The 45,951-nt window shown below is 57.9% G+C and carries 45 protein-coding genes and 1 tRNA gene; 26 read left to right on the forward strand and 20 right to left on the reverse strand.

Translation table 11 applies throughout. The features are described 5' to 3' along the window. Window positions 1-57: 57 nt before the first annotated feature. A complete protein-coding gene (locus ACSEXW_RS23550) occupies window positions 58-1,425 on the reverse strand; it encodes an RsmB/NOP family class I SAM-dependent RNA methyltransferase (protein ID WP_438448630.1) in 1,368 nt (455 codons plus the stop codon). A 213-nt stretch (window positions 1,426-1,638) separates the two neighbouring features. Between ACSEXW_RS23550 and queD the strand changes: the two genes are divergently transcribed. From queD to queC, 3 genes are read left to right on the forward strand one after another with little or no spacing between them, the layout of a single operon-like run. Then, window positions 1,639-2,109, forward strand: coding sequence for a 6-carboxytetrahydropterin synthase QueD (gene queD, locus ACSEXW_RS23555; RefSeq protein WP_438448676.1), 471 nt, complete (start codon window positions 1,639-1,641; stop codon window positions 2,107-2,109). Further along, on the forward strand, window positions 2,109-2,798 hold the full coding sequence (locus ACSEXW_RS23560) for a 7-carboxy-7-deazaguanine synthase QueE (RefSeq protein ID WP_438448631.1): 690 nt from the start codon (window positions 2,109-2,111) through the stop codon (window positions 2,796-2,798). The genes queD and ACSEXW_RS23560 overlap by 1 nt, the downstream gene beginning before the upstream one ends. Before the next feature lie 30 nt (window positions 2,799-2,828). Then, entirely contained in the window at window positions 2,829-3,521 is a 693-nt protein-coding gene (gene queC / locus ACSEXW_RS23565; protein WP_438448632.1) for a 7-cyano-7-deazaguanine synthase QueC, read from the forward strand. Window positions 3,522-3,603: 82 nt separating this feature from the next. Here queC and ACSEXW_RS23570 read toward each other — a convergent pair whose 3' ends face one another. From ACSEXW_RS23570 to ACSEXW_RS23585, 4 genes are all read right to left on the reverse strand, one after another. Beyond that, the gene (locus tag ACSEXW_RS23570) at window positions 3,604-4,128 is read right to left on the reverse strand and encodes a GrpB family protein (RefSeq protein ID WP_438448633.1); all 525 of its coding nucleotides are present in this window, start codon (window positions 4,126-4,128) and stop codon (window positions 3,604-3,606) included. Between the two features lie 37 nt (window positions 4,129-4,165). Continuing rightward, on the reverse strand, window positions 4,166-4,900 hold the full coding sequence (locus ACSEXW_RS23575) for a nucleotidyltransferase family protein (protein ID WP_438448634.1): 735 nt from the start codon (window positions 4,898-4,900) through the stop codon (window positions 4,166-4,168). A gap of 16 nt (window positions 4,901-4,916) precedes the next feature. After that, complete coding sequence (gene hisA, locus ACSEXW_RS23580) at window positions 4,917-5,687, reverse strand: phosphoribosylformimino-5-aminoimidazole carboxamide ribotide isomerase (protein WP_438448635.1); 771 nt, start codon at window positions 5,685-5,687, stop codon at window positions 4,917-4,919. Between the two features lie 80 nt (window positions 5,688-5,767). Further along, complete coding sequence (locus ACSEXW_RS23585; RefSeq protein ID WP_438448636.1) at window positions 5,768-6,406, reverse strand: NUDIX hydrolase; 639 nt, start codon at window positions 6,404-6,406, stop codon at window positions 5,768-5,770. Between the two features lie 163 nt (window positions 6,407-6,569). Here ACSEXW_RS23585 and ACSEXW_RS23590 point away from each other — a divergent pair, with 163 nt between their 5' ends. From ACSEXW_RS23590 to ACSEXW_RS23605, 4 genes are all read left to right on the forward strand, one after another. Further along, entirely contained in the window at window positions 6,570-7,007 is a 438-nt protein-coding gene (locus ACSEXW_RS23590) for a hypothetical protein (RefSeq protein ID WP_438448637.1), read from the forward strand. A gap of 19 nt (window positions 7,008-7,026) precedes the next feature. After that, a complete protein-coding gene (locus tag ACSEXW_RS23595; protein ID WP_438448638.1) occupies window positions 7,027-7,734 on the forward strand; it encodes an AIM24 family protein in 708 nt (235 codons plus the stop codon). 405 nt (window positions 7,735-8,139) lie between these two features. Continuing rightward, a complete protein-coding gene (locus ACSEXW_RS23600) occupies window positions 8,140-8,805 on the forward strand; it encodes an ArsR/SmtB family transcription factor (RefSeq protein WP_438448639.1) in 666 nt (221 codons plus the stop codon). Between the two features lie 6 nt (window positions 8,806-8,811). Then, window positions 8,812-9,927: an aminopeptidase gene (locus ACSEXW_RS23605; RefSeq protein WP_438448640.1), complete on the forward strand. Its 1,116-nt coding sequence runs from the start codon at window positions 8,812-8,814 to the stop codon at window positions 9,925-9,927. 71 nt (window positions 9,928-9,998) lie between these two features. Here the strand turns inward: ACSEXW_RS23605 and ACSEXW_RS23610 are convergent, their stop codons facing one another. The 3 genes from ACSEXW_RS23610 to ACSEXW_RS23620 all read right to left on the reverse strand — a co-directional run bounded on the left by ACSEXW_RS23610 (window position 9,999) and on the right by ACSEXW_RS23620 (window position 11,994). Beyond that, window positions 9,999-10,187, reverse strand: coding sequence for a hypothetical protein (locus tag ACSEXW_RS23610; protein WP_438448641.1), 189 nt, complete (start codon window positions 10,185-10,187; stop codon window positions 9,999-10,001). A gap of 16 nt (window positions 10,188-10,203) precedes the next feature. After that, entirely contained in the window at window positions 10,204-10,746 is a 543-nt protein-coding gene (lepB, locus tag ACSEXW_RS23615) for a signal peptidase I (protein ID WP_438448642.1), read from the reverse strand. Between the two features lie 96 nt (window positions 10,747-10,842). After that, window positions 10,843-11,994 (reverse strand): GGDEF domain-containing protein, encoded by a 1,152-nt coding sequence (locus ACSEXW_RS23620; RefSeq protein WP_438448643.1) that lies wholly within the window; start codon window positions 11,992-11,994, stop codon window positions 10,843-10,845. A 175-nt stretch (window positions 11,995-12,169) separates the two neighbouring features. Here ACSEXW_RS23620 and ACSEXW_RS23625 point away from each other — a divergent pair, with 175 nt between their 5' ends. From ACSEXW_RS23625 to ACSEXW_RS23635, 3 genes are all read left to right on the forward strand, one after another. Further along, entirely contained in the window at window positions 12,170-13,327 is a 1,158-nt protein-coding gene (locus ACSEXW_RS23625) for a glycosyltransferase family 4 protein (protein ID WP_438448644.1), read from the forward strand. Window position 13,328: 1 nt separating this feature from the next. Next, on the forward strand, window positions 13,329-14,675 hold the full coding sequence (locus tag ACSEXW_RS23630; RefSeq protein WP_438448645.1) for a metallophosphoesterase family protein: 1,347 nt from the start codon (window positions 13,329-13,331) through the stop codon (window positions 14,673-14,675). A gap of 69 nt (window positions 14,676-14,744) precedes the next feature. Next, window positions 14,745-18,047 carry an AAA family ATPase gene (locus ACSEXW_RS23635; RefSeq protein WP_438448646.1) on the forward strand — a complete coding sequence of 1,101 codons (3,303 nt, stop codon included), beginning with the start codon at window positions 14,745-14,747 and terminating at the stop codon, window positions 18,045-18,047. Between the two features lie 83 nt (window positions 18,048-18,130). Here the strand turns inward: ACSEXW_RS23635 and rsgA are convergent, their stop codons facing one another. Next, window positions 18,131-19,192 carry a ribosome small subunit-dependent GTPase A gene (rsgA, locus tag ACSEXW_RS23640; protein WP_438448647.1) on the reverse strand — a complete coding sequence of 354 codons (1,062 nt, stop codon included), beginning with the start codon at window positions 19,190-19,192 and terminating at the stop codon, window positions 18,131-18,133. Between the two features lie 346 nt (window positions 19,193-19,538). Between rsgA and ACSEXW_RS23645 the strand changes: the two genes are divergently transcribed. Further along, a complete protein-coding gene (locus tag ACSEXW_RS23645; RefSeq protein WP_438448648.1) occupies window positions 19,539-20,276 on the forward strand; it encodes a WecB/TagA/CpsF family glycosyltransferase in 738 nt (245 codons plus the stop codon). A gap of 55 nt (window positions 20,277-20,331) precedes the next feature. Here ACSEXW_RS23645 and ACSEXW_RS23650 read toward each other — a convergent pair whose 3' ends face one another. Both ACSEXW_RS23650 and ACSEXW_RS23655 read right to left on the reverse strand, forming a co-directional pair. Next, window positions 20,332-21,291 (reverse strand): EamA family transporter, encoded by a 960-nt coding sequence (locus ACSEXW_RS23650; RefSeq protein ID WP_438448649.1) that lies wholly within the window; start codon window positions 21,289-21,291, stop codon window positions 20,332-20,334. Between the two features lie 98 nt (window positions 21,292-21,389). Further along, window positions 21,390-22,151, reverse strand: coding sequence for an SDR family NAD(P)-dependent oxidoreductase (locus ACSEXW_RS23655; protein WP_438448650.1), 762 nt, complete (start codon window positions 22,149-22,151; stop codon window positions 21,390-21,392). 165 nt (window positions 22,152-22,316) lie between these two features. Here ACSEXW_RS23655 and ACSEXW_RS23660 point away from each other — a divergent pair, with 165 nt between their 5' ends. Both ACSEXW_RS23660 and ACSEXW_RS23665 read left to right on the forward strand, forming a co-directional pair. Further along, entirely contained in the window at window positions 22,317-22,628 is a 312-nt protein-coding gene (locus ACSEXW_RS23660; RefSeq protein ID WP_438448651.1) for a hypothetical protein, read from the forward strand. Window positions 22,629-22,651: 23 nt separating this feature from the next. Beyond that, window positions 22,652-23,071, forward strand: a complete 420-nt coding sequence (locus tag ACSEXW_RS23665) for a hypothetical protein (protein WP_438448652.1) — start codon at window positions 22,652-22,654, stop codon at window positions 23,069-23,071. On the opposite strand, the gene ACSEXW_RS23670 is transcribed toward ACSEXW_RS23665, so the two are convergent. Further along, window positions 22,994-24,034: a YkvI family membrane protein gene (locus ACSEXW_RS23670; RefSeq protein WP_438448653.1), complete on the reverse strand. Its 1,041-nt coding sequence runs from the start codon at window positions 24,032-24,034 to the stop codon at window positions 22,994-22,996. The genes ACSEXW_RS23665 and ACSEXW_RS23670 overlap by 78 nt on opposite strands. 62 nt (window positions 24,035-24,096) lie before the next feature. Between ACSEXW_RS23670 and ACSEXW_RS23675 the strand changes: the two genes are divergently transcribed. Further along, entirely contained in the window at window positions 24,097-24,774 is a 678-nt protein-coding gene (locus tag ACSEXW_RS23675) for a DedA family protein (protein ID WP_438448654.1), read from the forward strand. A 95-nt stretch (window positions 24,775-24,869) separates the two neighbouring features. Here the strand turns inward: ACSEXW_RS23675 and ACSEXW_RS23680 are convergent, their stop codons facing one another. Continuing rightward, window positions 24,870-25,565, reverse strand: coding sequence for a hypothetical protein (locus ACSEXW_RS23680; RefSeq protein ID WP_438448655.1), 696 nt, complete (start codon window positions 25,563-25,565; stop codon window positions 24,870-24,872). 358 nt (window positions 25,566-25,923) lie between these two features. On the opposite strand from ACSEXW_RS23680, the gene ACSEXW_RS23685 reads away from it, so the two are divergent. Both ACSEXW_RS23685 and ACSEXW_RS23690 read left to right on the forward strand, forming a co-directional pair. Continuing rightward, complete coding sequence (locus tag ACSEXW_RS23685) at window positions 25,924-26,496, forward strand: xanthine phosphoribosyltransferase (RefSeq protein WP_438448656.1); 573 nt, start codon at window positions 25,924-25,926, stop codon at window positions 26,494-26,496. 107 nt (window positions 26,497-26,603) lie between these two features. After that, entirely contained in the window at window positions 26,604-26,921 is a 318-nt protein-coding gene (locus ACSEXW_RS23690; protein WP_438448657.1) for a hypothetical protein, read from the forward strand. A gap of 88 nt (window positions 26,922-27,009) precedes the next feature. Here the strand turns inward: ACSEXW_RS23690 and ACSEXW_RS23695 are convergent, their stop codons facing one another. Then, window positions 27,010-27,324 (reverse strand): hypothetical protein, encoded by a 315-nt coding sequence (locus ACSEXW_RS23695; protein WP_438448658.1) that lies wholly within the window; start codon window positions 27,322-27,324, stop codon window positions 27,010-27,012. A gap of 144 nt (window positions 27,325-27,468) precedes the next feature. Here ACSEXW_RS23695 and ACSEXW_RS23700 point away from each other — a divergent pair, with 144 nt between their 5' ends. Next, on the forward strand, window positions 27,469-27,672 hold the full coding sequence (locus ACSEXW_RS23700) for a hypothetical protein (RefSeq protein ID WP_438448659.1): 204 nt from the start codon (window positions 27,469-27,471) through the stop codon (window positions 27,670-27,672). A gap of 51 nt (window positions 27,673-27,723) precedes the next feature. On the opposite strand, the gene ACSEXW_RS23705 is transcribed toward ACSEXW_RS23700, so the two are convergent. Together ACSEXW_RS23705 and ACSEXW_RS23710 are read right to left on the reverse strand one after the other, a co-directional pair. Next, window positions 27,724-28,170 carry a hypothetical protein gene (locus tag ACSEXW_RS23705; protein ID WP_438448660.1) on the reverse strand — a complete coding sequence of 149 codons (447 nt, stop codon included), beginning with the start codon at window positions 28,168-28,170 and terminating at the stop codon, window positions 27,724-27,726. 6 nt (window positions 28,171-28,176) lie between these two features. Then, window positions 28,177-28,380: a helix-turn-helix transcriptional regulator gene (locus tag ACSEXW_RS23710; RefSeq protein ID WP_438448661.1), complete on the reverse strand. Its 204-nt coding sequence runs from the start codon at window positions 28,378-28,380 to the stop codon at window positions 28,177-28,179. A 178-nt stretch (window positions 28,381-28,558) separates the two neighbouring features. On the opposite strand from ACSEXW_RS23710, the gene ACSEXW_RS23715 reads away from it, so the two are divergent. From ACSEXW_RS23715 to ACSEXW_RS23725, 3 genes are all read left to right on the forward strand, one after another. Next, a tRNA-Leu gene (locus ACSEXW_RS23715) sits at window positions 28,559-28,645 on the forward strand. A 75-nt stretch (window positions 28,646-28,720) separates the two neighbouring features. After that, the gene (gene argS / locus ACSEXW_RS23720; protein WP_438448677.1) at window positions 28,721-30,439 is read left to right on the forward strand and encodes an arginine--tRNA ligase; all 1,719 of its coding nucleotides are present in this window, start codon (window positions 28,721-28,723) and stop codon (window positions 30,437-30,439) included. A gap of 129 nt (window positions 30,440-30,568) precedes the next feature. Continuing rightward, window positions 30,569-30,793, forward strand: a complete 225-nt coding sequence (locus ACSEXW_RS23725; RefSeq protein ID WP_438448662.1) for a YqzE family protein — start codon at window positions 30,569-30,571, stop codon at window positions 30,791-30,793. 76 nt (window positions 30,794-30,869) lie between these two features. Here ACSEXW_RS23725 and ACSEXW_RS23730 read toward each other — a convergent pair whose 3' ends face one another. From ACSEXW_RS23730 to ACSEXW_RS23740, 3 genes are all read right to left on the reverse strand, one after another. Further along, entirely contained in the window at window positions 30,870-31,955 is a 1,086-nt protein-coding gene (locus ACSEXW_RS23730) for a hypothetical protein (RefSeq protein ID WP_438448663.1), read from the reverse strand. A 114-nt stretch (window positions 31,956-32,069) separates the two neighbouring features. Then, window positions 32,070-33,146, reverse strand: coding sequence for a YqhG family protein (locus ACSEXW_RS23735; RefSeq protein WP_438448664.1), 1,077 nt, complete (start codon window positions 33,144-33,146; stop codon window positions 32,070-32,072). Further along, window positions 33,143-34,945, reverse strand: coding sequence for a DEAD/DEAH box helicase (locus ACSEXW_RS23740; protein WP_438448665.1), 1,803 nt, complete (start codon window positions 34,943-34,945; stop codon window positions 33,143-33,145). Before ACSEXW_RS23740 ends, ACSEXW_RS23735 begins: the two co-directional genes overlap by 4 nt. A 179-nt stretch (window positions 34,946-35,124) precedes the next feature. Between ACSEXW_RS23740 and ACSEXW_RS23745 the strand changes: the two genes are divergently transcribed. From ACSEXW_RS23745 to ACSEXW_RS23760, 4 genes are all read left to right on the forward strand, one after another. After that, window positions 35,125-35,997, forward strand: a complete 873-nt coding sequence (locus ACSEXW_RS23745) for a lipoate--protein ligase family protein (protein ID WP_438448666.1) — start codon at window positions 35,125-35,127, stop codon at window positions 35,995-35,997. Between the two features lie 25 nt (window positions 35,998-36,022). Continuing rightward, on the forward strand, window positions 36,023-36,547 hold the full coding sequence (locus tag ACSEXW_RS23750; RefSeq protein ID WP_438448667.1) for an NUDIX hydrolase: 525 nt from the start codon (window positions 36,023-36,025) through the stop codon (window positions 36,545-36,547). A 34-nt stretch (window positions 36,548-36,581) separates the two neighbouring features. Further along, the gene (locus ACSEXW_RS23755) at window positions 36,582-37,217 is read left to right on the forward strand and encodes a peptide-methionine (S)-S-oxide reductase MsrA (protein ID WP_438448668.1); all 636 of its coding nucleotides are present in this window, start codon (window positions 36,582-36,584) and stop codon (window positions 37,215-37,217) included. An 81-nt stretch (window positions 37,218-37,298) separates the two neighbouring features. Beyond that, window positions 37,299-37,472 (forward strand): hypothetical protein, encoded by a 174-nt coding sequence (locus tag ACSEXW_RS23760; protein ID WP_438448669.1) that lies wholly within the window; start codon window positions 37,299-37,301, stop codon window positions 37,470-37,472. Window positions 37,473-37,614: 142 nt separating this feature from the next. Here the strand turns inward: ACSEXW_RS23760 and dat are convergent, their stop codons facing one another. Beyond that, window positions 37,615-38,454 (reverse strand): D-amino-acid transaminase, encoded by an 840-nt coding sequence (gene dat / locus ACSEXW_RS23765; RefSeq protein WP_438448670.1) that lies wholly within the window; start codon window positions 38,452-38,454, stop codon window positions 37,615-37,617. 381 nt (window positions 38,455-38,835) lie between these two features. Here dat and ACSEXW_RS23770 point away from each other — a divergent pair, with 381 nt between their 5' ends. Together ACSEXW_RS23770 and ACSEXW_RS23775 are read left to right on the forward strand one after the other, a co-directional pair. After that, complete coding sequence (locus tag ACSEXW_RS23770; RefSeq protein WP_438448678.1) at window positions 38,836-41,454, forward strand: adenosylcobalamin-dependent ribonucleoside-diphosphate reductase; 2,619 nt, start codon at window positions 38,836-38,838, stop codon at window positions 41,452-41,454. Between the two features lie 315 nt (window positions 41,455-41,769). Then, window positions 41,770-45,489, forward strand: a complete 3,720-nt coding sequence (locus ACSEXW_RS23775; RefSeq protein ID WP_438448671.1) for a YobI family P-loop NTPase — start codon at window positions 41,770-41,772, stop codon at window positions 45,487-45,489. The last annotated feature ends 462 nt before the right edge of the window (window positions 45,490-45,951 follow it).

Below are 45,951 nucleotides of genomic sequence, written 5' to 3' on the forward strand. Positions count from 1 at the left end.
CGGGCGCCGGGCCCCTCCATGGGTACCCGCGTTCCGGCTGCTTCTTGCGTATCGAGGCTATAGTTTGCGCAAGCCCTTGGGCAGATGGTTCTTTAGCTGCCCCTCACTGAGCTTGGCCCAGCCAAGGGGGAAGCGGCCGGCACATACCGGGACCCAGCCCGACGGGACGCCTTCGGGAGCCTGTACGGCATGGCCCCGAAGATAGGCGTCCAGCTCGGGGGAGGAGAGGGCGAAGCGGGCGGCTCCCCGGAAGGCGGAGAGCGGCATCGCAAGCGCCAAGGCGTGAGCCGGCTCCACCCGGTTCTTCTTCATCGTGGCCAGATGCAGGCCGGGGCGGGGAGCCTTCAGGCCCTCCAGCAGGCCGGCGTGGAAGCGGCCTCCGCGGCCATGGGGGAGCCAATACAGCTGCTCTCCGAACAGTATGGGCTCCCCAGCGGGCAGCTCCGGCATGGCCGGAAGATACTCGGCGGCAAAGGCCTGAAACTGAGCCATGGCTTCCGCCGTTTGCCGGCTGGGAGGCTTGACCCGGCCGGCCTTTCGGGTGCGGGCGTTCTCGTCGGTGTTCTCCGATCCGCCGGCATGGCGCAGCACGGCCACAAAATGGCCCTCCCCCCGCGTCAGATGGGGCCAGATACGCTCGGTCCGCTCCAGCTCGAGAGCGGGGCATTCCCGAAGCACCGCCTGGATCAGCTCCTCATTCTCCTCCCTATTGAAGGTGCACGTGGAGTAACCCAGCACGCCGCCGGGCTTCAGCATGGCTGCCGCGTGGCGGACGATGTCCAGCTGCCGGGCCGCGCACATCTCCACGTGAGCGGGAGACCATTCCTTCATGGCGTCCGGATCCTTGCGGAACATCCCCTCGCCGGAGCAGGGGGCGTCCAGCATGATTCGGTCGAAGAAGGCCGGGAACCGCTCCGCCAGCTTGTCCGGCGGGGCGTTGACGGCTACGGCGTTGGCGGCGCCCATCCGCTCCAGATTCTCGGAGAGTATCTGGGCCCGGGCCGGGTGGATTTCGTTGGCGATCAGGAGCCCGTCCGGCCCCAGCTTGGCGGCGATCTGAGTGGCCTTGCCCCCCGGGGCAGCGGCAAGATCCAGCACGGTCTCGCCGGGCTGGGGCGCCAGCAGCTCCGCCGACGACATGGCCGACGGCTCCTGCAAATAATAGAGCCCTGCCGCATGGTAGGGATGCTTGCCGGGCCGGGCCTCCTCGGCATAATAATATCCGGTCGGGCACCACGGAATGGGCTCCAGCCCGAACAGCGGCATAAGCTCGGCGAATTCCGGAGCCTCTGCGGACCATTTGGCCGGATTCAGCCGGAGGCCGAAGCTCCGGGGCGCGTCATAGCTGGCGAGGAAGGGCTCGGCCTCCGGTCCGAGCATATCGGTCACCCTGCCGACGAAGGCAGGGGGGAGCAGGTTACGCATGGTTCAAGAACTCCTTTAAGTCAACATTCGTTCTGTATTATAGTAACCGATCCGGACCTGGAACAAAAGTCTACCGATCCGTTGTAGTTTATGAGAAACTCGTGGTATAATGAAGAGTGCTTTTGCTTTGTTCCTACCTTGGAAGCTGCCGTCCAAGACGTCCCCGCATCCAAGAATCGGCTTCGGTTGGAGCTTTCCCATGAGGTGAAGATGATGACATACCACATACCCCGCAAGGTACAGATTTTCGGTCAGGACATTCAGCAGGACCAGCTGCGGTACCATGACCGCCCCGTACTCGTCTCGAAGGAGTTCACCTTCGACAGCGCCCACCATCTGCATGCCTACGAAGGCAAATGCAAGAATCTGCACGGCCACACCTACAGGCTGCAGGTCATCTTGTTGGGCAAAACCGACGAACGGGGCTTGACCCTGGATTTTTCCGATATCAAACGGATTGTTAAGGAGCGGATCATCGACCGCCTGGACCACCAATATCTGAATGAAGCGCTGCCTCCGATGAACACGACGGCGGAGAATATGGTCGTCTGGATCTACGAGGAGCTGCACCGCGGCTTGGTGGAGGAAGGCATCTATCCCGGCGTGAAGCTGGAGGAGGTCCGGCTGTGGGAGACGCCCACCAGCTATGCCGCCGTTACCCGTTCCCTGATGGGGGTGGAGTGATGACCGAGCGTTCCTCCGTCAAGCTTCCGATGGTGGAGATCTTCGAGACGGTGGAGGGGGAGGGCACCCGCGCCGGCTTCCCTACTGTGTTCGTCCGTCTCTTCGGCTGCAACCTCCGCTGTACCTGGTGCGACACTCCATACAGCTATCCTCCGGAAGAAGCAGAGTCCGTGATGACCGTCGGCGAGATCGTGGACGCCGTTCGGGCCTACCGGTCCCGGAGCATCTGCATGACCGGCGGTGAGCCGCTACTGTACGGGGACCGGTCGTTGGCCCTTCTGGAGGCGCTGGCGGAGCTGCCCCATATCGAGGATGTTCATGTGGAGACCAACGGCGCCGTAGATCTGGCTCCCTTCCTCTCCCGAGCAGTCTCCCCTAAGATCCGGTATGTCATGGACTATAAGCTGCCCGGCTCCGGCGAAGAGGCACAGATGCTGAAGGGCAACCTGGCGCTCCTGCGCCCCCAGGACGAGCTGAAGTTCGTCGTCGCCCACGAGGAGGACTTCGAAGCCGCCGTCCGGCTGCTGGAAGACCATCCGACGGCCGCCCTGCCCCTGTTCAGCCCCGTCTGGGAGAGCATGCCACCCGCCCGGCTCGTCCAGCTGATGCTGGAGAAGGGCCCGGCCCATGCCAAGCTGAACCTCCAGCTCCACAAGATCATCTGGGATCCGGCCCAACGGGGCGTCTGATCCTGTCATACAAGGAAGGATGGTACGAATATGACCACATCGTCCCCTAAGAAAGCCGTCGTCATCCTGAGCGGCGGCTTGGACAGCACCACCTGCATGGGCATCGCTCAAGATCAAGGGTACGAGCTGTACCCCATTACCTTCGATTACGGCCAGCGCCACCGGATCGAGCTGGAGAATGCCCGCAAGGTGGCTGAGCATTACGGCACGGCGGCCCGCCACAAGGTCATCCGACTGGATTTCCTCCGCGACTTCGGCGGAAGCGCCTTGACGGACGAGACCATCGAGGTGCCGACGGAGCTGGATGAGACCGTCATTCCGGTAACTTATGTGCCCGGCCGCAATCTGCTGTTCTTGTCCATCGCTACCTCGTATGCGGAGGTACAGGGCGCGGAAGCCATCTTCATCGGCGTCAACGCACTGGATTATAGCGGTTATCCCGATTGCCGGCCTGAATTCATCGCCAAGGTGGAAGAGGTAATCCGATACGCCACGAAGGTAGGCGTGGAGGGCAAGCCGATCAAGATCGAGACCCCGCTGATCCATTGGACCAAGGCGGATATCATCAAGGAAGGCATGCGCCTGAACGTTCCCTATGCGTTGACCACGTCCTGCTATAACGGGGAAGAAGAAGCCTGCGGTGAGTGCGACAGCTGCCGACTGCGCCTGAAGGGCTTTGCCGACGCGGGACTGACGGATCCGATCCGCTACCACCAACCGTAAGAAGCGGCGGCGGACATTGCGTTCCCGCCCGCAAATACAAAAGCCTTGAACCGCTGTATAGTCAACGGTTCAAGGCTTTTTTCTATCGGGAGATCGATCCGGCATGGTAAGCCGCCTTCTCCAGCACATCGCGGACATAGGCGGTCTTGGCTTCGGTATAAAGGTGGCGCTCGTAACGGAACTTTGCCGCATTGCCGCGCTTCAGGGCCTCGTAGGCTTGACGCTCCTCCGCGTGCACCCGGAGATAATCCCGGAACAGCAGGGGCTTCCACCAGTGCTCCGTGCCGTACTCTGCCAGGTGCAGATGGTGGGTTCGGGGCTGCCGCTTCAGGAACAGCCGCCCGCCAGGGACGCTCAGCTCCTCCAGGTAGTGGTAGCCCAGCGGGGTGAAGGCTGGCAGACTCCGGTAGGCGTCCTCCATGCTGCGGAATCCGATCATGATATCGATGACGGGCTTGGCGGCCAGGCCGGGAATGGAGGTGCTCCCGAAGTGCTGGAGGTCTGTGACCACACTCAGGTTCAGCACTTCCGTCAACCGGAGTGCTTCCTTCAGGAAGGCCGAAGGCCAGCCGGTGTTATATTCCGAGATGACAATCTCATCGCTCATGCTTTTCTCTCCCCTTCGTCTGCGGTTCTCTGTGAGGTTACAATCCGAGCTTCAGCCGGGCTTCCCTGTAGGCGCCGGGAGTTCCGATATCCTCGATGTCCCCTTCGGCGGGATACGCCCGGATTTCCTTGCGTTTATAAAGCCACTCGGGAAAATGGCTCGGGGCATCCGGTCGATTGCCCTCCTCCAGATACTGCCGGAACAAGGGAAGGGTGTCCTTGCGGTACAAGTACATGGCGAAGACTCCCAGCTTGCTTCGGGGCTGCGCAGGCTTCTCTTCGAAGGAGAGCACCCGGCCTTCCTCGTCCAGCTCGACCACGCCGACCCGGTGAAGCTCCTCCGGATCGTCCAGCTCCCGGACCAGGATGCAGTCCCGTCCGCATTGTCCGAAGAAATCGACGAAGCCCTTCAGGCTGAACGAGCATACGTTGTCGCCGGCCAGCACGAACAGATCATCCGCCAGACCAGTCGCATCCAGGGTCCATTGGATGTCGCCGATGGCGCCCAGCCGGTTGGCTTCGGAGGTGGTGCCATCGTTCAAGATGCGGATCCGCTTGCTGGACCTGCGGCCCTGAAGCCATTCTTCGAAGGCGTTGTAGAACCGGGCGTTGCTCACGATCAGGATCTCATCCAGGCCGTCCAGCTCCTCCAGCTTGTCGATGAGTAGATCCAGGATGGTGGCCCCAGCCAGCGGAAGCAGCGCCTTCGGCCGGTCAGCCGTCAGCGGGTAGAGCCGGGTGGCATAGCCTGCCGCCAATACCAAGGCTTTCATGGTGAACCCTCCCCGGTTATCCTCGGTTTGCCTCGCTGCCGCACTGCTGAACCACCGCACGGTAAGGCAGCTTCCCGCCGAAGATATCCAGCGCGCTGCCGATGGTCAGGTCCAGCCGTCCTTCGGTCAAGCGCCGGAACTGCTCGATATCTTCCATGGATCGGGCTCCGCCGGCGTATGTGGTCGGAATGCGGGTCCAGCGGGCCAGGTCCTCGGCCAGCTTCACCTGAATGCCGCTCTGCTTGCCTTCCACGTCCACCGCATGCACGAGGAATTCGTCACAGTACCCTTCCAGATAGGCGATATTGTCCGAATTGAGCTCGAAGTCGCTGAATTGGGTCCAGCGGTTGGTGACCACGTACCAGCGGCCATCCTTCTCCTTGCAGGAGAGATCGATGACCAGCCGGTCCTTGCCGGCCGCCGCGGCGATCCGGTCCAGATGGAGCGTATCCAGCTTCCCGTCCCGAAAAATGTAGGAGGTGACGATCACATGGCTCGCCCCTTGCTCGAGATAGCTCCCGGCATTGTCAGCCGTAATGCCCCCTCCGATCTGAAGTCCGCCGGGGTAGGCTTGAAGCGCCCGTAAGGCTTGCCCTTCGTTTCCTCCCCCGAGCATGATCACGTGGCCGCCCGTAAGGCCGTCCTTGCGGAACATCTCCGCATAATAAGCCGAATCGTGCTCAGAGACGAAATTTTCCACTACAGGCTTGTTCTCGTCATTCAAGGTTTCTCCGACGATCTGCTTCACCTTGCCGTCGTGTAGATCGATACAGGGTCTGAATTTCAAAGTAGGTACCGCCCTTCGATAGAATATGGCCAAGCGGGCGATTGCCCAGCATGGCGGAGGATCCGGCATAAGCTTCCGCCTTACCGTGCCTCCATGGAGTCGAGGCCTTGGAACAACAAACTTAGGTATGGCGCCGGCTTCGGGACGAAGTCCGCCAGCTGCACCTTTCGGATGTAAGGGTGCTTGGAGCAGCCGGATTTATCTAGCTCCACTCCTTCGGCCAGCAGGAATGCCCGAGCTCCGTATACCAGCTCCCGGTATTCCTCCAGCTTCACATGGAACAGTCCCGAAATCTCCGAGGTCTGGAAGGAGAAGGACCCGGGAGGGAGCGGGCTTTCCATCAGGTGGATGTGGTTGAATTCCCGGTCGATCAGGCCGTTCTCCAGGAACCCTTCGACTGCAATGACGCCGCAGGAATTCAGTTCCTCCGCCGTGACCTCAAGCCCCAGCTCCTCTTGGAGCTCACGAACCCCGTCTTCCACCGTCTCACCCGCTAGCAGGTGTCCGCCGCAGGAGACGTCCAGCTTGCCGGGATAGGTGTCTTTATCGGGATGCCGGAGCTGGAACAGGAGGGAGCGGCCGCTCGGCCCCGGTGGCGTAACCACCCAGCAATGGAAGGTGCGGTGCCACAGGCCCTCCCGGTGTACCCGCCCTCTGGAGGCCGTTCCGGCCGGATTCTGGTTCCGGTCGAATATATCGAATCGTTCTTCGTTGGACATAAGCATCTCCCGAAATCTCTTTTATAAGAATTATTCTCTTTTTAGCTGCAAAATCCTCCCCTTCCGCCAATTTTCGGTAAGTACCGACGGAAACCTTCCCGTCCTGCTGACGTATACTACTCAAGACGAGAAGAACGGGACAAGCCGGAGAGGGGCGAAGAGGATGAGCGTGACGAAGAGAAGGACGCTGCGTGCGGCGGCGCTGGGCCTCATTGCGGCCTTAGGCTTCTTGACGGGAGGGACGCAGACGGCGGAGGCCGGGCTGTACGACCGGGTGAAGGACATCTTCGAGCTCCCGGGTGAAGTGGACAAGCTGAAGGAGGAATACGGCAAGGTCAAGGGGAGTTATGACGATGCGTTGAAGGAGCTGGACAGTTATCGTCAGATGCAGGAGAAGCTGCTGGAAGATAACGCCCGGCTGGCGGAGCAGAACCGGCTCTTGGCCGAGACCGTCCAAAGTCTGAAGAAGGCGGAGGAAAGCCGAAGCCGGAGCTCGAGCCGAATCCAGCGCATGATCTGGACCGTGGTGCTGCTGGGCGCGGGCTATGTCATTCTGACGAGAGTAGCCCGATACGTGATGCGAGCCCGGTCCAGGAATTAGGGGAAGGAGGCGAGAACGGATGGAGCTCCATATTGAGAATGAAGGGACCGGCACCGGAGCCGGACAAGCCGTCCGTTACGTGCTGGGTGCAGGAGAGAAGGTGCACCTGCTCCATCCCAAGCAGATCATCGCCTTCCGGGGAGATCCCCGGGGAAGGACGGACCGGTTCATGGATTGGAAGGGCATGTACCGGAAGCGGAAGCTGATCCAGGCCGAGCTTCAGGGCCCCTGCGAGGTAATGGCTGCGCTTCCGGCCGGCTATTGTCTGAAGCCGCTCGCCATATCCGGCGGCAGCGACCTGCTGTTCGAATTCCGGAATCTCTTCTCCTACACGCCCGGCATCCGGATGGAGCACCGGCTCCTTCAGCCCAAGAAGATGCTGGTTACCCGGGATTGGATGAAGCTCCGGCTGTCCGGCGAGGGTGAAGTGGGGCTCCTGACCTACGGTCCCGTCTACGAGATGGAGCTTGACGAGCGGGAGCCCTTGTTCGTGGATGCCCGGAGCGTGGTGGCCATGCCCGAGAATGCGCGGCTCGAGCTGTGCGTCTACGGCAACCATCTGGCCAGCCAGCATATGAATTACCAGTGGAGCATGACCGGCCGCGGCACGGCTCTCATTCAAGGCGGGCTGCCCAACCGGGAGCTGGAGGAGGAGCTGCAGGGGGACGGGCTGGTGCGCCGCGTGCTCAGGGAGGTGCTGCCCTTCGGCGGGGTGTTCATCAAATAGCCAGCCCTCACCGTAGACACGGCCCTCTTCTCTCAGAGGGCCGAACGGGGACAACCTCCCGCGTCACTCCTTTGAGAGGGCTGCAGCCTGCACACACCGACCCACCCATCCAAAAATCTGTTAAGGCGCTGTGAAGCCTTAACCGAACCCGCCGCGTCCGGCGCTCCAACTTAAGGCGACCCACCGCCTTAACTCCCCCAAGTGGCCCGAACCCGCGGCCCCCCCAACCATTTAAGGCGCTGTGAAGCCTTAACCGAACCCGCCGCGTCCGGCGCTCCAACTTAAGGCGATTCACCGCCTTAAATCTTACGGAAACCTGGCCTTGACAGGCGCGCCTGGCAAATATTATGATACGAGTGAAAATATTTGACCGTCTCAGCGCAAAGAATGGAAAGGGAGATGCTTATGAAGCTGGAGCGGGTGTTCGTCATCGAGGAATACGAGCAGCTGAAGGCTGTCAGCGACCCCTTCCGCACCAAGATTCTCAGCCATCTGATCGAGAAGGCCTATACCGGCCAGCAGTTGGCCCAGCTGCTGGAGCTTGCGCGGTCGAAGATCCACTACCACCTGAACGAGCTTGAGAAGAACGGCTTCATCCGCGTGGTGAAGACCGAGGTGAAGAACGGCATCATCCAGAAGTTCTACCGGGCCGTGGCCTGGAGCTTCGTGCCGGGTGACCGTCTTCTGCCCCACCGAACCGAGGTGGAGAACTATTTTCGCGAGTATACGCTGAACGCGTTGAACCGGGCCCGGCTGCGGGCCTTGTCCGCTCCGGAGGAGGCCTTCCAGGTGCAGACCGCCGAACGGGACTCTTGGCCTCGGATCACCCTCCAGATGGAGGTCCGCGTGAAGCCCGAGCGGTTCGCCGAGTGGCTCTCCCGTTACCGCAAGCTGGTGCAGGAGCTCGATGAGATGGAGGCGGGCGAAGAGGAGGAAGGCAAGCTGTTCTATATGACCACGGTCGGGTTCCAGATCGACCAGCCGTGGTTCGAAGGCGATGAGCCGGAGGAAGGGCAGGCCTATGTGAAAGCGGCGCAAGAGCAAGACGAGACGAAGAATGGAAAGGTGTGAGGGACCATGGTAGATCCCCGTTTGACGAAGCTGGCTGACGTGCTGGTAAACTACTCCACCCGCGTGCAGAAGGGGGAGAATGTGCTGATCGAAGCCTTCGGCATTGACAATGCCTTGGTGAAGGAGCTGGTGAAGAAGGTCCATGCGGCAGGGGGCAACCCCTTCGTCAACCTCCGCGACCAGGCCGTAACCCGTCAGCTGCTGCTGGAAGGCAACGAGGAGCAGATTAAGGCTTGGGCCGACTACGACAAGTACCAGATGGAGAGAATGCAGGTGTATATCGGGGTCCGCGGCGGCTCCAACATCAACGAGATGTCCGATGTGCCCTCCGACAAGCAGAAGCTGTGGAGCTCCCTGTACCAGACACCGGTCCATTTCACCACCCGTGTCAACGGCACCCGCTGGGTGGTCCTCCGGTACCCGACTCCGTCTATGGCCCAACTGGCCGGCATGAGCACCGAAGCCTTCGAGAATTTCTACTTCGACGTCTGCACCCTGGATTACGGCAAAATGAACCAGGCCATGGACGCCCTGAAGGCCTTGATGGACCGTACGGACCGCGTGCGTCTGACCGGCGTGAACACCGATCTGACCTTCTCCATCAAAGGCATCGGCGCCATCAAATGTGCTGGCGAGATGAACATTCCGGACGGCGAGGTCTACACGGCGCCGGTCAAGGACAGCGTCAACGGCATCATCTCCTACAACGCGCCGACACCGTACAACGGCTTCACCTTTGAGAACGTGGTCCTGGAATTCAAGGACGGCAAAATCGTAAAGGCCACCGCCAACGAGACCGACCGGATCAACGGCATTCTTGACACCGACGACGGCGCCCGCTACATCGGCGAGTTCGCCATCGGCGTGAATCCGTTCATCAAGGAGCCCATGAAGGACATCCTCTTCGACGAGAAGATCGACGGCAGCTTCCACTTCACCCCGGGTGCGGCTTACGACGAAGCCTTCAACGGCAATAAGTCCGCCGTCCACTGGGATATGGTATTCATCCAGCGTCCCGAATACGGCGGCGGCGAGATCTGGTTCGACGACGTGCTGATCCGCAAGGACGGCCGGTTCGTGCTGCCGGAGCTGGAGCAGCTGAACCCCGAGAATCTGAAGTAAAGCAAGAAGCCCTTCCCAACCGGATCGCTCCGGTCAGGAAGGGCTTCTCTATCATTCAGAGGCTGATGGCATCATTCCAGGAAGACCCGGGCCTTCTCGAGGCTTCGGATCAGCTCGTCCAGCTGGTCCGGCCGATCGAAGTGGACCGTCACATACCGGGGCACGCTGCCGCCGGATGAGACCTCCAGCATGCAGACCTTGCGCTCATCGTCCACCGTCACATTGAGAAGATCCTCGGAAAGCAGCTGAACCCACGCCATACGCAACCCAGCTCCTCTACTCGAATATCTTAAATTGACGGAACGGGTAGAGCCGGAGCATGGCCTTGCCTTCCACGCTGGTCTTGGACATGGTTCCCAGGTTCCGGCTGTCCTCGCTGTGCTCCCGGTTATCCCCCAAGACGAAATAGGCGTTATCCGGCACTGTCAGAGGCAGCTTGACCCGCCCGGGAAGTGTGCGGCCTGCCGCGTAAGGCTCTTCCAGACGCTCGCCGTTGATCCAGACGGAGCCGTCCTTGATATCTAACACGTCACCGGGCAATCCGATGATCCGCTTGACCAATCTGCGGTCGGACTCGGGACCGTTCACAATTACGATATCGCCGCGTTCCGGCTCGGAGAACTTGTAGACCAGCCGGTTCTCCACCAGCCGCTGTCCCTCTGCCAGAGTGGTATCCATGGAATGCTGCTCCACCCGGACCTGGGCGAAGGCATAATTCTGTATTAGGAAGGAGATGAGAACGGCCGAGCCGAGAGTCAGGGTCCAATCCTTAAGCTCTTTGCGCCAGCCGCCGCGGCGCGCTTTGGATTTCGGTTCCATGAGAATCTTCCTTTCGTAAGAAGGATATGCACTTCCATTCATACGGCCGGCTACAGCCAAAAGTTGCGCTGTCCCAGGATTTTCCTCGGACAGGGATCAACCGTTCACCAGAGCCTGCTTCTGCCGGGTAAACTTGCACACCTTGTTCTTGCCCGTCGTCTTCGCCTGGTACATGGCCTCGTCGGCCTGCTTCACGAGGGAGTCGGCGTTGACGCCCTTCTTCGCCTTGCTGTAGCCCACGCTGACCGTGACCCCGGCCTCGGCTTCCACACGGGCACGGATGGCCTCCGCCAATTCTCCGGCATGGGCGTCCGGATCGGTCACCATGACGACCATTTCCTCCCCGCCCAGCCGGCCGCTGATTCCGACCTCCTCGGAGAGCTCCATCAGGATGCGGGCTACCTTTTTGAGCGCCTCGTCGCCTTTCTCATGGCCTTGGGTGTCGTTCAGTTTCTTGAAGTTGTCGATATCGGTAAAGATGACGGAAACGGGAACCCCATGGTTCAAATATTGCTCGAGCCGTCCCATGAAAAAACGCCGGTTGTACATGCCCGTCAGAGCATCGGTGATCGACCGGTTGTAGGTCGCCTGCAGCAGCTCCACCACGCGCTCGAAGAGAATGAGGAACAGGCTGGCGTAATAAAGGATCAAGAAGCAGCTGGATGCCGCCGACAGCAGCGGATAGTCCGATCCGAACAGGTACCGGTGGGCGACCAGCAGGAGCTGATGGATGAAGTACAGGGTCAGGCCGGTCTGGTAGCGTCCCCATTGCCCCACGAACGGAGTGATCCATTGGTGGCAGAGGAAGAGGACGAGGAACATATAGAGCTCCACGCCCAGATCCTGAAGCAGGAGCACCTGCTCAGGAGAGCCGCCGTAGCCGCCGAAGACGACATGCAGGAGCGACAGCAGGAAGGCCAGGCCGATCGCCGTATAAGTCAGGACATACTGCCGGATGCGGGACGCGTTGTACAGCTGGTAGATGCCGAGATTCAGGAGGATGAAGGACACGGCCTTGAGCAGCAGGGCCAGATAGCCTAACGTGCCGCCGGACCCGTCCGCCAGGATCAGGAGCATATGCTGCGCCATCACGACGAGAAGCGACAGGGACAAGGAGAAGTAAGCCTTCTTCCGGCGGCTTAAGAAGAGCCGGACCGTCATGGCCAGCATCAGGATGAGCATCATGAGAATCAAGGACGAGAAGTAAATTCCGCTTAAGGGGCCCAACAAAAGCTCGGTGAACGGCATGTGCTCTCCTCCGGAAAAATGACAAATTTCGATGACGCAGATTCTATCATTATACCAAAAACTTTGTCCCCGTGTTCTCTTTTCAGTGACGGACATAGAAGTTACAATAATATGGATGGCAAGGGCGAGAGGGCCCTTGCGGACGAACCTGTAGACGAGATCAGGAGGGAACCCCATGAGAATATTGCAGGCGCTGTTTTTCCCGCCCGAGCAGCCTGGAGGCGTATCGTCCATGGTACCGTACATCCAGGAGAGGTTTCACAAGAAGGGCTGGGATATGGAGCTCTTCTCGCTGCCCAAGCGCGTGCGGGGCAAAGGGACGGAAGAGGTGGAGTTCCATACCTTCGAATGGCGCAAGTATGCGGGCAACCCGATTGTCGATAAATACATTCAGACTTACAAGGATTATGTCTGGTGGACCAAGCTCCGTCTGAAGAGCAGCTTCGATCTCATCCACGCCCACCATCCCATCGCGGGGCTCGTGATGAAGCAGCTGTATCCGGACACGCCGGTCATGATTACGATTCACTCCAGCTACGAGCGCGAGCTTCTCCTGAACGGGAAGATCCGGGAGGACGGTCCGGAGATCGAATTCCTGACCTCTCTGTACGGAGAGCTGGAGGACCGCTTGAATCAGATCGTGACCGTGTCCAACTCCTTCAAGGGCTATCTGGCCGATTACGTCCAGGATGCGGAGAAGATCGGGCTGATCCCGAACGGCTTCGACCAGCGACGGTTCCGGCCGATTCCCCATGAGAACGAAGTGGCCCAGCTTATCACCGTCTGCCGTCTGGTTCCCGCCAAGGGGCTCGACACGCTGCTGGAGGCCTGCTCCATCGTGAAGAGAAAGGGGCTACCCTTCGTGCTTCATCTGATCGGAGACGGACCCATGCGTCCCGAGCTGGAGCAGATGGCCATTGAACGAGGCATCTACCATGACACCATCTTCTACGGGTACATGCTGCATCCGGAGGAGTTCATGCCCTTCTTCGACATCTTCGTGCTGCCGTCGCGGGCGGAAGCCTTCGGCTCGGTCTTTGCGGAAGCGGCGCTGTGTCTCTTAGCTTTGGTCGGCACCGATGTGGGCGGGATTGCGGAGCAGATCGAGGATGGGCGCAACGGCCTCCTGGTGCCGGTGGGCAATGCCCAGGCGTTGGCGGCCGCCCTCGAGAAGCTGATCCTCGATCCGGATTACCGGTACGGTCTGGCCCGCTCCGCCCGGGAGAAGGCGAAGAAATCCTACTCCATGAACCGGGTGATTCAGCAGCTGTCCAAGGTGTATCTGGATTACAAGAAGGAGGAGCCCGAGCCGGGCCCGGAAGGAGAGGCTTGATGTGGAAGGCTTTCGCTTCATTCATGCCGCGGACCTGCACCTGGACAGCCCCTTCGCGGGGCTCTCCGGGGTGCCGGACGGCGTAAGGGCCGTCCTCCGCGAGTCCACCTTCACCGCGCTGAACCGGCTGGTGGAGCTGGCGGTGAGGGAGAAGGCGGATTTTGTACTGATTGCCGGAGATGTCTATGAATCGGCGGGCCGGTCCCTGCGGGCGCAGGTCCGGTTCGGACAAGCCATGAAGCGTTTGGCGGAGAGCGGAATCTCCGCCTTTGTCGTTCATGGGAACCATGATCCGATGGACGGAAGAGCTGCCAAGCTGGAGCTGCCTCGCACCGTCCACGTGTTCCCGGCGGGCCGGGCGGAGCGGGCGCCAGTCCTCCTGCCCGGGCGGGGCCATGTGGCTGACGTGTGGGGAATCTCTTACCCAACGGCAGCGGTTCGGGAGAATTACGCTTCCCTGCTGGGGCGGAGGGATGAGCCGCAGGAAGCACCGTACCGCATCGGTCTCCTGCATGCGAATGTGGACGGCGCAGCCGACCATGCGGATTATGCGCCGTGTACGCTGCGGGAGCTGACTGCAGCCGGGATGGACTATTGGGCGTTGGGGCATGTGCATACCCGGCGGGTGCTGCACGAGAGCCCCTATGTCGTTTACCCCGGCAATCTGCAGGGCCGCAGTGTCCGGGAGACGGGGGCCAAGGGCTGTTATATGGCGGAGGTGGACGAAGGAGGGGGTACCGCTCTTACCTTCCATCCGTTGGACGGAGTCCGTTGGATGCGGAAGGCCGTATCGATCGCGGGCCTCACCACGGAGCAGGAGCTGAAGGACCGGCTGGAGCTGGCCCTGGAGGAGACCCGAAGCGCAGCGGAGGGACGACCCTCGGTGCTCCGGCTGGAGCTCACCGGCCGGGGGCCCCTGCACCGGGCCCTCCGCCGGGGATTAGGGGCGGAGCTCCTGGAGGAGCTCCGCCTTGGGGAGACGGAGCGGGGCGGCCTGGGGGACGCGGATTCGGCCCAAGGCGAAGGCATCGACTTCGTCTGGCCGGAGGCCCTGCGGATCCACACGGCGCCGGAGGCGAATTGGGCGTCGGCGGCCGCCTCGGAGGGGCTGTTGGGAGACGTGCTGCGTCTGGCTGAGTCTCTCCGGAGCAACCCGGAGGAGCTGGGCAGGTTCGCCGCCAGATGCCTGGAGCCGCTGAGCGTCCATCCCAAGGCCGGCGCACTGCTTCGCCGCTCCGGCTTGATGGGGACGGAAGGACCGGACCCGGAGGAGGCGGCGGAATGGCTGCGTCAAGCGTCCGATTGGCTGCTGGACCGTCTTGTGGACGAATCCGGGGAGGAGAGCTAAGAGGAATAAGTTTGGCTGGCAAGGTGTGTGAACCGGCAGGGATTCCACAAGCACGGGAGGTGTTGAAGCGTGATCATACGGCAGATTCGGGCGGAGGGCTTCGGCGCTCTCCGGGACCGGACCGTGGAGCTGGAAGGGCCGGTAACGGTATTGTACGGGCCGAACGAAGCGGGGAAGAGCACGCTGCTTCAGCTGATCCGGGCGGTGCTTTTCGGCTTCCCGTCACGAAGCCAATCTTCGGAGCGGTACGAGCCGGTGGGCGGCAGAGCCCATGGTGGGCTGCTGGAGCTTGAGACGCAGGCGGGAGAGCGGGTTCGCGTCGTCCGGTATGCCGGAGGCGACACAGCCGGAGGGCGAGGGCGGAATCCGTCGGCCGGCACCCTGCGCGTGATCTTCCGGGACGGAACGGAAGGGAGCGAGGAGCTCCTCCGGCAGCTGCTGGGGGGCGTGACGGCGGAGCAGTTCCGCAACCTGTTCGCCTTCACCCTGACGGAGCTGCAGGAGCTCCGCACCTTGACCTCGGGCGAGCTGGGAGGCTTCCTGCACAGCGCCGGTCTGGGGGTCCGGGCCTCGGCGGTGGCCGAGACCGAGCGGCGGCTGGCGCAGGAGCTGGAGGCACGGTTCCGCCCGAGGGGCAAGAACCAGGGCATCGGCCGGCTCTTGGCCGAAGCCGACCGGCTGGAGGCGGAATGGCGGCGCAGCCTGGCCGCCGCCGGGCGATACAACGCCATGGCCGACGAACTGGAGCGGCTGGCGGAGGAGATCGCCTCCGAGGAGGAGGAGCTGGCCGCCCTCCGGGAGGAGCTGGCGTTTCTCCGCGCCGCAGGGCCCTTGCGGGACAAATGGGTCCGCAGCGAGACGCTTCGGAAGCTGCGGAGCGAGCTGGCCCCGCTAACCGCCAGCCGGCCTCCCTATCCGGAGGACGGTCTGGAGCGCCATGAAGCGCTGATCGCGGAGCTGGAGCGCCGGGACGAGGAGGTCCGCCGGCTTCAGGCCGCCGAGCAGCGCTGGCTGCAGCGGCTGGAGGCCTGGACGGAGGAGGACGAGGCTGTGGCCGCCGGGCGTTGGCGGCTTGAGGAGCTGTTGGGCCGGCTCCCGCTGTACCGGAACGGATTCGTCCTCGAGTCGGAGCTGGCCGCCGAGCTGGACCAGACGAGGGAACAGCATCGCTTGAAGCGGGGAGAGCTCGGCTTGGCTCCGGATTCCGGAGGGGGCTCCGAGGTGGAGCCGATTCCTTTATCAGCCCAGGCAGAGGCTCGGGAATGGCTCACCCGGTCGATGGAGCTGGCGGAGCGCAAGCGGCGTATGCTGGCGGAGCGGGAAGGGCTGTTACGATCCCTTGCCGAAGCGGAGCTGCGTACGGCGGAACGTGCAGGGGAGCTGGCAGCCCTGAAGGAGCGGCTCCGCCGCCAGTACCCGGGCTGCACGGATGCCCAAGCGTCCGACTTGCAGGAGCTGGTGCGGGAGCTGCAGCGGGAGTGGCGTCAAGCGGAGCGGCTGGAGCAGGAGCTCCGGCACCTGGAGGAACGGGAGCTGGAGAGGCTGCTCCAGCTGGAGCAGCTGCAGGCCGCCTCGCGGAAGGCCGGGGGAAGCGATTCCCGCTGGCTGCGAATGCCGGGGGGATTCGCTCTGGCTGTTGCAGCAGGCTGGGCAGGTTGGTTCGCCCTCCGGCAGGAATGGCTTCCGGCTATGATCGGGGGCGTGTTATGGGCGGCAGCGGGAATATGGATTCTTCTGGCGTCGACCAGGGGAATCGGATTGTCGGAGGCCGCCGGTCCGAACCAAGCCGGAGGGCCTCGAACCCGGTCCGGCCGACGTTACACCGGAAGCGATCCATCCCCGCTGGAGATGAAGCGGCGGGAGCTCCAGGCGGCCCGTGAAACCGGCGAGGGCCGGATCCGTTCCCGTCTGGAGGCCGTCGGAATCGGCAGGGAGACGGCTGCAGCTGCGGCCGGTACCAGGGCCGGGACCTCCGGGCTTCCGGATTGGGAAGACCCGGAATTCCCCGATCGGCTCGAGCGGTGGATGGCCGGCTTGACCGAAGCATTCCGGGAGCTGGCCCGGCTTGAGGAGCGGCTCACGGATGCGGAAACGGCACACGCCGCCCTGCGGGAGCAGGAGGGCCGGATGCGCAAGGCATTAACGCGCCTGGAGGCGGATGGGGCCATACTTCAGGAGGAATGGTCCGCCTGGCTGCTGCAATGGGGGATCGGGATGGAGCTTCCCCCGGAGTATGCGCCGGATGTGCTGGAGCGTCTGGAGCAGATCCGGGGGCTCCGGAGCCGCCTAAGCAAGCTGGAAGCGCAGCTTGCCGGTGCGCTAAGTGAACGCGCGGACTTCGAAAGGGCATGCCGGTCACTGACGGCCTGGTCAGACCGGGATGAGGCGGACCTTCCTGCAGCCTTGGAGCGGCGGAAGGAGGAGCTCTCCCGGGTCCTCGAGGGGCTGGCCGGCGTGAAGGAGGCCGAAGCGGCCCTGGCGCCTCTGCGCGTAGAGCTGGAGGAGGCGCAGAACAGCCGGCTCATCACTGCCCGCAAGCTGGAATTCCTCTGGGCGGAGGCGGGAGCGGCTGGGCCAGAAGAGTTCCGGCGCTTCGGGGCGGAATCGGCACGGCTATGCGCCTGTGAGGAGGAGCTTCGCGGAATCCAAGAGCTTCTGGCGGCGGGGGTCGGTCCGGAGCGGGTTGCCCAGCTGGAGAAGCATCTGTCCAGCCGTGGGGAAGAAGACTTGGCCGAGGAGGTGGTTCAGCTGGAGAACCGTCTCCTGGCGCTGACAGCCCGGCTCGACCAAGCCAAGGAACGAAAGGGGCATTTGGCGGGCGAATGCGGACGCCTCCTGGAGGGCTCCTCCCATGGAGATAAGAGGGAGCAGCAGGAGGAGCTGGTCGCCCGGTTCCGGGAGGAAGCCTCCCAATGGGCCGTGTACGCCATGGCCGCCGGGCTGCTGCGCCGGGCGAGGGAGACCTATGAGCGGGAGCGCCAGCCCGCCGTGCTGCGCCTGGCCTCCGGCCATTTCAGCCGGATGACGGAGGGGCGGTATGCCGGCATTATGGCCCCGTTAGGCGAGCAGCGGCTGATTGCGGTGCGCCCCGATGGGGAGCCCGTGGATTCCGCCCGGTTGAGCCGGGGGACCGCCGAGCAGCTGTACCTGGCCATCCGCTTCGCCTTGACGGAGGAGTTCGCCCGGAACGAACCCATGCCGCTCGTCATGGACGATATCTTCGTCAATTTCGACCGGGCCAGGCTGGCCGCCTGTGTGCGGGAGCTGGGAGTCCTGGCGGAGAAGCACCAGATTCTGGTCTTTACCTGCCACCGACATGTGGTCGAGGCCATGACAAGCGGCTTGCCGCAGGTGCAGGTCATAGAGGTCTAGAACAAAAGGAAGCCTGCCGTCTCCAACTCATGTTGGGGATCGGCAGGCTTCCTTATTGGGTCTGTCGGAATTGTGGCTCCTCTTCAGCGGGGCTTGACGGAGCGCATTTGCTTGTTAACGGCTTTCCACTTGGCTTTCTCCTGCTGCTGCAGGCGGACATCCTCCTTGCGTGCGAGGAAGGCCAGCTCCTTCTGCAGCTTCCGGTAGCTCTCGTAACGGTCTGCATCCAACGTTCCGTCCTCCAGGGCGGCTCGTACGGCACAGCCCGGCTCCCGTTCATGGGAGCAATTGTGGAACCGGCACCCCTCCGCCGCAGCCTCTACATCCTGGAAGCCGGCGGACAGGCCGCTGTCCGCTTCCCAGAGCTGGATTTCCCGCATGCCGGGGGTGTCGATCAGAAGCCCGCCCTCGGGCAGGAGCAGCAGCTCCCGGTGGGTCGTCGTATGGCGGCCCCGGCCGTCCTCCTCGCGGATGTCGCCCGTCGCCAAGACCTCTTGACCCGCCATACGGTTAATCAGCGTTGATTTGCCGACCCCGGAGGAGCCCAGGAGGGCTACGGTTTGGCCCGGGCGGACGTAAGCCGCCAGCTCTCCCAAGCCCTCGCCCTCCAGGGCGCTGACCGCATGGACGGGCACGCCGACGGCGGTCTGGTGAATTTCCGCCAGCTTCTCCTCCAGATCGGCGCACAGATCCGCCTTGCTCAGGATGACCACCGGATTGGCGCCGCTCTCCCAAGCGAGGACCAGATAACGCTCCAGCCGCCGGACGTTGAAGTCCTGATTCAACGCTTGAACCAGGAATACCGTATCCACATTGACGGCCACGATCTGCTCCTCTGTTACCTGTCCCGCCACCTTGCGGGAGAATTTGCTGAAGCGCGGGAGGATCGCATGGATGGTGGCGCGCCCTTCCGAGGGACGGGCGTCCACAACCACCCAATCCCCAACGGCGGGATAATCCTCCCGGCCGGATGCTTGAAAGCGAAGCTTGCCGGAGATCTCCGCCAAGAGCTCCCCGTGCTCCGTCATGACTCGGTATAGATGCTTATGCTCCAGGACGACCCGGCCCGCGGTCCAGCCTTCGGTACGGTACGGCGCCATGGATGCTTCAAAAAGGGATCTCCATCCCCATAGTTCCAAATTCATCTCGTTCGTGAACCTCCTGCTCATGGTTAAGGTTGCGCACGGAATCGTCGTTCCTAATCAGCGCCACCCGCAGGAGTCCGGTTGTCAGCCTAAGCCGTGCTGCTTATGGCCGCGGACGCCTGCGGCGGTTGTGGCCCCTCCAACAATGCTCTTGTACATTCAACATCATCCTTTCGGCTAATAGGGGACCCCGGTCCGTCGGTTGTCCTGTTCCTTAGTATACGCCAACGGCTGCCATCCGCTAATGGAATCCTTAATTATAACCAATCATTCCGAAGCCGGCCGGAATTTGGTACAATGGAGGCTATGGACAGGCACAGCCAATGGGTGTAGGAGGAACGTAAGAATGTCGTATGAAACGGTAAACGTATTGGGGATTCCCTTCCCCAAGCTGACCTTGAAGGAAACCGTCGATCTGTTGACGGATGTGATCGACCGTGATGAGGACCGGGTGTTCCACGTGGTGACCGTCAACCCGGAGATCGTCATGGCCTGCGGCGAGGACCGGGAGCTCCGCTCCATCGTCGATGAAGCCGGGCATCTGACCGCCGACGGCATCGGCATTGTCATTGCTTCCGGCTGGAACGGGAACCGGCTGCCGGAGCGGGTGACCGGCTTCGATCTGATGATCAGCCTCTTGGAATTGGGCGGCAAGAAGGGGTGGTCCTTCTACCTTCTGGGCGCCGATCCGGAGACCAACGAGAAAGCGGCGGCCACCATCTTGGAGCGGTACCCCGGCGTAACCATTGCGGGCCGCCAGCATGGCTTCTTCAAGCCCGAGGAGGAGCCCCGCATCGTGGCGGATATAGAAGCCGCCGATCCGGACATCCTGCTCGTCGCGCTAGGCGTTCCCAAGGCGGAGCGCTGGATCTATCAGCACAAGCCGCAGCTGAAGACCCGCCTGGCTATGGGCGTCGGCGGAAGCCTGGACGTGGTGGCCGGCAAGGTGAAGCGGGCTCCGGTCTTCTGGCAGAAGATTCATCTGGAATGGCTGTACCGGCTCATGAGGCAGCCGTCCCGGTGGAGACGCCAGCTGGTGCTGCCCCGCTTCGCCGTGCGTGCTTGGCTGAACCGCAGCAGATGAAAAAAGGTGGTGAACCGGGAAATCCCCGGTCACCACCTTTTTGCTGCCACTAGATTTAACCGAACAGCCGGAGCACCAATACGCCGCCCAGAGCCAAGGCCATGCCGGCCAGCTCCTTGGGCTTGAAGCGCTCCTTCAGGAAGAAGCGGGCGTAGAGCAGGATGAGAAGCACGTTCAGCGCGATGATGGCTGACACCAGCCCGGTCACGCCCAGCTTGAAGGCCGGCAGGATCAGAACCATGCCGGATACGTTCGTCAAGCCCACCAGCATTCCCACGAGCACCGTCTTGCCGGCGCTCCAGCGGGAAGCGGCGGCCGCAGCCGCCTCCGGAGCAGCCCGGTCCGCAGCGGTCTGCATCGGCACCGCCTCCTGAGCGGCCGCAGCAGTCTCTGTCCTCGCTGTACCGGCCTTGACCAGCTTCTTCGCAGCTGCAGAGCTGCGCAAGGCGGCGAAGCCGAACAGCACGCTGCCCGTCAGATACATGACCGCCACCGTCGGCAGCGTTTCGCCTCCCCACAGTGTGGCCTGCTTGCTGGACAGGTCCGTCAGCGCAAACGTGAACATGGCCAAGAGTCCCCATTGGGCGCCTTTCCAATCCTGCAGGGACAGTCCTCCGGAGCTCTTGATGAGCAGACCTCCGCCCATAATGACGGCGAATGCCGAGAGCTGCGCCGGATTCAGCTTCTCGCCCCACAGGACGAAAGCCACCAGCACCACCACCAGCGGGGGCAGCCCGGATAGCAGGGCTACGATCGAGGCTTTCCCAACGGAGAAGCCTTTGTGCATCGCTGAGTTGGAGATATAGGAGAAGACCCCCATAGCCAGTCCCATAGCGGCTCCGGCGGTCCAGGCTTGTCCCCAGCCTCCGTTCAACAGCAGGGCGACCAGCGCCCCGCAGAGATAGACGCCGAACAACAATACGTTCCGATCCGCGGGCTGCTTGGAGGTCCATTGGTACAGGATGCCTCTTAACCCGAAGCAGCAGGCTGCTCCCGCTGCGTATGCCAACCACATGATGTTTGCACTCCTTATCCGTTTCATGCGGAAGGTTCCCGCATCCGTGGCGGCATACGCCGGACGAGGGAACCCTCCGAGATTCTCTGTCTTCCATTCTACTCGTAAATCATCTTCACTGTCATGCCCCCGTCGATGACCAGATTCTGGCCGGTTATGAAGCCGGCATCCGGACCGCTTAGGTACAGGCACGCCTTGGCGATGTCATCCGGCACGCCGACGCGTCCGACCGGATGCTGCAGACGGTCCTGCTCGGAGTGGTAGGGCGTGACGGAGCGGGACGACAGCTGCCAATCACCGGTCTCGATCCAGCCCGGACTGACGGCATTGACCCGGATCCCGAACGGGCCTAAGCTGATGGCCATCGCATGGGTCAGCGCCAGAATTCCGCCCTTAGATGCGGAATAGGCTTCCGTACCCGCCTCCGACATGAGGGCCCGGGTCGAGGCGATATTGATGATGGCTCCGCCCGTGCCCTGGTCCCGCATGATCCGCGCCGCATATTGAGAGGCGGCGAAGGCTCCCCGAAGGTTCACGGCCAGCACCCGGTCCCAGTCCTCCAGCTTCAGCTCGAGGAACGGGGCGCTCCGTCCGATGCCCGCATTGTTGATCAGCACGTCGATGGAGCCCAGATCGCTGCGGGTCAGACGGAGCCAGTGCTCCAGCTCTGCCGGCACGCCGGTGTCGGCCCGGAGGAACAGAGCCTGGCCGCCCTTATTCCGAATCTCCCGGATGACCTCCTGCCCCGCTTCCTTGTCGATGTCGCAGATGGACACCGCATATCCCGCCTCCGCATAACGGATCGCCGCCGCTCGGCCAATGCCTTGGCCGCCACCCGTAATGACTGCAACCTTTGACATATCCGAATCCCTCCAGTAAGGAAATGGGCAACGCCCAGGCACGCCCTTCCGCGGGCTTGTAACTTCCACCATATTATATATGAGGGCTGTACCCGAACGCATTGCTTTTTTTTGAACCGTTGGAATAGTATAGTAGTGGTAGACATGCATTTGGGAGGGAACGCCATGCCGACCGCCGACAAAAAAAGCTTCGACCGCGACATCACCTATCAAGTAGGCTGGAAAAAAGGAAAGATCCATATCCAGGGGCAGACAGGAGCCGAACCAGGCAAGCCGGCTGCCGAAGAAGGCGGCTCTGGCGCTTTGTCCGGGGAGTTGCGGATGGAAGATCAGGAGCCGGGCCGAATCTGGACCTCCATATGGAGGGCTCTGCCGTATCCGACGGAAAATGCGGTGTTTGTGCTGGCAGCGGTTCTGCCGGTTGCAGCTTTCGCCGCCGTCCTGTGGCTGGTGTCTAAGCTGTCTCAGGCTTATTAGCATGAACGGGAGGGGAATCGTGTATGTATACTGCTTTGGCTATATTTGCGTCCGTCATCGGCTTATTGGTGACCGGGGCCGCCGTGTATACGGCTTGGTTCGTTTGGAAGCTGCGCCAAGAGAAGAAGGATCCCCTGGACGGGAATTCCTTCGTGGCCTCCGCGCTCTTGAAGTGGACGGTCTTCGACTTCGGTCTTGTCTTCCTGGTTCTGGCCGGTCTCGTCTTCCTGCTGGCAGATCTGGTGGGAGTCATGAAGGACAAGGACTTATATCCCTATTACCATTACGGATACTTGATTAGCGGCTTCATCTTCTGTCTGCTGGGGCTGCTCTTCCTGCTGACACGCCTGTTCCTCGTGCTCCGGCTAGCGGGGAAGGGAGCCGCGGCGCCACATCACCATCACGAGCCAAATCAGGCTCACCAGGCCGATGGAGGGGTATAGCACCTCCAGAAGCTGGCCGAAGCCCGCCTGGCTGACGAGATAGCAGCCGGCCAGAATGGCCGGTATCACCAGGCGGTTATGCAGTCCGGTCCGCTCCTGCAGCTGAAGGGCGATGCCGTATACGTTGGACAAGAAAGTGGTCAGAATCTCCCCGAAGATGACCAGGATGTACAAGCCCTGAACGGTCCGCCCCAACGGTCCGATCAGGTGGCCCATGGGGATCTCATAGCCGGTGATGCCGGGCATCCGGGCCGACAGGGCATAATGGCAGGCCAGCAGCAGGACGCCGATTCCGATTCCGCCCAGTACTCCGCCCCATAACCGGATCTTGCGGTCTTCGACCGTCCGGCCCAGCGGGACGAGAACGGCTTGGGCCAGCGCCAAGTTGTAAGCGGTATAGAGGATGGAATCGAACCATACCCGATGCCAGGGATAGGGGGAGGTCAATTCCAGCCAATTGCCGGCGCCCGGCAGACGGAAGGTGGTCCAGACGATGGCGAAGGTGAAGAGGAGCATGACCGGGACCACAATGGAGTTGACGGCCAGGATGGCATTCATCCCCCGCTGGAGAAGCAGGTAGGTCAGAAGCAGGGTGATGAACAGCCCGATCTGATAAGGAATGCCCAGGTGCTCCGCGAAGAGGGAACCGGCTCCCGCCAGCATGACGGATGTTACGCCGAACAGCACAACCAGCGTGACGAGGCTGATCCACTTGCCCATCCGCTCTCCGAAGAGCTCCTTGTTCAGATCCTCGTAGGAGGTGGCTCCGATCTCGTGGGCGGCATTCATGAGCTTCGTTCCGAGCCATACGAACAGCACGGTGGCGGCAGCGATGGTTGCCGTAGCCATCCAGCCGTATCGGGTGAAGAAGAGAAGGATCTCCTTCCCGGAGGCGAAGCCGGCCCCTACGATGGTTCCCATATAAGTGAAAGCAACCTGAAGGATTTGGCTTATTTTGCGCATGATAACAAAGACCCCTCTCGTCCGACCTGTTAGTACAAGGGTATGAACGGGAGAGGACCCGCATGACAAGATCGTGGGACGGGTTTTCCGCGGCTTGGCTGCAGACGATCATGATGGATGGAGCGTGCAACGTGCTGGAGATGTTGAAGGAGTGGATTCTGGATTACGGGTACGCCGCATTGTACGGCTTGTTGGCGGTGGGGATAATCGGCCTTCCGGTGCCGGATGAGATCCTGATGACCTTCGTGGGTTATTTGACCTCCATCGGGTGGTTCTCGTACCCCGCCGCGTTGGCGGTTGCCTTCGCCGGTGCCTTGACCGGCATGCTGATCAGCTATTATATCGGTCATAAAGTGGGCAAGCCCTTCCTCCGTAAATACGGCAAATGGGTCAAGCTGACTCCGCGGAGGCTGGACAAGGCGGAGGGCTGGTTTCACCGCTTCGGGCTGTGGACCGTTACGTTCGGTTACTTCGTGCCGGGGGTCCGGCATCTGACCTGCTACCTGGCGGGGATCAGCGGGGTCGGCTTTTGGCGCTACCTGATCTATGCCTGCACCGGTGCTCTTCTCTGGTCGGCGACCTTCATTTCACTGGGACACTTCATCGGGCAAAATATCGATTCCGTTATGCCGCAAATCCACCGCTATATGGGCTATGGACTCTTGGGCATCGCGGTGCTGGCTGCGGGCACGGCTTACTTCATGGTGAAGAGCCGCAAGCGGGTGGCCGGATCCCGGTAACCGCATATGGTCCTGGCCCATCAAGAAGAAGCCGGTCCGGAAGTGAAAGCCTTGTTCATCAAGGTTTTCGCTTCCGGACCGGCTTCTATGAGGTTCTATTCCGTTCTCCGGAACATCTTGATCGATTGGATGGACTTGGTCTTCGGGTCTACATCGAGCTTCAGGACCGTTTCCTTCGTCCGGTAGGTTAGAACATAATCTGTATTCGCATCCGGCTTGCCCAGGGCGGTATAGGCCGCCTCGATTTCCTGACCGAGATGCAGACCGTTCAATCCCGGATCCACATCGTCCTCGGTAATCTCCACGAACTCCGCCTGCTGCTTCTTATTGAATCCGACCAAGAAGCCCAGGTATTCCGCCACCGTAATGGGGTCGTCTCCGTCCTCCATTACATAAGTGCCGTAAGGGTTGCCGTGGAGCTGTACGGTCTTTTCCTTGGAGTCGCCGATGGCTACGCCCATCAGAAGCGGCTTCTCGACGGAATAGGAATCGAAGGTTTTCTTGGTCTTGCCGGGGCTTCCGGCAGGTGCCTTGGGGTCATTGGCTGCCGCTTGCTGGACCGCGTTGGCTGCACTGGCTTGCTTCTCCGTGTTCGTAACGGATGGGGCAGGAGGCGGGGAAGCCGTTGATGCGGCAGCCGCAGGTTCGGTACCGGCGGCGGGAGTCGAAGCGGGCGTGCTAGATTGGGGGGCCGCGGAGGGCTCCGAACCGGCGCATCCGGCAGCGGACAAGGCGGCGGCCAGGAACAGGATTCCGGCAGCCGACCGGTAAAGTCGTTTCTCCCTCATCATTGGATCGATCCTTTCGTTATCCTGCATCCGTTCACAGAACTTTTTCTATCATATCAACAACAGACCGGTTCTCACAATGCCGGTATGGAACCAAATGGGACCATTAGGGAAGAAATCAAGCCGATTGGGAATCTCCCGGCCCGGTTTCGGAACCGCAGGACCTATTTTTGAACGCATGCTGGCTTATATACTATATTAGACGGGAAAAACCTCCCAAAAGTTTCACACCTTTTCAAAAAATGTCCCATTCTCCGCTTGAATTGGGTTCCCCGGCTATGGTAATGTAAACGGAAGATTAGGACAAGCACGGATACCAGGGCGCACGGCCGGCCGTAGCTTCGTACGGGGGTAATGGAAGATGGAAAGCTTAAAGCAGGCGATCACGAGTCAAGGCAGCGTTCAAGCGGGGCATGTGCTGCAGCTCGACTCCATATTGAACCATCAGGTGGAGCCGTCCATGATCATGGAGATGGGAGAAGAGTTTGCCCGCCGGTTCCGCGGAGAGGGCGTCACCAAGGTAGTGACCATCGAGTCCTCCGGCATCCCGATCGCATTCGCCGTGGCATACCGGCTAGAGGTTCCTATGATCTTCGCCCGGCGCAAAAAGACGCTGACGACGGATGCGGACTCCTATTGCGAGCGGGTACCCTCCTTCACCAAGGGAATCGTAACGGATCTCATGATCTCCAAGAAGCTTCTGTCTCCCGGCGACCGGGTGCTGATCATCGACGATATCATCGCCAACGGTGATGCGGTCAAGGGAGTCATCCGGATCCTCCAGCAGGCAGAGTGCGAGCTGATCGGCCTGGGAGTCGCCGTGGAGAAGACTTTCCAGCCCGGGGCCGGAAGCCTCCGCGAAGCCGGGGTCCGAGTGGACTCGCTGGTGAAGATTGCCGGCGTCGAGAACGGCGAAGTGACCTTCGCGGACTGAGCGGCTGCACGGCCGGGCAAGCAACATTTTCAAGGCCTGTTCGGCTTCCCGGGACCGGGGTTTTCGATTATAATGGGTCTAACAAGGTACAGAGAGGAGGCATTGCTATGGGTGATATGATGATCACGGCTGAATACCTGTTGACGAAGCTGGAAGAAGCGAAGAACCATTTTGAACGTGCCCTGGATTGCAAGCATACCGAATTCGACGACCTGTATCCCTATATGATTGAACATCCTCAATTTTTCTGGTATAAGCGTTACGTCGCTTGGTCGGAGCTTCTGACCATCGTGAAGCTGTGCAACGAGAACCGGATTGAATGGACGGCCCAGTTCTCCGAGAAGCAGGCGGAATACATTGCGAAGCGCGTCATGTCCGCCAGCGTGCTGGACTATTGGTTTGAATCCCGCGAAACTGTCGGTTAATCCCGGACTTATCCCATCGTATAAATGAAGACCTGTAGCGGCGCAGCCGGCTGCAGGTCTTTTTTGCGCGCCATCGTGAGCGAGTGCGTTAATCCGGCGCGTTCAGGCTCATGGATTCAATGTGGGCCTTCGTCTCCGGTGTTCCCAGCTTGTGGATCAAGCGGTAGATGTCCTGAAGACGCGCGTCATAGACATCATTCTCTCCGTCGTTGTGATACTCGATGTAAGGAGTGACGGCCCTCTGGGCGCTTCCGTTGTCCGCTTCCTCCTTCTCCTCGAACAGCTCCTCCAGCCGGTTGAGTTCCTCTTCGGTGGCTTCGATCTCGAACTCGAAGTTGGCGGCTTCCTTCTCCTGCACGATATCTCCGCTTCCGACGGAGATATAATAGGTTCTCTTGTTCATCCTGCAGACCCTCCCGGAATGATCTTCCTAACCTGCTTATGATGCCCTTGTACGCGCGGAGGGATGCAGGGTTAATTGGAAATCTGCAACGGAGATAGGGTAACATAGATCTAAGGGTTCCATACGTGAAGGGAGGTGCGCCGGATGATCACGGAGGAGGAGTTGGACCGGTACCGGCAGGAGGGGATCCGAGTCCGCGTAGAGCGGGATGCGGAGCCGGCCAATGACGTTAGAGGTCTGGTCGTGGCGTGGGACAGCGAAACCGTCCTGCTGCGGAAGCTGAACCGCAAGCTCTTGAAGCTGCCGCGGGAGTACCGCTACAAGCCGGATTCGGAACCGAGGACTTGATAAGCATCGGGGGGAGCAGCAGACTCCCCCGGGTGGCGATCGGACCGCTTCTTAATAGAGACGCTTGTAATAGAGCGTAGTCCCGGCGTACACCGCAAGGACGAACACCAGCACCCCGAAGAGGGTGATGGACAACCGGTAATCGAAGAAACCGCTCATGACGGCGCCGAAGGCCAGGCTGTAGAGCGTGATGGCAGAGCCTGCCGCTCCGGATTTCAGCTTGATCAGCTTGCTCCTCTCGTCATTCTCCTCGATATACATCTTCTTCAACGCCTCCGGACTTTTCAGGACCGAGCGGAGCTTCGAGATGGTATAGAGGAGCACCACTTCCATCCCGAGGAATACGCCGATCTGCATGCCCTGGACGAAATCCTCCGCGCGGCCGGCAACGGACCGGTTGGCATAAATGGCGGTCAGCAGGAGAAGCAGGCTGAAGGCGCCGTTAAGGGAAATCAGGCTTTTCAGTCGTTTGGCTACTGCGGGTTGATAAGCTTCCATGATCTATCATTCCTCCACATCGGTGAAATCGAATACGTCCTCAATCGTCAATTGAAAATAGCGGGCGATCTTGTAGGCAAGCACCAAGGACGCCGTATACTTCTCATTCTCCAGGGAAGTGATGGTCTGCCGCGTTACGCCGACGGCCTGGGCCAGCTCATCCTGGGAGATCTTGTTCTTCTTGCGCAGCTCCTGTATCCGGGTTTTCATGTCTCCCTCCTTGCGAGGTCGTGTATAGTTGGCTTTACATTTTTAGTATAGTATGCTTTGCGGTTTTTGTAAAGTATACTTTGCATAAAAAGTTGTATGACCGTCTGTCTTCATACCGGCCAGAAAAAGTTTGACTTTATGATTTGTCCGTGGTATATTACTTTTTGTCACAAAACGTGCGGTCGTGGCGGAATTGGCAGACGCGCTAGATTCAGGTTCTAGTGGTGTAACAGCCGTGGAGGTTCGAGTCCTCTCGACCGCACCATCTACATAACACTCCCAAGCACCCCGACGAGGGGTGCTTTATTGCATATGACCCTGTGAGAGGAAGGTAATGATGATTAATTACAAAGACGAGCTGGCCCGCACGATCGCTTCATTCCTGGAAGGTGTAGAGGCCGACGCGCTCAAGGACCTGATCGAGTACCCGCCGAATCCGGAGATGGGCGACTTCTCCATGCCCTGCTTCAAGCTGAGCAAGGCCCTCCGCAAGGCTCCGCAAGCCATCGCCGACGAGATCAAGAGCAAGCTGGAGGGAACGGCTCCCTTCGAGCGTGTGGAATCCGTATCGGGTTATCTGAACGTATTCGTGGACAAGAAGTCCTTCGCCTCCGAGGTGCTGCGTTCCGTGCTGTCCGCGGGAGACCGCTACGGCTCCTCCAGCCAGGGAGAAGGCAAGACCATCGTCATCGATTTCTCCTCGCCGAATATCGCCAAGCCGTTCCATGTGGGTCATCTGCGCTCCACCATGATCGGCAACGCGCTCTATCAGATTCACAGCTTCCTGGGCTACCAATGCGTCGGCGTCAATCACTTGGGCGACTGGGGAACCCAATTCGGCAAGCTGATCGTCGCTTATAAGAATGAGGGCAACAAGGAAGCCGTGGAAGAGGGCGGCATTCTGGAGCTGCTGCGCCTGTACGTGAAGTTCCACGACGACGCCGAGAAGAATCCGGAGATGGAAGAGGAAGCGCGCTCCTGGTTCGTGAAGCTGGAGCAGGGCGATGCCGAAGCGACCGAGCTCTGGAAGTGGTTCGTGGACATCAGCCTGAAGGAATTCAATAAGATCTACGAGCTGCTGGGTGTCCGCTTCGATACCTATGCAGGCGAGAGCTTCTACAACGACAAGATGGGCGCTCCCATCCAAGAGATGAAGGACAAGGGGCTCTTGGTCGAGGACGACGGGGCGCTGCTGGTCCGGCTCGAGGACTACAACATGCCTCCGGCCCTGATGATCAAGAAGGATGGAGCCACCCTCTACCATACGCGCGACGTGGCGGCGGCCATCTACCGGAAGAACACCTACAATTTCGATAAGTGTCTCTACGTCACGGGGGCGGCCCAGAGCCTGCACTTCAACCAATGGTTCAAGATCATCGAGCTGATGGGCTACGATTGGGCGAAGGACCTGGTCCATGTGCCGTTCGGACAGGTCAGTCTGGAGGGCGCCAAGCTGTCCACCCGCAAGGGCAACGTGGTTATGCTGGAGGAGCTCCTGACCAAGTCGGTGGACCGTGTCCGGGAGATTATCGACGAGAAGAACCCGGACATGCCCAACAAGGAAGAGGTGGCCCGTCAGGTCGGCGTCGGCGCCATCGTCTTCAACGATCTGTCCACCAACCGGATCAAGGACGTGGTCTTCTCCTGGGAGGAGGCGCTGAACTTCGAAGGCGAGACCGGCCCGTACGTCCAGTACACCCACGCCCGGGCATGCAGCGTTCTGCGTCAGGTGAACGGCACCTCCAGCATCGCCTTGGAAACTTCGCTTGATCGGATCGATCCGGAGCACCTTCAGAATGCGGAAGCCCAGCTGGTGCTGAAGGAGCTGTACGTGTTCGGGGAACGGATCCAATCGGCCATGAATAAGCTGGAGCCGTCCATCGTCAGCCGCTACCTGGTGGATCTGGCACAAGCGTTCAACCGGTTCTATCATGCCTGCAAGATCCGCGTCGAGGACGAGACCGTCCGCAACGCCCGTCTGGCTTTGGTCAAAGCCGTACAAATTACGCTCCGCAACGGACTTCGCCTGATCGGCCTGGAGTCGCCGGAGCAGATCTAACTAAGCATAGGTGGACCCGGGGCAGCTCGCAGGAGCTTGCTCCGGGTCCTTCTTTGCGTTTAGCGGACCGGATAGCAGGAAATGCTAGAGAGAGGATGATGCGAGGAAAGGCAGCGTGAGAACAAGCAGATGGCCAAAAGCGATGATCTGGTCAAGTATATTACCCAGCAGGTCGTGACCTACATCGATACGCCGCGGGAGGTCCGGCGGCAGATGCGTCAGGAGCGACGAAGCAAGAGGAGGGAGGAGCCCTGGTCCTCCAGGTGGTTCGGGCTCCTTCCCTTATCACTGAAGCTGATCTTCGGCAAAAAAAGAGCCGGCACATATCCCTGGGACAGGGACCGGCCGGACTGAAGTCCGAAAAGCTGCGGGAGCCGATGCGGACATCGGAGTCCGCAGCTTTTCATCTATAGGAGGAAGAGGAGAAATATCAAGATGGAGGGGAATAATATCCGCCTAACCGGACCGTGTCCGGGAATGCGGCATATCGCGGCCCGTTATGCTCCAGGCGGACGTAAGGCTCGCCTCCGGACCACAGATGGTACCCGCTGACGGCCAAGGGATACAAGGCGATCCCGTCATACCACTTGCCGGAGTAGGTAACCTCGGCCGCCGGCCCGGACAGCTTCGACTGAAGCCGGTCGAAGGCGGGAGCGGCCATGGGCTTGCCTTTCAGCCAGGTCGGCCGGAGGAACGGATCATGCGCCTCCCATTCTGCCGAGGAGGCGATGCCTCCCGATGGAGAGGAAGCGCTCTCCTTGAGACCGGAGCCGGAGAGTTCCTTCTCGCGCTCCAGCCACCCGGTCACATCGGGCAGCTCCTCGCCGGTCTTGGCGTCGTAATACCGGCTGCCCTCTTGGGTCTCCACCTGCCACACGGCTTGGAGAGGAGGGACGTACCAGCGCTGCAGCTTCAAAGGGGGCTGGCTCAAGAAGGTGTAATACTTCATGGATGCATCTATAAGTCCCCGCTGCACCAGGCTGTGGTACAGCGTCTCCATGCTGAACAAGGGCGTTTCGCCGGTGCCGTATTCCGTCAGCTTGTAGGTGCCGTCCTCCATGGAGGCGATCACCAGATAGCCCAGCTCCTGGCCCGAGGAGCGGAGAACCACAACCCAGCCATGGGTTCCGGGTCCCAAGGGGTAGACGTCCCACTTCGCTTGGCTCCAAGTCTCGAAGCCCTTCTCCTTGGATAAGGAGGCGACCCACTGCCGGATCTGCTCCTCCATGGCGGGATCATGGGCAGCCGTTTGCGCGGTCTCCGGCGGGGAGGAAGCTGCAGCGGAGCGTCCGGATGCGGGAGCCGGAGTATCCGCGTGGGTACCGGTGCCGGGATTGGGCGCGGCCGCAGGCTGCTTGGGCGCGGAGGTTGCGGCAGGTCCTTCGGCGATCGTGATGGCAGGTGCGGAAGAAGCGCTTTCGGTTGTTTCGTTGCCGAGAGCTGTCAGCGTCACGGGAGCCAGCAGCATAGCTGCGGAGCAGAAGCCGATGACGGACAGCCGGAGAGTCCATTTCAAATGCCTTCACCTTCTCATCCGTTGTGGTTGCGGTGATTGGTTTCATTGTATCGGAAGTCTAGCAAAAAGTTTGTTTCTTTGTGATGGTAGGTGCTGCGTTTTTTTTGAGAACATTTATCGATTGGCGTCTATCGCTGTCCTGAGCCCCTCTGCCAGGTGAAAGAATCCGCAGTTGATGACGGATACGTGGATGCGGGGACGGTACTGCCAATCGATCTCCTGCTCCCGGCTCTTGTACTGCTCCAGCACCTCCGGCTTCTTATCGGGCTCAACGGTCCGGAGCAGCTCGCCGAAATAATCATCGATCCGGCTCCACTCCTCCTTCAGCCGCCTCCAGGCGTCCTCGGACCAGCGGTGGTCATACCGCTTGATCTTCTGCTCCAGATAATTCTCCACCATCTCCACCGCCGCGCCAATGGGGATGGGAGCAGGCTCCAGATGAATGTTGGATGGCAGCTGGGGACTCATGCTCTTGCGCCGGACCCGGTCGAAGAACCGTTCGACGATCTGCCCCGTTCCCAGGTGGATGCCGAAGGAATGAAGCTCGTCGCGCTTCATATCGCAGATAAATTCCACCTTCAGGTTGACGCAGAGCCAGGTGCTGTAGCCCATGGAAGCGTAGGGGTTCCGGTCGGCCGGCCGCAGCTCCTCGAACAGACGGACGAACTTCCCCCGGTTCTGCACGACACCGAACAGCTGGTCCAGGCGGCGGCTGCCGAACATCATGACGTCGCTCGGCACACGTCCCACCGGAGCGGCGGGCGCGACGCCGAAGTAGCGCCCGAGGATGCTGTCCCCGGCTGGCGCACTCGCGGCGCCGCCGGACATGACGCCGCCGGGAACGGCGCCGGCCGGTGGCCCGCCCGTCGGAGGCCCGCCGGCTGCAGCCCCGCTGGCCGGAGTGCCGGACGGGCTGCCGACTCCCGCTGCAGCCGGCCGGATCGGGATGCCGACGGGGACATTCGGTTTGGCATGCACCGCCTCGGGATCGAAGACGAACTTGAAGAGCATCGGCTCCGGAGCGGCGCCTGTCCGTTCCACGAAGCTCCAATAGTAGGACCGGTTCATCAGGTCCTTGTCGGCTTCGGGGGAGAGGCGCACGGTGACGTGGCCGTCTCCTTTTTCCACCAGCTGGCAGCCCGTGGCCTCCAGGTACCTCATCACAAAACGCTCGATGGTCTGCCGGTTCACGGTCTCACCTCCGCCTGGGCGCCGCCCATGCCGGCAATGGCGCGGGAGGCCATCGCGGCCGAGGCGAGGACATCCTCTTCCTCGTGCTCCACTTCCTCGCGGACGTGATGGAATTCCCGGCCCAGCTCATCGAGTCGGCTGCGCATATCCGCATCGTCCCTGGATTCGAGGACCATGCGCAGAATGCGGGATTCGAGGGAGGTGCTCCGCTTCTCGATCCGCTCCAGAATCGTGTCGAGCCCGCCGATGACCATCTCGAACATATTGATCTTCTCGTGGAGGAGATTCAGGATATGCTCCTCGATCGTATTTTTCGTAGACATGTTGTAGATCTGGACGTCATGAGTCTGACCAAGCCGGTGCACCCGGCCGATCCGCTGCTCCACCCGCATGGGGTTCCAGGGCAGATCGAAGTTGATCATATGGTGGCAGAACTGGAGATTGATCCCTTCGCCGCCGGCCTCGGTGGCCACCAGCACCTGGGCCCGGCTCTTGAACAGGTCCATCATCCAATCCTTCTTGCCCCGGTTCATGCCGCCCCGGTAGGGCACGGCAGAGATCTTATGCTCCTTCAGATAATGAAGCAGGTATTCCTGGGAGGCCCGATACTCGGTGAAGATGATGACCTTGTCCCCGATCTCCCGGATCAGGTCCATCGCTTTCTCGGCCTTGGTATTGGCTTTGATGCTCTTGATGAGCTGGACCAGCTCGCCGACCCGCGACCGCATGGGCGAATCCTCCGGCATCTTCTTGAACATGTTGAAGAGCGTCAGGAAGACGGCGTCTCGGCTGGAGCAGACCTCACGCTGCAGGGTTACGAGAGAGAGGATGCTGGCCAGGTCGCCCTGGGACTCCTCGTAGCGTTCCCGGACGAAGTGGGTCACCCCCTGGTAGAGCTGCAGCTCCTCGGGAGACAGCTCGAGAATGACATTCTTCACCTTCCGCTTCGTAAAAGCGACCCCGCCGTCGCTCCGCCGGTTCCGGATCATGATCTTGGACAGCTCCTCCTGGAGCTGGTCCTCGTTCTTGGGCGTGCGCTTGCCCCGCACGAAAGCAGACTGGAACCTGCCCTGGCCGCCCAGCTGTCCGGGCTTCAGGACGTTGATCAGGTTGTACAGCTCCTTCATATCGTTCTGGACGGGGGTGGCGGTTAAGAGGAGGCAATATTTTTTGCGAAGCTCGCTGACGAACTGGTAGTTGGTGGTCTTCTTGTTCTTCAGCTTATGGGCCTCGTCGATGATCAGCATGTCGTATTCCATATTCAGCACGATATCCCGGTGGGGATCCCGTTTGGCGGTGTCCATGGAGGCCACAACCACATCGCATTGCTCCCACATGTACGCCTTCTTCTGGGCGGCTGCGGCGATGCCGAACTTGGAGTTCAGCTCCCGCACCCATTGCAGCACCAGGGAGGCAGGGACCAGAATCAGCACCTTCTTGACCAGTCCCCGGACCATGTATTCCTTCAGGATCAGTCCGGCTTCGATGGTTTTCCCCAAGCCTACCTCGTCGGCAAGGATGGCGCGCCCCCTCATCTCGGTCAGCACCTTCTTGGCGGTGTCCAGCTGATGGGCCATTGGCTCAACATGCTGGATGTGCCGCAGGCACAGGAGCTCGTCGAAGCTCGATACGGTTCGGGAATCCTCCGCTTCGTAAGCCAGCTGGAACAGGGTCCAATCGTCCCACGGCCCGTTGCGGTCGGCCCGCTGCTGCAGGGTTCCGACCCAGCTCCGGTCCACATGCATCTCCAGATGGCTGGCAATACTCCGTACGATGGTCTGCGGCTCGGTTGCGCTCATGTGACGGCACCTCCTGGGTAGGTTCGGACTCGTATCCTCTAGTATGATCCATTTGCTGGTCTTTCATAACCATAGAGGCTTTGCTGGAGGAGGAAGGCGGGGTGGGGGACAAGCTTTCTTTCGGGTGGAAAAATGAAGTATGATGGGACTATTCCATACACGGAGGGTAGGTGACCGCGATGTACATCGGTCAACAAGAGGGATCGGAACCGCCGGTTTGGCGGCTCATCCGGTCCGGAGCATGCTCCCCAGCGGAAAATATGGCCGTCGACGAAGCCATCCTGACCCTTCATTCCGAAGGGCGGGTTCCCCCGACGGTCCGCTTCTACGGCTGGGCACCGGCCACACTCAGCATCGGCTACTTCCAGAAGGCCGAAGAGGAGGTGGACGTGGAGGAGGTTTCCCGCCAGGGGATTGGCTTCGTCCGCCGTCCCACAGGCGGACGGGCGGTGCTGCACGACGCGGAGCTGACCTACAGCATCGTCGTGTCTGAATCGTATCCGGGCATTCCGAGGTCCGTCACGGAAGCGTACCGGGTCTTGAGCGAGGGACTCCGTCTGGGCTTCGTCCGGTTGGGCCTCCATGCGGAGATGACGGAGCTCTCCGGTGATAAGAAGGAGGCGCTGGCAGGAGCGCCGGCATCGGCGGCCTGCTTCGATTCGCCGTCCTGGTACGAGCTGGTGGTGGAGGGACGCAAGGTAGCGGGCAGCGCTCAGGTCCGACAGAAGGGCGTGGTGCTGCAGCACGGGTCCATCCTGCTGGAGCTGGACACGCAGGCGCTCTTCCGCCTGCTCCGATTCCGGTCGGAGGAGTCTCGGAACCGGTTGGCCGCCGCATTTGAGCGTAAGGCCGTCGCGATTAACCCCCTCTTGAGGGGGGCAGGGAAGCAGGCCGTATCGGTGGCTGATGCGGAGAAGGCTTTTACCGCTGGGCTGGAGGAAGGTCTGGGGATCCGGTTGGTTGAAGAGGGCTTGACCCGCGAGGAGCGGGAGCTGGCGGACCGTCTGGTACGGGAGAAGTACGGCACGGAGGAGTGGAACCTCCGGCGCTGACGGATATGCGGGAGAGTGAAGACGAATGGAACTGCTGGTTGAGTTAGAGGAACACAGCGTCGGGTTGGAGCCGGTGATGCGGCCGGACGGGGGGGAGCAGGCTTATCGTCTCCGCAAAGCGGCGCGGGCCGTGGTCCGGGATGGACAGGGGAGAATCGCCCTGCTGCATGTGACGGCCAAGGGCTACCACAAGCTGCCGGGAGGCGGCGTGGAGAAGGGCGAGGACTTGTCGGCCGCCCTGCGGCGCGAGGTGCTGGAGGAAGCGGGCGTGGAGCTTGCGGTGGACGGCGAACTGGGGATGACGATCGAATACCGGAACGCCCACGGGCTGCTGCAAGTTTCCTACTGCTACTTCGGACGGATGGTGGGAGAAGCCGCCGGCACCGACTTCACGGAAGAGGAGAAGGAGGCAGGCTTCCGGCTTCTATGGGTGGCGCCTCATGAAGCAGTGTCACTGCTGGAGCAGGACAGGCCGGCAGATTATCTTGGTGCGTTCATCCGGGTGCGGGATAAGGCCTTTCTGCGCCGGTACGTCGGAATGATGGCTTGATGGAGTCGTATGAACGAAGGGGGCGGGTATAACGGTGGACAAGACGGAAACGGTTGTCCTGGGCATGGGATGCTTCTGGAGTCCGGATGCCCTCTTCGGGCATCTGCCGGGTACTGTCCGGACACGAACGGGTTATGCCGGGGGTTCGACGGCGCACCCGACCTACCGGGACATGGGGGATCATTCAGAGACCGTCGAGGTGGTCTATGACCCTTCCCTGCTTCCCCTGGAGCGGATTCTTGAGGTGTTCTGGACCGGCCATAACCCGGACAACATCAACGATTACAAGGGCCGTCAGTACCGCTCTCTGGTGCTGTATCATAGCGCGGAGCAGCTGGAGGTCATCCGGGAGGTGCTGGAGCTCCGGGATAGGGAGGGCCGTCCGCGGCCGGAGACGGAGATTTCTCTAATCCAGTCGTTCTATCCTGCGGAGGAGCGCCATCAGAAGTACTATCTGAAGCGTTATCCGGACGCCGTGAAGCAGCTGTCGGAGCTTCTGTCAGCTTCGGAGCCGGAGGCGCTGACGGATTCGACCCTTGCCGCTCGCTTGAATGGGCTGGCCAAGGGCTACACGAATCTGGAACGGATCCTGAAGGAGATCCGGACCTGGGAGATCGGGCCGGAGCAGCAGGAGCTGTGGATCGAACGGCTCCGGCGCATAAAATGGTAGCCTCACTCCGCATAATAGCCGTTGGGCCGGCGTCCTGCACCGACTGATCGAAGCAGCGCCTCCCAGAAGGAGATGAAGCACATGACCGAGCGCTCCAAGGAACCTCTTCGCCACGACGGTGTTCCGCTGAACGGCGGCAAGAATCTAACCATCCCGAACAAGGACATTCAGGCCGAGATCGACAATGAGCAGGCGGAGGCTCTGGTTGCAGACGCAGCCGGGGACAGAACCGCCGCCTCTTTGGGAAATGAATGAAGGAATGAGAAACACCCGGATTGGGAGCTGCATGCTCCCGGCCCGGGTGTTTGTATGTGATACAAAATAGCCGATTGGATTCAACCTGCTCAATAACCATCCCAGTCGCCCGTCCCGCCTGACCCTGGATGGGCCTGGCCGGTTATCGTCCGATTCGCGCAGCGAACGCCTGCTGAAGGCGACGCGTTACCGGCCCTGGAGTCCCGCCGGCAATCGGAGTCCGGTCCACCATCACCACCGGCGTGACCTCCGTTGTGGTTCCGGTGATGAATACCTCTTCGGCCTCCAGCAGGTCATGGAGCGTATAAGCCTCCTCCGCCAGCGGCAGGCCGTTCTCTTCCGCCAACTGCAGCACCACGGCACGGGTGATTCCATGCAGAATCAGGTTGTTGGCCGGGTGGGTCCGGATGATTCCGTCCTTGACGATCATAATGTTGGAAGAGCTGCACTCGGTCACGATACCGTCCCGGTGCAGCACGGCTTCGTCCGCTCCCTTGTCGGACGCTTCCTGCTTGGCCAGTACGTTCGCCAGCAGATTCAAAGTCTTGATATCGCAGCGCAGCCAGCGGATATCCGGTACGGCCGCCAGCCGAATTCCGCGCTCCATCTTCTCCTGAGGACGTTCCATGGCGTTCGTATAGCCGGTCATGACGGACGGGGTGCCCTCGGGTGGAAAAGCATGGGCCCGCGCAGCGGCTCCGCGCGTGATCTGCAGATACAAGGTGCCGTCGCCGACGGGCTCCGCCGCCAGCAGCTCCTCCAATAGACCGGCGATCCGTTCCGGCTCGAAGGGGAGCGGGATCCGCAGCTCCCGGGCGCTCCGCACCAGCCGGGCCATATGGGCTTCCCCCTCGAAGATGCGGCCCCCGTATAGGCGGAATACCTCGTAGATGCCGTCTCCGAAATAATAGCCCCGATCCTGGGGATCGACCGTGGCTTCCCCGAAGGGAATGATGCGGTCCTGCTTCAGATACATGCGCATGGTTTCGTACCTCCTGGTGTTCGTCTCTCTATAACCCTCAATTCTAGACGATTTCATAGGGATAAGATTGCATCTTGAGCGCCATTTGTCAATGGTCGGAATTGTTGTAATTTGTCGAATAATTGCATGATTTCATCCGCTGAAAAAGAGAGCTAGAGCGAGAAAAAATGAGAGAATCCCGGCATGTTCCGGGGTATTCGCCGAATTTCGTCCGCATATCATTAGATACACAATATCTAGTGTTGTATAATGAACTTCGCACACAACATCTAGTTAATTCCATCTAAAATAGAGGTGCCTTGAGAACAAGATTTTTGTCGTTGTCAAGTCGAAGTGACAGGTAATTTTTGAATATGCCGGGAGGGTGTTGATTTGGAAACAATGCAGCTGAAAACAACCAAACTCGAGGGCTTAAGCGAGAAAATCTTTCTGGACCGTTATGCGATGAAAGATCCGGATACCAATAATACCAAGGTGGGCGACCTTGCACTGGTTCTGACGAAGGACGACCCCAAATTCCCTGCCAAGGAAGTCGGCGAGATCATCGCACGGAACGGTCGGAATGTAACGGTGAAGCTGCGCAGCGGCGAAACGGTGGAATCTTCCATCGAGAAGCTTACGCTGACCAAAGAGAAGACACCCGAAGAGCTGTGGGACCGTTTGGCCAAAGCGATGGCCTCCGTCGAAGCCACCCCGGAGAAGAAGAAAGAATGGACCGAGAAATTCCGCTACATATTGGACGACTGGAAGCTGGTTCCAGGCGGCCGGATCGCTGCGGGAGCAGACGCCAGCGACGAGCTGACGCTGTTTAACTGCTATGTCATTCCCTCTCCTCATGATAGCCGGGGCGGCATCATGTCCACCCTGTCCGAGATGACCGAGATCATGTCCCGCGGCGGCGGTGTAGGCATCAACCTGTCTTCGCTGCGTCCCCGCCGGTCCCTGGTCCGCGGTGTCAGCGGCTCCTCCTCCGGTGCCGTATCCTGGGGCGGACTGTTCAGCTACACCACCGGCTTGATCGAGCAGGGCGGCAGCCGCCGCGGCGCGCTGATGCTCATGATCAACGACTGGCATCCGGACCTTCTGGACTTCATCACCGTCAAGCAGACCATGGGCCAGATCACCAACGCCAACCTGTCCGTCTGCGTCAGCAACGGCTTCATGAAGGCCGTGAAGGAAGACCTGGACTGGGAGCTCATCTTCCCCGACACCTCCGATCCCGAGTACGATGCCGTATGGAACGGCAGCCTGGACGAGTGGAAGGCGAAGGGCAAGGCCGTGAAGTTGTACAAAACCGTCCGCGCCCGCGACGTATGGCACACCATCATCGAGTCGGCTTGGAAATCCGCCGAGCCGGGCGTCGTGTTCATGGAGTATTATAACCAGATGTCCAACAGCTGGTACTTCAACCCGATTATCTGCACCAACCCGTGCGGCGAGCAGGGTCTGCCGGCTTGGGGCGTATGCAACCTGTCCGCCGTCAACCTGTCCAAGTTCTACGATGCGGAGAAGCATGATGTGGCTTGGGAAGAGCTGGGCCGTGTCGTCCGCTATTCCACCCGGTTCCTGGACAACGTCATCGACAAGACGCCGTATCATTTTGAAGAGAATCAAGAGAACCAGCAGAACGAGCGCCGCGTCGGCTTAGGCTCCATGGGTCTGGCCGAGCTGATGATCAAGCTGGAGATCCGGTACGGCAGCCCGGAATCCTTGGTGTTCCTGGACAAGCTGTACGGATTTATGGCCAAGGAAGCCTATCTGGCCTCTGCAGAGGTCGCCGGTGAGAAGGGCTCCTTCAAGAAGTTCGACAAGGAGAAGTTCCTGCAGAGCGGCTTTATGAAAAATATGGTCGCCGAATTCCCGGAAGTCGGCGCAGCCATTCAGAAGAAGGGTATGCGCAACGTCACCGTCATCACCCAGGCTCCGACCGGAAGCACCGGTACGATGGTCGGCACATCGACGGGGATCGAGCCGTACTTCGCCTTCGAATACTACCGTCAGAGCCGTCTCGGCTTCGACAAGCAGCTGGTTCCGATCGCGCAGGAGTGGAAGGATAAGCACCCGGGCGAGGAGCTGCCTGCTCACTTCGTAACCGCCATGGATCTGTCTGCAACGGATCATGTCCGGGCGCAGGCGGCCATCCAGCGTTGGGTGGACAGCTCCATCTCGAAGACGGCCAACTGTCCGTCCGACTTCACCATTGAAGAGACCAAGGATCTGTATGAGCTGGCCTTCGATCTGGGCTGCAAGGGCGTTACCATCTACCGCGACGGCAGCCGCGACGTTCAGGTGCTCTCCACCGAGAAGAAGGAGGAGCCGAAGGAAGCTCCGGCGGCAGCAGCGGAAGAGAAGGCCACCGCCGACGAGAGCCAGGCGCTGAACGCCATCAGCTCCTCTCTGTCCGTGAATGCCGAGAAGAAGGCCGAGCCGGTCTTCGACAAAGAGTACAAGCGCCGTCCACAGGTTCTCCGCGGCGCTACCTACAAAGTCAACACCCCGTTCGGCATGGCGTACATCACCATCAATGACCTGGACGGCATTCCGAGCGAGATCTTCCTGAACGTAGGCAAGGCGGGCTCCGACGTATTCGCCATGTCCGAGGCGCTGGGACGCGTCTGCTCCTTGTTCCTCCGCTACGGCGACCACGGCAACAAGGTCTCGCTCCTGATCAAGCACCTGAAGGGCATCGGCGGCTCCGGCGCCATCGGCTTCGGCGCCAACCGCGTCGAATCCATCGCGGATGCCGTGGCCAAGTCGCTGGAGATGCACCAGCAGGCCAACGCCCACGCGGCTGACCCCTATGTCACCGCCGCTGCAGTACCAGCCGCCGCTCCCGCGGCGCACGACCACAGCCACCATGATGGCCACGACCACAGCCATCACGAGCTGAACGAACTGACCCAGACCAAGGACATCTGTCCGGGCTGCGGCAGTGCCAGCCTCGTCCACTCGGACGGCTGCAAGAACTGCACCAACTGCGGCTATAGCCGCTGCAGCTAAAAGAAGAGAGCCAGGGCGGATGCCCTGGCTCTTTTGAGTGTTGTCATAATTCTAGTTGCAAAATTTTTGAGCATAGAATTTCAGTATTTATGAGAAATGCATAAATATACAAAAAAGAATTGCATATGTATTAAAAACAGGAGCGAAGGTTGATTATCAATAACTTTTGCTCTTTTTCTATTTGCCAATAATGTTGAAATAAGTCGGAGTCCTAAAGAGGAAGCAGTGACCACAATGGAGAATATTTACTGTATTGTTAGCTGAAATGGTTGTGTCGAAAGCCGAAGTTATTGTTATGAAAAGGTGGATCTTACTATGGAAACAGAAAAAATCAAATTCCAAAAGCTTACTCCAATACGAAATGCCGACTTGAAAATATATGAGGAGGCGATAAATTTTGTATTTGATGAAAGTGATCTTAAGAATATTGCTATAACTGGTCCCTACAGCGCAGGAAAAAGTAGTGTTATTGAATCTTATAAAGAAAAGTATCCCAAGAAGAAATTTCTTAATATATCACTAGCTCATTTTGATTCAACTGAAAAAAAGGACGAATCTGATACTTCAAAAGAGAAACAGATACAAGATTCAACATTGGAGGGGAAAATATTAAATCAACTTATACACCAAATAGATCCGGAAAGAATCCCGAATACTAATTTTAAAGTAAAAAGAACAATCTCAAAATCCAATATTATCTTCACAGCATGTTTACTTGTGATTTCTCTTATATTGTTTTTATTTATTTTAAACTTTAACGCATGGAAAAAATTCGTTCAGGGCTCCTCAGACTCTTTCTTTAGACAAACGTTAGCTTTTTCTACAAATGAAGTTGTTGTTTTCGTAAGTGGAATAATTTGTACTATTACTTTAATTTATCTTACGGTAAAAGTCATTAAGATGATAAGATACAACAAATTGATATTTAAGAAATTAAAGGTTCAAGGAAGTGAGATTGAATTATTTGAGGAAGTGAAAGAATCATACTTTGATAAATATCTCAATGAGGTGCTATATCTTTTTATTAATGCAGAAGCAGACGCGATTATTTTTGAAGACATGGATAGATTTAATAATAATCAGATATTTGAAAAGCTTCGTGAGATCAATTGTCTAATTAATAAGAAATCCAAAAGAATTATCCGGTTCTTTTATTTACTTCGTGACGATACTTTCGTATCTAAAGATAGAACTAAATTTTTTGAATTTATAATACCGATAGTTCCAGTTGTAGATGGATCTAATTCGTATGATCAATTTTTAAGTCATTTTAAGTCAGCTGAATTACTGAAAAAATTCGACCAACATTTTTTACAAGGACTTTCGTTATACATAGACGATATGCGAATATTAAAAAATATATATAATGAATTCGTTATCTATCACGAACGCATACAGTCCACCGAGTTAAGCAACGATAAACTCTTAGCGATTATAACTTATAAAAATATTTTTCCTCGTGATTTTAGTGAATTACAATTAGGTAGAGGCTATGTCTTTAGTTTGTTTCAGAATAAAGATTATATTATCAATTTAAGATTAAGTAAGATGGAAGATAACGTTCTTGAAATGGAAAAAGAAATTGAAACAATTAACAATGAATTATGCAACGACTTGGATGAATTGGACGCAATCTACTTAATCACTGGACCATATGGTATTTCTGTAAACGGCAGGAGAGAAAATAGTTTTTCCACAAGATCAGCGTTAATAAAAGCTATGAAAGAAAACCCAGATAATATATTCCAACAAAGTCCGCATGGACAACAACAATTTGCTTTTCAACAAACGTACGATAATTTAACCACTATTCCTGAATATCTTGAACGGAAAAGTGTAATTGAAAAAAAAACAACCATTTCAGTTGAAACAATAAAAAATGAGATTATTAAAGTTAGGATTGAGATGTCTCTACTCAAAAATAGGAAATTGAGTGAATTAATTACCAAAGACAACATTAATGAGATATTCGGAGTTAGTCATATTAATGAAGTAGGGGAAGTCACTTCATACAATGACGTTAAAGCAAGCCCCTATTTACTATTAATAAAATATTTACTGCGTTATGGTTACATTGATGAATCCTATCCTGATTACATGACATATTTTTATGAAAATAGTATTAGTAGAGTGGATAAGATATTCTTACGAAGCGTTACGGATGAAGCAGCAAAAGAATTTACGTATGAATTGAAGGATCCAGCACATGTGCTTCAACGATTAGTAGAAACAGATTTTGATAAAGAAGAGATACTAAATTTTAATCTATTAAGACATTTATTAAAAACAAGAAATCCCTTCTTAAATAGAATAATACTTCAACTCACGACCAAGAGTAGATTTGACTTTATTGCGCAGTTCTATTGTAGAGGGGAAGAAATACCTGAATTTATCGAGACAGTTAATCATGCATGGCCCAATATCATTAAAGGTATACTTGATGGAACAGATTTTTCTGACACTCTGAAACATCAATATATCGTTGATTCCTTCTATTATTCATCTGATGCTATTATTCTTTCAAATAATAATGAACACTTATTGAATAAATATATTTCTTCGAAGAAAGATTTTTTAAACATTGGAAACCCAGATATACTCAAAATTATAGGGAAGTTAAAAATTTTAAGTGTAAAGTTTGAGCAAATTGATTTTGAAAGATCAAACAGATTGTTGTTTGAAGAGATGTATAAGGCTGAACTATATTCATTAAATTATTTTATGATCTCACTTATTTTAGAACAAATATACGGACTTCCGTATAATGAAGATTTTAAACATAAAAACTATACTCTTGTGTTAACTAAACCGCATGAGCATCTTACTACATACGTTAGAAAAAGCATAAATAAATATATGGATATTATCCTTGAGATATGTGACTCAAAAATAGAAGATACTGAAGAAGCTGCATTAGAATTAATAAATAATCCCGAGATTGATAACGGAAAAATTATAGCATATATTAAAAATCTGGTTGTCCAATTAGAGTGTCTTCATTGTGTTGATAGTAAGGAGTTATGGCCAATCATCATAGAACAACAAAAAGTTAAATATTCAGTCTATAATATACTTCAATATTATTCGCATTCTAAAAATCTAGATGAGGTATTAATTAATTTCATCAACAGTAGTGAAGGCTTCTTAGATCTTGACTATGAAAAATTATGTGTGAAATATGGTACTGACGAATGTGATTCTTTCTTTGAGGAAATCTTGAAATGTAACGATGTATGTGACGAGAGATATAATAATTTCATTCGATGCTTAGATTGGACTTATACAGAATTTGATTTTGTAGGATTATCGGAGTCGAAGATTAGAGATTTGATTTCAGAGGGTATAATTGAAATGAATGCTCAAAATTTGGAATTTGTAAGAGAGCATTATCCAACGAATATTATTTTGTTTATTTTAAAGAACATGAGTACATATGCAACCGAAGTGATAAATGAATCAAACTTTGAGAGAAGAGAACTTATTGTGATTTTAGAACAGAATGATGTATCAGAAGAACATAAAATAAAACTGCTTAGTTTCACATCTGACCCCATCACGTTAAAAGATAAACAATACTCAGAAAATGTCGTTTTGAACATTCTTGAGAGGAATCTTGAAATCCATGAATTTCCTTATTTATACAACAATTATGGACGATTCAGTAATAATATTAAAACAATGATAAGTCATATTTCTTTAGAAAATGTTGAATGGATTATCGATCAAAAATACGAAGTAGCCTATAATCTTTTGTGTAACTTACTAAAATCAGATCAAATATCAATGAATCTAAAGGATGAATTGCTGTTAAATCATTTACTCGCTTTAGATCTAGATCAAACGATCACATGTCTAAAAATGATGGAAAAAATCGAAATATTAAGTCTTTTTGTTGGAAAACGACCTAAAGTCGAGAAGAACCGTATTAATGAAGAAATGCTGAACGTTTTTAAAATGAAAGGATGGATATATGGTTTCGACATCGAAAAAAGTGAACCAGATTTTTATAGAGCAAGAGGACGAAAAATATCTTAAATAGAAAGAAAAGTGAGGTGCTCAACTTAATGTTGGTCATCTCATTTTCACATTAATGGAATAGTAATCGTATAAAGGTATTTATTATTTCATAATTGGTGATACTAGTCTCTATTATACCTTGAAGGAGATTAGTTTATGCAAGAACTGTCGCACGTATAATTGGGCCCAAGTATAAGGGGGGTCTGTCAAGAATTTTGTGTAAACTCATTTATAGGGAACTCCCCCGGGGAGGGGGAGTTGGCCTGTCTAGCGTAAATGTTGACCGACCCGATCCGGGAAAAAGACCGGAAGCTGCAGAAGCATTTGTTCCCAGTTTTGAACGGGTCTGTCAATAATTTTGTGTAAACTCATTTATAGGGAACTCCCCCGGGAGGGGGAGTTTGGCCTGCTTACCGTAAATGTTGACCGACCCGATCCGGGAAAAAGACGGACAACTGTAGTAGCATTTGTCCCCAGTTC

It is taken from the genome of Oryzibacillus soli, assembly GCF_051594765.1.
Lineage (GTDB): Bacteria > Bacillota > Bacilli > Paenibacillales > NBRC-103111 > Paenibacillus_AR.

Coding starts and splice junctions, on each gene's coding strand:
- ACSEXW_RS23550 (WP_438448630.1), bottom strand. CDS start 1,425: ATGCGTAACCTGCTCCCCCCTGCCTTCGTCGGCAGGGTGACCGATATG.
- queD (WP_438448676.1), top strand. CDS start 1,639: ATGACATACCACATACCCCGCAAGGTACAGATTTTCGGTCAGGACATT.
- ACSEXW_RS23560 (WP_438448631.1), top strand. CDS start 2,109: ATGACCGAGCGTTCCTCCGTCAAGCTTCCGATGGTGGAGATCTTCGAG.
- queC (WP_438448632.1), top strand. CDS start 2,829: ATGACCACATCGTCCCCTAAGAAAGCCGTCGTCATCCTGAGCGGCGGC.
- ACSEXW_RS23570 (WP_438448633.1), bottom strand. CDS start 4,128: ATGAGCGATGAGATTGTCATCTCGGAATATAACACCGGCTGGCCTTCG.
- ACSEXW_RS23575 (WP_438448634.1), bottom strand. CDS start 4,900: ATGAAAGCCTTGGTATTGGCGGCAGGCTATGCCACCCGGCTCTACCCG.
- ACSEXW_RS23585 (WP_438448636.1), bottom strand. CDS start 6,406: ATGTCCAACGAAGAACGATTCGATATATTCGACCGGAACCAGAATCCG.
- ACSEXW_RS23590 (WP_438448637.1), top strand. CDS start 6,570: ATGAGCGTGACGAAGAGAAGGACGCTGCGTGCGGCGGCGCTGGGCCTC.
- ACSEXW_RS23595 (WP_438448638.1), top strand. CDS start 7,027: ATGGAGCTCCATATTGAGAATGAAGGGACCGGCACCGGAGCCGGACAA.
- ACSEXW_RS23600 (WP_438448639.1), top strand. CDS start 8,140: ATGAAGCTGGAGCGGGTGTTCGTCATCGAGGAATACGAGCAGCTGAAG.
- ACSEXW_RS23605 (WP_438448640.1), top strand. CDS start 8,812: ATGGTAGATCCCCGTTTGACGAAGCTGGCTGACGTGCTGGTAAACTAC.
- ACSEXW_RS23610 (WP_438448641.1), bottom strand. CDS start 10,187: ATGGCGTGGGTTCAGCTGCTTTCCGAGGATCTTCTCAATGTGACGGTG.
- lepB (WP_438448642.1), bottom strand. CDS start 10,746: ATGGAACCGAAATCCAAAGCGCGCCGCGGCGGCTGGCGCAAAGAGCTT.
- ACSEXW_RS23620 (WP_438448643.1), bottom strand. CDS start 11,994: ATGCCGTTCACCGAGCTTTTGTTGGGCCCCTTAAGCGGAATTTACTTC.
- ACSEXW_RS23625 (WP_438448644.1), top strand. CDS start 12,170: ATGAGAATATTGCAGGCGCTGTTTTTCCCGCCCGAGCAGCCTGGAGGC.
- rsgA (WP_438448647.1), bottom strand. CDS start 19,192: ATGAATTTGGAACTATGGGGATGGAGATCCCTTTTTGAAGCATCCATG.
- ACSEXW_RS23645 (WP_438448648.1), top strand. CDS start 19,539: ATGTCGTATGAAACGGTAAACGTATTGGGGATTCCCTTCCCCAAGCTG.
- ACSEXW_RS23650 (WP_438448649.1), bottom strand. CDS start 21,291: ATGTGGTTGGCATACGCAGCGGGAGCAGCCTGCTGCTTCGGGTTAAGA.
- ACSEXW_RS23655 (WP_438448650.1), bottom strand. CDS start 22,151: ATGTCAAAGGTTGCAGTCATTACGGGTGGCGGCCAAGGCATTGGCCGA.
- ACSEXW_RS23660 (WP_438448651.1), top strand. CDS start 22,317: ATGCCGACCGCCGACAAAAAAAGCTTCGACCGCGACATCACCTATCAA.
- ACSEXW_RS23665 (WP_438448652.1), top strand. CDS start 22,652: ATGTATACTGCTTTGGCTATATTTGCGTCCGTCATCGGCTTATTGGTG.
- ACSEXW_RS23670 (WP_438448653.1), bottom strand. CDS start 24,034: ATGCGCAAAATAAGCCAAATCCTTCAGGTTGCTTTCACTTATATGGGA.
- ACSEXW_RS23675 (WP_438448654.1), top strand. CDS start 24,097: ATGACAAGATCGTGGGACGGGTTTTCCGCGGCTTGGCTGCAGACGATC.
- ACSEXW_RS23680 (WP_438448655.1), bottom strand. CDS start 25,565: ATGATGAGGGAGAAACGACTTTACCGGTCGGCTGCCGGAATCCTGTTC.
- ACSEXW_RS23685 (WP_438448656.1), top strand. CDS start 25,924: ATGGAAAGCTTAAAGCAGGCGATCACGAGTCAAGGCAGCGTTCAAGCG.
- ACSEXW_RS23690 (WP_438448657.1), top strand. CDS start 26,604: ATGGGTGATATGATGATCACGGCTGAATACCTGTTGACGAAGCTGGAA.
- ACSEXW_RS23695 (WP_438448658.1), bottom strand. CDS start 27,324: ATGAACAAGAGAACCTATTATATCTCCGTCGGAAGCGGAGATATCGTG.
- ACSEXW_RS23700 (WP_438448659.1), top strand. CDS start 27,469: ATGATCACGGAGGAGGAGTTGGACCGGTACCGGCAGGAGGGGATCCGA.
- ACSEXW_RS23705 (WP_438448660.1), bottom strand. CDS start 28,170: ATGGAAGCTTATCAACCCGCAGTAGCCAAACGACTGAAAAGCCTGATT.
- ACSEXW_RS23710 (WP_438448661.1), bottom strand. CDS start 28,380: ATGAAAACCCGGATACAGGAGCTGCGCAAGAAGAACAAGATCTCCCAG.
- ACSEXW_RS23725 (WP_438448662.1), top strand. CDS start 30,569: ATGGCCAAAAGCGATGATCTGGTCAAGTATATTACCCAGCAGGTCGTG.
- ACSEXW_RS23740 (WP_438448665.1), bottom strand. CDS start 34,945: ATGAGCGCAACCGAGCCGCAGACCATCGTACGGAGTATTGCCAGCCAT.
- ACSEXW_RS23745 (WP_438448666.1), top strand. CDS start 35,125: ATGTACATCGGTCAACAAGAGGGATCGGAACCGCCGGTTTGGCGGCTC.
- ACSEXW_RS23750 (WP_438448667.1), top strand. CDS start 36,023: ATGGAACTGCTGGTTGAGTTAGAGGAACACAGCGTCGGGTTGGAGCCG.
- ACSEXW_RS23760 (WP_438448669.1), top strand. CDS start 37,299: ATGACCGAGCGCTCCAAGGAACCTCTTCGCCACGACGGTGTTCCGCTG.
- dat (WP_438448670.1), bottom strand. CDS start 38,454: ATGCGCATGTATCTGAAGCAGGACCGCATCATTCCCTTCGGGGAAGCC.
- ACSEXW_RS23770 (WP_438448678.1), top strand. CDS start 38,836: ATGCAGCTGAAAACAACCAAACTCGAGGGCTTAAGCGAGAAAATCTTT.
- ACSEXW_RS23775 (WP_438448671.1), top strand. CDS start 41,770: ATGGAAACAGAAAAAATCAAATTCCAAAAGCTTACTCCAATACGAAAT.